The following is a 47,600-nucleotide window of genomic DNA, read 5'->3' as shown; positions in this document are numbered from 1 at the left end:
AAAACCGCCGCTCGAGTCGCTCCGCGCCACTGCATCGCCCAATGTGACGATGGCGCCCGCAAGCGGTTTTCCCGTCGCCGCGTCGAATACCCTCCCCCTGTGCGCCGAGTCATCGCCCGCCACGACCGCGAGCACGACCGTCCACAGGAGGCAAGAAACCGCTCGCAGGTTTTTCACGGTTTTCCGCCCGGGAATCTACCGTCGGGAAGCTTCCGCGTTTCCGCTTCTCGTGTCGAACCCGGCTGGACGCTTGACCATCGAGCCGCGGCGCGGCGGGCCACGGCTACATTCGCGGTCCGCATACCGGCGAACTCACTGCCGGTAGCCCCTCTCTCGATGCTCTCGCCGGCCCGCCAGGATTTCGGCGAACGCCTTTGCTCCGTGCTCCTGCTGGACGAGGTAGCGCGGCAACGCCATGACTGGATCGGACGATCTTACGTGACGGCCAGCGAGGGTAAAACCGGCGCCGTAGCCGGCCTCCACGGCTCTGGCGACCAACTCGTCATCGTAGATGCCAAAGGGCCACGCGAGCATATCGACTTTGGCGCCGAGCTTCGTCTCCAGCACCGCCTTTGACTTCCGCAACTGCATGTCGACGAACTTCCGGTACTCGGCCGAACTCAGCTTTCGTTTTTCGTCTTTGAAGTTGGGGTGCCAGTACGAATGCGATTGGACGTCGAAAAGCCCGGTGTCCTTGAGCTCCAGAAGCTGTTCCCACGTGAGCGCGTATTCCGCGTTGCTGATCGCCGACGGGTAGACGAAGAGCGTGACCGGAATTCGATACTTCCGGGCCAGAGAAGCCATGTGGCCGTAAACGGAACGATGGCCGTCATCCGCCGTGATCGCTACGGAGCGAGGGCCGACCTCCGCCATTCCGGTCAGGTGATGACGCACCAGCTCCCGAACGGTAATGACCCGATACCCGTGGTCGTGCAGATACCTCAGGTGCGACTCGAAAAGGGAAACCGTAACGGTCATGCGATCCGCCGCGACGGGTCCGAACCGATGATAGACGAGCACGGGGACCGCCGTGGAGCTGTCGGCAAGGGGCGCTGCTCGGCCCCGATGAGCGGCGCCGACCCAGACGCACGCGGCGGCAACGAGCGCGATCGCCGCGCGCCGGTCCGTCCGCCGAGCGCACCGCGTTCGTGCGGGCGCTCCTATTCCACGCAGCTCTGGGTACAGCCCTTTCTTTTGGGCCATAGGCTGCAGCTTCTTATGGAGAACTGCTTTTTCTTGGGCTTTCCGCTCGGGCTCGGGGCGCGGTCGATCAGGATCTCGGCGGGTTGATCGAACTCGGGGCACTCGACGACTTTCCTGGAACGATAGCGGCGCGCCATCGGCATGAACACATCGCGGCGTCCGAGCGCCAGGCGCGCCAGGGTCGATAGAAAGGTGTTCATTGGCTTTACCTCGACCGGCAGGGGGTCGCAAAATGCATACCTTCGGGGCGGCCGGTTTTCGCTCTGGATCGAAGGGCCTGCTTCGCAAACCTGCAATTTTTCTCGCCGCGGATTTTCACGGCAGGGAAGCGTTCAGACTTTCAAGGCCCCGCCCGGCAAGAAGAACTCGGCTAAACGGGCGTTCCCCGGCACGGCCGCGGGTGGCACGGGCTTTGCGGAAACCTATCGAAAAACATTGTTCCGGAGCTCCGCAAACGTGTAGCTTGTTTGCCGCCGGTGCGGCGGAGGGCCGCACCGGCGCCGGAGGGTCGAGATGAAGCTTACCCTGAGCGTTGTCAAGGCCGACATCGGCTCCATCGGAGGGCACATCTGCCCGTCCCAACAACTGCTCCAGGCGGTGCGCAGTCACGTCCTGGAAAAAGGCTCGAATATCCTTTTGGACAGCTACATTGGCTATACCGGCGACGACATAGCGATCGTTGCCTGTCACACGCGCGGGCCCAACGACGTCCAGGTCCACAAGCTCTGCTGGGATGCCTTTATGGCGGGAACAGAGGTGGCAAAGGGCCAGGGGCTTTACGGGGCGGGACAGGATCTCCTCCGGGACGCATTTGCCGGCAATATCCGCGGCATGGGACCCGCCGTCGCGGAAATAGAGTTCGAGGAAAGACCGAACGAGCCGTTCTTGTTCTTCGCCGCCGACAAGACGGATCCGGGGGCGTACAATTTGCCGCTCTATCTGGCTTTTGCAGATCCCATGAATACGCCGGGCCTGATTCTCTCCCCGGGCATGGCTCGAGGATTCAGGTTCGTGATCATGGACGTGAATTACACCGAAGGCGATCGCGTCATCGAGCTGAGCGCGCCCGAGGATCTCTATCGCATCGCGGCGCTCCTGCGCGACACCGAGCGGTACGTGGTCGAGTCGATCTGGTCGCGCAGCACCGGCGAGCAGGCGGCCACCGTATCGACGTCTCGACTGCACAACATCGCCGGCAAGTATACCGGCAAGGACGATCCCGTGATGCTCGTCCGGGTGCAAAAGGATTTTCCGGCAACGGGCGAGGTGGTCGCGCCCTATGCCATCGGCCCCTACGTCGCCGGAAGCATGCGCGGGTCGCACCAGATGCCCCTGATGCCGGTGCCGTTGAATTCCGGCACCAGCTATTTCGACGGCCCGCCCGTGGTGAGCTGCGCTGCGTTTTCCGTGCACCGAGGGAAATTCACGGAGCCGGTGGACGTTTTTGCGCATCCTTTCTGGGATTCCGTCCGCGACACGGTTTCCAGAAAAGCCGTCGACATGCGGCGGCAGGGGTTCTTCGGCGCCGCGATGCTTCCGATGTCGGAGCTGGAATATACCGGCATCGTGGAAACCCTCAAGGCGCTGGAACACCGCTTTACGGTGCGACCCTGAGCCGTTTGCCGGCCGCGGACCGGCCGGCGGAGGAGGGCATTCGCAACAGACGCTGGCAGCGCCTCGGCCGCCGCTTCCATCGTGGCCCCTTGACGGCGCCGAAAGCGGATTTAATTTTACGCCGCTAGGACTTTGTGAGGGAAGGAGGTTTTTTTATGCCCGTAAAAATCAGGCCCTTGCACGATCGGGTGATCGTCAAGCGAATCCAGGAAGAGGAGAAAACCCAGGGTGGGATCATCATCCCGGACACCGCCAAGGAAAAACCCCAGGAAGGGACCGTCGTCGCGGTGGGGCCGGGCAAAAGGGAAGAGGACGGGAAGATCATCCCCCTGGATGTCAAACCGGGTGACAGGATCCTGTTCGGCAAGTACGCCGGTACGGAGATCAAGCTCAACGGTGAGGAGCACTTGATCCTGAGAGAAGACGACATACTTGGCGTGGTCGAATAAGGCGGGAGGGACTATGGCTGCAAAAGACGTTCGATTCGGCGCCGAGGCACGCGCCAAGGTGCTGCGAGGGGTCAATCTGTTGGCCGATGCCGTGACCGTAACGCTGGGACCGAGAGGGCGCAATGTCTGCCTGGAGAAGTCCTGGGGGGCTCCCACGGTCACCAAGGACGGCGTGACGGTGGCGAAAGAGATCCAGCTCGAGGACAAGTTCGAGAATATGGGGGCCCAGATGGTCAAGGAGGTCGCCAGCAAGACCTCCGAAGTCGCCGGCGATGGAACCACGACCGCCACCGTTCTGGCGCGAGCGATCTTCAGCGAAGGAGTCAAGCTCGTTGCGGCCGGGCACGATCCCATGAGCATCAAACGGGGTATCGACAAGGCCGTGAACAAGATCGTGGAGGAGCTGAAGTCGCTCTCCAAGCCCACCCGGGAGCGGGAGGAGATCGCCCAGGTAGGGACGATCTCCGCCAATAACGACAAGTCGATCGGCGACATCCTGGCCGAAGCGATGGACAAGGTGGGCAAGGAAGGCGTCATCACCGTGGAGGAAGCCAAGGGGCTGGAGACCACCCTTGACCTTGTCGAGGGGATGCGCTTCGACCGGGGGTACCTCTCGCCCTACTTCATCACCGATCCGGAGCGGATGGAGTGCGTCTACGAGGATGTCTATCTGCTCATTCACGAAAAGAAGATCTCCAACATGAAGGACCTCCTGCCGATCCTGGAGGAGGTGGCCAAGACCGGCAAGCCGCTGGTCATCATCGCCGAGGACGTCGAAGGCGAAGCGCTGGCGACGCTCGTGGTCAACAAGATCCGGGGCACGCTGAAATCCGTTGCGGTCAAGGCGCCCGGGTTCGGCGACCGGCGCAAGGCGATGCTGGAGGATATCGCGATCCTCACCGACGGCAAGATGATCGCCGAAGAGCTGGGCATCAAGCTCGAGAATGTAACGCTGAAGGATCTCGGGCGCGCCAAAAAGGTGATCGTGGACAAGGACAACACCACGATCGTCGAAGGCGCCGGCAAGAAGTCGGCGATTGAAGGGCGGATCGCCCAGATCCGCGCCCAGATCGAGGAAACCACCTCCGACTACGACCGCGAAAAACTCCAGGAGAGACTGGCCAAGCTCGCCGGAGGCGTTGCGGTCATCAAGGTCGGCGCCGCCACCGAGGTCGAGATGAAGGAGAAGAAAGCCCGGGTGGAAGACGCGCTGCACGCGACCCGCGCGGCGGTCGAGGAAGGCATCGTCCCGGGCGGCGGCGTGGCGCTCATCCGCGCCTCGGCGGGACTGGCCAACCTGCGGGTTCCCGAGGACGAAAAGTTCGGCGTGCAGATCGTGCAGCGCGCGGTCGAAGAGCCGCTGCGCTGGATCGCACGCAACGCGGGCATGGACGGCTCGGTGGTCCTGGAGAAGGTGAAATCGGGCAAGGGAGCCTACGGCTTCAACGCCGTCACCGGGGAGTTCGAGGACCTGGTCAAGGCGGGCGTGGTGGATCCGACCAAGGTGGTGCGCACCGCGCTGCAGAACGCCGCTTCGGTGGCCAGTCTCTTGATCACCACGGAAGCGATGATCGCCGAGAAGCCGGAAAAAAAGGCGCCGCCCGCGCCGACGCCGCCCGGCGAGGAGTTCTGAGCTCGACCGGTCGATCCGGCGGAAGGCGTCCGCGAGCGGGCGCCTTCCGCTCTTCCGGCGGGGCTATTCCTGCGGGGCCGGGGGCTTTTCCGCGACGCGCACTTTTCCGGCCGCGATCTCGCGCAACGCCGTCACGATTTCCCGGTTGTCGGTTTCGACAAGCGGCTTTGCGCCTTTCAACAGCTGCTTGGCCCTTTTCGTGGCGACCATGACCAGCTGAAAGCGGTTGGGGATCTTCTGCAGGCAGTCCTCTACCGTGATCCGCGCCATAACTCGCTCCTTTCTCTCCGGTCACCGTGGCATATCCCTGTTGATCCATTTTTTCGCATTACGCAAGATCGGGGCCGCCACGCCCTTTCGGGCGGAATCCCACCCCTTTTACGATCAGCTCCCGCACGGTGGCGCGCACCTCGGAGCCCAAAAACTCGCGACTGAGCCATGCGTTGCTCTCGACATGATCCGTCCGAGTCGGAATGAGAAACCTGCTCTCGCCGGCCGCGAGCGCGGCAAACGGTATGATCTGGTCGGCGGCGTAACGGTCGAGGGTCGCGCCGCTCTGCAAATCTTCCAGGAGCTGGCGCGCGGCATAGCTGCCGATCGCTTCGGAGCGCCTTCCCGGTGCGCCCGCCCGGTCCGCGCCGATGAGGGCGCCTCCTGAGAGCTCGGCAACCAGCGCGAGGCCGGCCCCCGCTTGCAGCGCGCTCTCGTCGTAAACCTCCTCGATCTCGGCGTGGTAACCGGCCGCCTCGAGCACCTGCCGGGCCGCCTGAGCCATTCGGCTGCTGACAGCCTGGCTTTTCAGCCGGGAAGAAATGGCGACGCCTCCTACCCGCGCCACCGCGCCCTGGTGCTCGAGCACCAGCGGCTTTAGCGGCCCGCCGGTCGGCTCGACCATAAGATGCAGGATGCCGCCGCCGGCAGGCACGTAGCCGGGGCGCTCCATGCGCGCCGACGCCCGCACTCCCATGCGTCCGACGAGGGGGAGCAGCACGCGCTCGAAATGATAAAAGGACGGGGCGAAATCCTGAAAAAGGCCCCCGCGCAGCTCCGCCGCCGTCGGCACCGCGCGTAGCGCCAGCAGGGGCAGGACCGCGATGGCCAGCGCTACCGTCGATCCCGCCGAGCCGACGTCCCACACGTAACGCCTCTCGTCGCTCGGGTTTCCCGGCCGAAAGGTCAGCTCTTGCGCTCCGAGCGTCAGGGAGTCGCAGGTCCCGTTCACGAGCTGGCGAATCGATTCCACTACCTGGAGGTGCTGGCGGCGAAGCCCTGGCTTGGGCCGCTTCACCCGGATGTTGAAGATGCGGACCGGTGTGCCCGTGAGCGCCGAGAAGGCCACCGCCTGGCGCACGATCGTGCCGCTTCCGGAATAACACGAGCCGTCGATTTCCAGCATCTGGCGTTCGCTCGATCGTTCAAAGTTCATGGTTCAGCGTGAAAACCCGAAACAGGGAAGCGGGAACCGGAAACGATTCCTTGTGCCGGTGTCCACCGATCCCCGGGCTCCTCAGTAAACAGCCCCCTTCCGGCCTCGAGCATCGCGTTCCACCATGCGCGCCAACCTGCGGCCCGCTTCGACGTCCACGCGCGCGAGCAGAGCCGCGCCGGCGACGAACAGCGCCGCCACCGACAGGATGCCCCAACGGCTGCTGCCGGTAAGCTGGCCGATCATGCCGAAGACAGCCGGTCCGACGATCCCCGCCAGCTTTTCCCCGGTGCTGAAGAAGCCGAAGAATTCGGCGCTCTGCAGCTTCGGGACCATCGAGGCGAACAGGGAGCGGCTCAGCGCCTGGGTCCCGCCCTGCACCAGCCCCACGGCGATCGCGAGCACGTAAAAGTGAAACGCGCTCGTCATGAAAAACCCGGCCACGGTGATCAGCGTGTAGACCGCCAGGCCGGCAAAAATCGCGCGCTTCGCTCCCAGACGGAGAGCGAGCGAGCCGAACGCAAGCGTGCTGGGAAATCCGATCAGCTGCGTGAGGATCAAGGCGATCAGCATTCGATCGTGCGGCACGCCGATTTCGTCGCCGTACGCAGCCGCGAGCTTGATGATCGTGCCGATGCCGTCGTTGTATGTCCAGAACGCAACGAGGAAAAGCCCCGCCTGACGGTACCGGCGGATCTGGCGGAGCGTGCCGGCCAGCCGTTGAATACCGCCGATCATCAGCCGCGAGATGGAACGACCCTGGTCGCTTCTCGCGCTCGGCTCCGTCACGTTGCGGAACAGCGGCCAAGCGAACACGAGCCACCAGACCGCGACGCTCGCGAAACAGACGCGCAGCGCGAAATCCCGGTCGGGCATCCAGAACCAGGTCGGGCGGGCGAGCCAGAGCGCGTTGAGAGCGAGAAGCAGTCCGCCCCCGAGATACCCGAGCGCGTAGCCGCGCGCCGACACGCGGTCCGTGTCCTCCCGCCGAGCGACGTGCGGAAGCAGGGCCTCGTAAAAAATGTTTCCCGCGGCAAATCCCGTGTTGCCCAGCGCGAAGGCCAGCGAGCCGAGCAGAAAGCCGTTCGGGCCCAGAAATGCAAGGCTCGCCGTCCCCGAGACGCCGAGGAGGACGGCGGCGCCGAGAAAGCGCTTTCGCCGGTTCGCGAGATCCGCAACCGCCCCCAGGAGCGGACCGACCGCCGCGACCGCAAGCAACGAGACGGAGGTCGTGTACGCCCAGTAGGCCGTGGCGTCGGCGGGCGAGCCGCCAGCGTTGAGTACGAGCGTGCGATAGTAGACGGGGAAGACTGCCGTGAGCACGACCACCGCAAACGCCGAGTTGGCCCAGTCGTACATCGCCCACGCGCGGACGACGCGCTCGTAATCGCCCGCCGCGGACGCCGTACGGGATCCGACGTCTGCCTCGCCTGCTGTCATCGTTTCCGTGCCGGCGTCCATCAGGGCCGCGGACGCACCACGAGCACCGGTCTGGTCGAGTGGCGAACGACCCGCTCCGTCACGCTTCCCAGAAGCCACCGCCCGACCGCGGACCGACCGCGCGTCGTCATCGCCACGAGGCTGTGCGGAGTACCCTCGGCGAGGTCGATGATTTCCGCGGCCGCCCCGCGAGTGCTCTCCGCGATCACGGCGCGCGAGACGCGGGCAAGACCCTGGCGGCGGAGTCGGCGCGTTTTCTGCTCCAGGTACTCGGCGATCTCGGCCTCCGCGCGCGCTCGAATCGTCCTGCGGTCCGCGGCGGACGCGCCGAAAAATGGCAGAAGGTCGTCCACTCGTTCGAAATAGATCCCCAGCAGAACCCGCGCCAGCAGAACCTCCAAGTTCAGCCGGTCTGCGAGGCGCGCCGCCACTGGCAGCGCTTCCTCCGCGGCCGTCGAGCCGTCCAGCGGCACCACCACGGTTTCCAGGTGCGCCACCGAGCCTGTCGCCTCCCCCGCCCGAACAATCAGCAACGGCTCTCTCCCCGCGCGCAGGACTTTTTCAGCGACGCCGCCCAGGAGCCACCTGTGAGCGCCCGAGTAGCCGTGCGCCGACATCGCCACCAGCGTCCCCGCGAGCTCAGCGGAGACGTCGATAATCCTGGCCGCCGGATCGCCCCGCTCGACCCGACACTCGACGTGCGGGCAGCCGGACAGGGAGGCCGCAGTAGCCTCCAGGTACTCGTTCGAGGGCACGGTCGATGCCGCCCGGCCGGGCTGCTCGACCAGCAACAGCTCCACGCGCGCGGCGCAAACCGGGGCGAGCAGTCGGACGTACGGGAGGATCGCTTCTGCCGCTGTCGAACCATCCAACGGAACCAGGAGCCGCCTGTACACGCGAACCTCCTTTCGTAAAACCGGCCGCGCCCTCGCTCCGGCAGTATTTTACCGGGCGAGGCGCCGAAGCCCGTATCGTGCCGCGAGCGCGCGCGCGCCACGGTATTCGGCGGCCGAGATCCGCCGGTCGAGCGGAGGATATTCGCCGGCGCGGTAGCAGGGCCGATACTGATCCATGAGGTTCAGGTAGGTGTTCGGAGAGATCTCGCGGGCGATGAAACGCAAAACCTCCTCGGTCCCCGAAAGATCGTCGGGGAGGACCAGGTGGCGGACGAGGAGCCCGCGCCGCGCCAGTCCGTTTCGGTCCAGCACGAGGTCGCCGACCTGGCGATGCATCTCCTTTACTGCGGCACGGTTGACCTCGACGTAATTTCGCACCTTCGAGTACTTGCGCGCGACCGCGGAGTCGCCGTATTTCATGTCGGGCATGTAGATGTCGATCACGCCGTCGAGGAGAGCCAGCGCTTCGGCGCTGTCATAGCCTCCGGTATTGTAAACCAGCGGCAAGCGCAACCCTTCTCGGGCGGCGATCTCGATTGCGGCGAGGATCTGCGCAACGACGTGGCTCGGGCTGACGAAATTGATGTTGTGACAGCCCCGCTCCTGAAGATCGAGCATCATCGCGGCAAGCTCCCGCGGCTCCACCTCCCTTCCGGCCCCTTTCTGGCTGATTTCCCAGTTCTGGCAAAACACGCAACGGAGATTGCACCAGCTGAAGAAGATCGTCCCCGAGCCGTTCCAGCCCCTGAGCACGTCCTCCTCTCCGTGGTGTGGGCCGAAGCTGTGGACGACAGCCCGCTCGCCCGTCCGGCAGACCGCTCCCTCGATGGTGACCCGACGGTTGACGCGACAATACCGGGCGCAGAGATCGCAGCTCTCGAGATGGCGAAAGGCCAGGAGAGCGCGCTTCTCCAGCTCTCCCGAGCGGGAGAGATTCAAATAGGACGGCTCGATCTCCGTTGCGAAACCACCTGCTCCGCGCCACGGGAAAATCCGTGCGTTCTTCCCGTCCGCGGCGTGAGCTGGAGCGAATGGCGCGGACCCGAGCGCGCGTGCGAAACCCTCCGCCGGCTCTCACTCGCAGGTAGCGCCGGCGCGCCGCTCCACTGTCGCAAGGCGACTCCAAAGGCCTCTGCCGATCACACGGCTGCTAGAGCCGGCCTTTAGCCACCCCTCCGGCCCCGCCGAAGCAGAAATCCCATCGCGATGCCAGCGGCGGCTGCGATCCCCAGCGCGGTCCACGGATTCTTGCGGCAATAATCCTTCACCGAGACCACTGCTTGCTCGGCTTTGGCCTGCAAAGCTCCCTCCTTTTTTCCGAAGACGTCTTTCACTTCCAGAAGTTTCTTCCCCACGCGCTCACGCAAGCCGGCAAGCCGCTCTCCCGTCCGGCTGGAAGCGCTTTTCACCAGTTCCTCGACGTCGCCGACCAGCACCTTGATATCCGAAGCAACCTTTTCCCTTGCCGTATTCTCCATAAGACCTCCTTCTTCCGATTACTTGGTTCTCGCTGGCAAACGCATGCGGGCAAATTCGCACAAAACGTGCCACGGTGCGGCGGTCGCTTTCTCCGTGTCCCCCATTACGCACTCTCCGGCGGTTCGCGAATACGGTAAAAAATGCGGCCCTGCAGCGCAGAATTGCAAAAGCTCGGGGCGCTGCGTCCGGCACGCGGGTTGCTCGACTTCGTAAGGAGGGCTCAAAAGCGAGAGGGAGCTTGATCACCGACCCCGAAGGTGTCGAGTTTTTGCAGTGGTGCTTGCCCAGGCTCGGTCTGCGGTGGCCGGGCTTCCGCAAGGTGCGGCGCCAGATCTACAAGCGCCTCAACCGTCGTCTGGAGGAGCTCCGGCTCCCCGGGCTCGCGCCCTACCGCCGGTATCTCGAGGACCACCCCGGGGAATGGGCGCTGCTCGACGGTTTTTGCCGGATCGGCATCTCCCGCTTCTACCGCGACCGCGGCGTTTTCGAGCTTCTGGAGCGTGAAATTTTTCCGGAGCTGGGGCGCCTGGCGCTCGAACGCGGGGATGTCGCTCTGCGCTGCTGGAGCGCCGGATGTGCCGGAGGCGAGGAGCCCTACACGGTCGTGATCGTGTGGAGGCACGGCGTGGCGAGCCGCTTTCCCGCCCTCGCTCTTGATGTCGTCGCGACCGACGTCGATCCCGCGGCGATCCGTCGAGCGGAGCGCGCCTGCTACCGGCCCTCCTCCGTCCGAGAGCTGCCGGCCGATTGGCGGGCTCGGGCGTTCACCGTTGTCGGCGACGAGCTGTGCCTCAAAGACGAGTATCGCGCCGCGGTCACCTTCAGGGTCGAGGACGTCCGCGACAGCGCGCCCGGGGGGCCGTTCCACCTCATCCTTTGCCGCAATCTCGCCTTCACTTACTTCGACGAGCCACTGCAGAGAAAAATTCTCGGCCTGCTCCATGACAGGCTCGCCGCCGGAGGGGTGCTGATCATCGGCAAGCTCGAGCGCCTTCCCGAAAGGCCTCCGGGGCTGCAGCCATGGTCGCCCGGGTCGATGGGCGTGTACCGAAAGACCCCCGAAGATCGGAACGGCTGAACGAGCGCGGGCTTGGCACGCTATTGGCTTTTACGAGCGCTATCGAACTTGAACCGCCGCGAAGCGGCCTAGTCTCGGGGAGGTTTCATGCTTGTCGGCAAGCGCATGACGAAAAACCCGGTGACCGTGGCGCCGGAAGATCTCTTGGTGCAGGCACGTCTCAAAATGCAAAAAGGCGGGTTTCGCCGGCTCCCGGTCGTGGTCGGGGACCGGCTCGTCGGCATCATCACGGACCGCGATATCAGGGAGCACGTGGGTTATCTGGACCGGACACCGGTCAAGGTGGCGATGACGGAAAAGCCCATTACCGTGACGCCAGCGACCACGGTGGAGGCCGCGACTCACCGTTTGCTCAAGCGCAAGATAGGCGGCTTGCCCGTCGTCGAGAACGGCCGGCTCGTCGGAATCATCACCACCAGCGATATCCTGCAAGCTTTTCTCGAGGTGAGCGGGGCGGCCGAAGAAGGCACCGCGCGGATCGACTTCGTGATGGAGGGCGCCGAGCATGGCTTTGCGCAGGCCGTGAGGACCGTGACGGAGCTGGGCGGCGAGGTTCTCGGCATGGGAACCTTCCGGGGAAAATGGGGCGAAAGCACTGTTTGCTACCTGCGCTTGCGCACCGGCGACCCCGAGTCCATCGCCCAGGCGCTCAAGGGGAAAGGCTTCGAGGTTCTCGGCATCCAGCCGGTCGCCGAGTAAGGGACGTCGGACCTTCCCGCCGCCGGATCAAGTCTGGCCGGCCCGTTCCAGATAAGTACCGTCGGACGGGTCGACACGGATCAGATCTCCAGCCCGGATGAACGACGGCACCTGAATTGTAACACCGGTCTCCAGCGTGGCCGGTTTGTACGACGCGCTCGCCGTCGCCTTTTTGATCGCGGGCGGAGTTTCCGCGACCTTCAATTCAACGACCGCCGGAAGCTCTATGGCAACGGGCCGGTTCTCGAAGAAGCGGGCTTCCACGACCTGCCCGGGCAAGAGATAGTCGAGCATCCCGCCGACCGCTTCGGCCGTCAACGTAACCTGCTCGTAGGTTTCGGTGTCCATGAAGACGTGGAGATCGCCGTCCCGGTAGAGGTATTGCATCGCGCGTTCTTCGAGCACGGCCTGCTCGATCTCGTCCTCGGAGCGAAACTTGTGCTCGGTACCGACGCCGGTCCGGAGATTCTTGAGCTTCGCCTGAACGAAGCCCCGCTTGTTGCCCGGCGTGAGATGTTTCGCCGCGGTGACACGGTAGAGATCTCCCTCATGGACCACGATCATCCCTGCCCTCAATTGCGTCGCCTGTATCATTTCCCCTCCCGTCGGCCTTGGTCAGGCGGCTTCGACCTGCACGAAATCGAGATCGACGGGCGTCGGCCGGCCGAACACGCTGAGAGCTACCCTTACTCGGGATCGATTAGACTGAACCGCCTCCACCGTGCCGGTGAAATCACGGAACGGCCCGTCTACCACCCGCACTTTCTCCCCGATGAAGAACGCCATCTTCGGGCGCGGCGCGAGTGCCGTCGCCTCGACCCGCTCCATGACACCCCTCACATCCCGTTCGGGTACGACGACCGGACGGCCGGACTCGCCCAGGAACCCGAGGACCTTGGGGACGGAGCGCACGAGCGCTTGCGTCTCCTCGTCGAGCGTCATTTGCACGAAGAGGTAGCCGGGAAAGAGCCGTTGCTCGACCGTCCGCCTCTTCCCGCCGACGAGGTCGATTACTCTTTCGGTGGGCACGGCGATTTCGCCGAAAAGGTGTTCTTTGCCCGCCGCCTTGATCTTGCGCTCGAGCATTGCTTTTGCGCGGCGCTCGAATCCGACGAAAACCTTTACGACGTACCATTGCTTTTCCATTTGTCTTTCCAGCTCCTGTCGATATCTCCTCAAGCCCTTCCAGGCCCGCGCCCGAACGAGCCGCGATCCTCGATAAAGAGGACCCGAACGTTCCCCGAGCGGCTCGGAGAAGCAGCCCGGCACGTTTTTGCGGAAATGCCGCTACGATCAGCAGGACGGGCGCCTTGGAGAGTTATAGCAGTGGTGAAGGAATCTGCTGTAAGTATTTACAATTTAGGTGATTAACTACGTAAAATCAAGCGGCTTGCGGGGCGCTGCGAAAGCTGGCATGGCTTCTGCACCGTCCCCGGTTTTGACCGTTCCTGGATTCGGCACGCCTCGGGTTCAGGGTCCGCCCGCGCAGGAAAGGTCGGTTCCATGAAACCGCCGATCACGGTATTTTTGAGCGGTGACGTCATGACCGGACGGGGCATCGACCAGGCTCTGCCTTTTCCCGGCGATCCCCGTTTGTACGAGCCTTCCATGAAGAGCGCCGTGGGTTATGTCGAGCTCGCCGAGCGGGTCAGCGGCGGGATTCCCCGGCCCGTCCAGTTCGACTACATCTGGGGCGATGCGCTGGAGGAGCTGAGGCGCGAGCAACCGCAGGCCCGAATCATCAACCTGGAGACCGCGGTAACGCACAGCCTGACGCCGTGGGAGGACAAGGAGATCCATTACCGTATGAGCCCCGAAAATATTCCGTGCCTGACCGCCGCGGGTATCGATTGCTGCGTGCTCGCCAACAACCACACCATGGATTGGGGACCTTCGGGCCTGCTGGAAACGCTCGACACGCTGGACCGGACCGGCATCCGCCACGCCGGGGCGGGACGCAATCTACGCGAAGCGCGCGCCCCGGCGATCCTGGCGGCCGAAGCCGGGTCCCGCCTGCTGGTTTTCGCTCTCGGTTCCCTGTCGAGCGGGATTCCGTCCGAATGGTCGGCCGGCGAGGATCGCCCCGGACTGAACATCCTCGAGGAATATGCCGGGGATGCCGTGCGCAGTCTGGCACGGGAGATCGGCGGCATCAGGCGGGAAGGCGACGTGGTCGTCGTCTCGATCCACTGGGGGGCCAATTGGGGCTACGGGATTCCGCTGGCTCAGCAAAAGCTCGCGCGGCGGCTGATCGACGAAGCCGAGGTGGCCGTAATTCACGGCCATTCCTCCCACCACGTCAAGGCGATCGAGGTCTATCGCGAGCGGCTGATTCTCTACGGTTGCGGCGACCTGCTGAACGACTACGAGGGAATCCAAGGCTACGAGGCCTTCCGGGGCGATCTGGGACTGATGTATTTCGCGGATCTCGAGCCGTTCTCCGGTCGGCTCGTCGGGCTGCGCCTGGTGCCGATGCAGATGCGGCGCTTTCGCCTGACCCGCGCCTCGGCGGCCGACACCGAGTGGCTCGGGGAGATCCTCAACCGCGAAGGCAAGCGGTTTCATACGCGCGTGAGCCAAAGCGGAGCCGGCTCGCTGAGACTCCACTGGGCCTAGCACGGCGGTCTCTGCGCGGAGGTTGATCATGAAGGTAACGCTCGCCGGCGACGAGTGGTACGATCATCATCGGCGCAAGGTCGTCTGGTTTACGGCTCTGGCCGACGGCAGGCGGATCGACTGCGGTATCTCGATCGAGGCGCTCTGCGACCACTTCGGAGCCTACCAGGACGACCCCCTGCCCGCCTTCAGGGCCAACCGCGCGCGCATTGCCGAGGCGGCGGCAAGGCTGATAGAACAGGGGCGCTTCGAGCGCGACGGTGCGATTCTGATCAGGAGCGCCGATCTCTGAAGCCCTCTCTGCGGAGGCTGCACATGGCCGACGAGACACGCCGCAACGCAAAGCTCATCGTCACCAGTATGGGGCTGGCTCAGGCGCGCGAGGCGCGCCGCGCCCTCGCCCGGGCCGTGCCCGGCGCCCGCATCACGGGAACCGGGCTCAAAGGCGTCTTCTCCCTGCAGGCGGAAGGAGATCCCCTGGAAATCGCCCGGATCGTCTATCGCGAGTGCGGGGCGCAAATCGGCCATGTCACCGCCGTGCTCGCCGAGGTCGACAGCAAACTGGAGACGATCCGGCAGGCCGCGGTCGACGTCGGAGCGGCCCAGATCGGAAAGGAGGAAACCTTTTCCTTTCGCATCCACAAGCGGGGAGCCCATTATCTCGAGCAGGACACCTCCGTCCTCGAACGGGAGATCGGCGGAGCGATCTGGCAGGCGCTGAGGGCAAAACACGGGGTCGAACCCAGAGTCCGCCTCAAGGATCCCGATGTAGCGGTCGTGGCCGAAGTGCTCGGCCCGGTTACCGCGGTCGGGATATCACGCAAGGCCTGGCATGAGCAGCCTCCAGCCGGGCAGCCGGCATAAGCCGCAGCGACGGCATCAACGGACCGCTCCTGAGAGGCGCGGCTCATGCCGCGATCCGCGAGCGCCCGGGTGCTCTCCGACCGCAGTCTTGAGCCGACACTACTCTCGTGCGCCTTCCGCGTCCGCTTGCGGGTTTTCCACGAGGCGCCTGAGCTCGGCTGCGTTTCGCACCGCATAATCGCCGTGGCAGTTGTTGAACAGCACGTGCACCTGCGTGACGCGGGCCGCGATCTCCCGGATCGGCGCAACGAGCTCCCGGAGCTCGGCCACGGAGTAAAGATAATTGAAGCGCTCGGCCGCCGTGAGGCCCGCTTTCCGCCAGGTGTCGCGATTGCGCCCATGCAACCGGACAACGACGACGTCGGGGCTCCCAACCTCCCACACGGCCGGAACGCTGCTGCTGAATCCCTGAGGCTCGTCTACCACCACGTGCGCCAGGCCGTTCGCGCGCTCGAATCTGATCACCTGCTCGCGATGGCGCTCGTCGAACCACGACCTGTTTCTGAACTCCGTCGCGACTCGACAGCCCTCGAGCCGGCGTGCGCACTCGACGATGTGCTCGAGGCTCGCCGGCCGGCACGGGAACCAGGGAGGAAACTGAAAAAGCACGACTCCGAGCTTACCGGCTTTTTTCAGCGGCGCGATGCCCGCGCGGAAACGGCTCCATAGCTCGTCCAGGAGCTCCGGCGCGAGATCGCGGTAGTAGAGGTTCGCCTTTTCAGCGCCTTTCACGGCTCTTCGGACATCGGCGGGCAGACTGCTCGGCGGCGTTTGATGCTGCGTGAAAAGCCGGAATGCCTTGATGTCGAAGACGAAGCCTTCGGGCGTCCGCCGCACCCAGAGCAGCGCGTTCCGCTCGCTCGGCAATGTGTAGTAGGAGCTGTCTACCTCGACGATCGGAAACCGCTCCGCGTAATACCGCAACCGCGCTTCCGCGGTTCTCACGTCCGGCGGGTAGAAGAGGCCCGACTCGATGAGCGTTTTCTCGGTCCAGGAAGTCGTCCCGATCAGGATATGCCCCATGGCTCACCCGGGCGGCAGCCAGCGATCGAGCAGGAATATTGCGCCTCGCTTGTCCAGCGGCTCGTTGCCCGAGCCGCACTGGGGATCCTGGACGCAGGACGGGCAACCGTCCTCGCAGTCGCATTCTCGAAGCAGGTGGCGCGTCGCTTCCAGCCACTCGCGCAGCACTTCCATGGCGCGGCGGGTGAGCCCGATGCCGCCTTCGTAGCCGTCGTAGATGAAGATCGTCGGCTGCGAAAGCGGCGGGTACAGGGGATAGCTCAGACCTCCGATGTCGCCCTTGTCGCACACGGCGAAGAGCGGCAGGCACTTGATCGCGGCGTGCTCGGCCGCGTGCAGCGCGCCCGTGAGGTCGTAGCCGTTCGATTCGATCGCACGGGTCGCCGCTCCGTCGAGCGGCACCCAGAGCCCTTCGGTGTCGAAACGGCTTTCCGGCAGGCTGAGCTCATGGCGAGACAGCCGCTCGCCGTCGAACAGCCCGCGCCTGTCGTAGCCAACTACCCGATGGGTCAGGCGCAGCGACCCCCAGCGGACCGTAGCGCGTCCGAGCGGTAGTCGCCATGCCTCGGCGAGGATTTCCATCTCTTCGCGGCTGAGGGCCTGGGTGTAATACTGCACGTCCACTTCCCTGCAGATCGCCTTCCTGGCTTTAAAATCGAGCCGCATGACGCGGAAGTGCCTGCCGTGATGAAGATAGATCGCCCCCGGATGGGCCTCACGACACACGCGGGCGCCGCTCACCTCGCCGATGCGCGTGCCGTCCTCGAGCACGATGCTGAACGGCTCGCCGATCGAGCGAATGCTGACATTGCGCTGGGGACGCCGCCTTCGCGAAAACCAGATGTCGCCCCGCCTGCCGACGACGAGCTCGCCCGCGGCGGCGAGCTCGTCGATCACGGGGCGGATCGAGGGAAGATCGTAAACGGCGTCGCTCTCGCGCAGATAGACTTCCTGGGCGGCGCAGGGCAGGTGCTTTCTGAGGAGCGCTGGATTGCGGGGGTCGATCACGACCGCTTCCACGCTCTTGCCGAAGAAGGCCTCGGGATGGCGCATGAAGTACTGATCGAGCGCGTCACGCAGCGCGACCATGAAAATCACTGATTCCTCCCGGTGGCGGCCCGCGCGTCCCGCTCGCTGCCAGGTGCTGGCGATCGTTCCCGGGTAGCCGACCAGGATGCAGGCATCGAGCCCGCCGATGTCCACCCCGAGCTCGAGCGCGCTGGTCGAGATCACCCCGAGCAGGTCGCCGTCAAACAGTCGCCGCTCGATCTCGCGGCGTTCACGCGGGAGAAAGCCCGCCCGATAGGGACTGAGCCTGCCGGCGAGCGGGCCGGCGCGCTCGGCCGCCCACGCGTAGATCAATTCCGTGATCTTGCGCGCCTTGGTGAAGACGATGGTGCGGAGCCCCGCATGGAGGCAGGCGAGCAGCAGATGCGTCGCTTCCGTGTAAGGGCTGCCCGTCGGATTGATGAAGAAGAAATGCCTCCCGCCCTGGGGCGCGCCGCTTTCGCTGATCTCCCGAAAGGGAAGGCCTGTCAGGACTTCGGCGAGCGATCGCGGATTGGCGATGGTCGCCGAGCAGGCGATGAACTGCGGGTTCGCGCCGTAGAAATGGCAGATGCGACGCAGCCGCCGGAAGACGTGGGCCGCATTCGACCCGAAAACGCCCCGGTAGGCATGGATCTCGTCGATGACGACATACTTCAGATGTCGGAAGAAGTCCGCCCACTTTTCATGGAAAGCGTTGAGCGCCAGATGCAGCATATCGGGGTTGCTGCAAATCACGTTCGGCGGCCGCGCACGGATCTTGGCACGACGATGGGACGGAGTGTCGCCGTCGTAGATTTCCGCGGCACGAAGCGGCGCACGCTCCCTGCCGACCGCGGCGGGTTGCAGATCGAGCGCCGCGAGCAGCTCGTTGAGGTTCTGCAACTGGTCCTGCTCCAGGCCCTTGAGCGGAAAGAGATAGAGAGCGCGCGCCTCGCGATCGGCCAGGATCGACTCGGCCACCGGCAGGTTATAGACCAGGCTCTTGCCGCTGGCGGTCGGCGTCATCACCACCACGTTGGCGCCGCGGCGGACCGCGTCGATGGCTTCGACCTGGTGACTCCACAGGCGGGCGATGCCGGCCCTGGAAAGCACTGCGCGCAACCGCTCGTGCACCGTGAGCTCGGCGTAGCGCGGCGGCGCGGGCGGAAGGTAGCGGTACTCCGCGATCTCCGGGCCGAAACGCTTGTCGCGCCTGATGGCCCGGACAAAGTCCTCCAAGTCGGGCGCGGCCGTGGAGCCGGATGCAGCCATCACGCCACCGTGCCGGTCTTCGGCAAGGCCAACCGCGGGGCGGCCACCGTGCCTCACCGGGCGCAAAACTAGGCTTCTTCTATCCCCCAGATATCGCGGGCATATTCCCGGACGGCCCGGTCGCTCGAGAACCTGCCGATTCGCGCGACGTTCAGGATCGCCTTGCGCGTCCAGCTCGCCCGGTCGTTGTACGCTTTGCCGATCGCTTCGTGCGTTCGCAGGTAGGCGGGCAGATCCGCCAGGTGAAAATACTCGTCGTTCTCGTCCAGGAGATACCGGTAAATCCATTCGAAAAGGTGCGGTTCTTCCGGGCAGAACAAGCTGGAACGAAACGCATCGACCACGCGTTTGACCCGCGGGTCGCTCCGATAGTGATCCCACGGGCGATAGGACCTGTCCTGGAGCAATTTTCGCACCTCCTCGATCCTCAATCCGAAGATGAACATGTTCTCCGCGCCGACTTCGGCCAGGATTTCGCCGTTGGCGCCGTCCAGCGTTCCGATGGTGAGCGCTCCGTTGAGAGCGAACTTCATGTTACTGGTTCCGGACGCTTCGCTTCCCGCCGTCGAGATCTGCTCGCTGAGATCGCCGGCCGGGATGATTCGTTCCGCCAGCGAGACCCGGTAGTCCGGGATAAACGCGACCTTGATCCATTCTGCGGCGCGCGAGTCCGCGTTGATGACGCGGCCCACGTTGTGGATCAGTTTAATAATCTGTTTGGCGACCCAGTACCCGGGCGCGGCCTTTCCGGCGAAGACATACGTCCGCGGCACCGCCGGTCGGCGACCTTCGTCGATCAACGACAGGTATTCGTCGACGATGTGCATCACGTTGAGCAACTGTCGCTTGTAAGCGTGAATGCGCTTGACCTGGATATCGAAGAGGGATTCGGGGTCCGCCTTGATCCGCGAGCTTTCCTCGATGATTTTCGCCAGCTTCTCCTTGTTCGAGCGCTTGACCCTGCGAAAATCCGCCTGGAAGCCGGCGTCCGCTGCCCAGGCCTCGAGCTCCCGCAGTCGGCACGGATCCGTTATCCATCCGTCGCCGATGGCGGCACGGATGAGCCCTGCCAGTCCCGGGTTGGCCTGCAGAAGCCACCGGCGATGCGCGATCCCATTGGTCTTGTTGTTGAATCGTTCCGGCCAGAGGCGGTAAAAATCCGGCAGCAGCGACGTCGTGACCAGGCCCGTATGCATGGCCGAAACCCCGTTGACCGAATGGCTTCCGACAACCGCTAAGTGGGCCATGCGCACCTGTTTGGGCGTGGATTCTTCGATGAGCGACATCCGCCTCAGCCGCTCCGGGTCCTCCGGGCAGGCGGCCGCCACCTGTTCCAGGAAGCGGCGGTTGATCTCGTAGATGACTTGCAGATGGCGTGGGAGGACGTGCTCGAGCAGCGGGACCGGCCATTTCTCCAGGGCCTCCGGCGCGAGCGTGTGATTCGTATAGGCGAGGCTCGCCTGCGTGATCCGCCAGGCTTCCTCCCAGGGAAGATTTTTCTCGTCGACCAGCAGCCGCATCAACTCCGCGACCGCCAGGGCCGGGTGCGTGTCGTTCAGCTGAATGGCGACCTTGGCGGGGAATTCATGGAAGCTCGCGTGGCCCCGCTCGAATCTCCGGACGATGTCGCGGACGGCGCAAGCGACGAGAAAATACTCCTGGACGAGGCGCAGCTCCTGGCCCGAAACCACTGCGTCGGACGGATAGAGCACCTTGGAGATGGTTTCCGACGCGATCTTCTGCTCCACCGCCTTGAAATAGTCGCCGTCGTTGAAGATCTGCATGTCGAAATCGCGCGACGCGCGTGCCGCATAGAGCCGCAGGAAATTGACCGTTCGCCCTCCATAGCCTGCGATGAACATGTCGTAGGGCATTCCGACCAGGAGTTTCCAGTCCATCCACATGGGGTTGTACGCGCCCCGGCGATCGACGCCATGTTCGATCCGGCCGTAAACCGGCACCAGGCAGGCTTCGTCGGGGCGGGCGATCTCCCAGGGATTGCCCTGGGCGAGCCAGTTGTCCGGCTTTTCCCGCTGGTACCCGTTGTCGATCTCCTGCTGGAAAAGACCGTATTCGTAATGGATGCCGTAACCGTACCCGGGCATCCCCAGGCTGGCGAGCGATTCGAGGAAACAAGCTCCCAGCCGCCCCAGGCCTCCATTGCCCAAAGCAGGATCCGCCTCGCTTTCCTCCACCGCTTCCAGATCGGCTCCCAGATTGCTCAGGGCCTGGCGGCACACCTCGCGAATACCGAGATTGAGGAGACTGCTTTCGAGAAACCGCCCTGGCAGAAACTCGATCGAGAGATAATAGAGCCGCTTGGGATCTCTGTGGCGATACCGCTCTTCGGTTTCCAGAAAGCGGTTCACCATCCGATCCCGGACCGCCAGCGCGACGGCCGTAAAAAGGTCGCGCGGGGAAAGATCGCACCAGGCCTTTCCCAGCGAGTATCTGGCGTGACGCCAGATGGATTCCTGGAGATCGGATACCGCGTCAGCCGCCACGGCGCTCGACCCCGCGGGTTTCGCGGTCTGCCGTGGATCTTCAACGGGCGGCTTCAAGGCTTCGAAAGACGATGCGCCTGTCCGACAGTCCGGGGCCTTTCAGGCGCGAAACGCCTGGACCGCTTTCTCCCTGGTGTCGAAAATTTCGAACACCCGGTGCATGCGCACCAGCTCGAAAACCGCCCGGACTTGCTTCGACATCCGGCACAGCTTCAGGTCGCCGCCCTTGGCGTTCAACTTTCGCAGACAGGAAATGAAAGCCCCGAGTCCGGAGCTATCCGTGAACCGAAGCCGCCCCAGATCGATAACGAGCTTGGTATGGGCCTCCAGCAAGGGTGCGATCTCGCGCTTGAACTCCGCCGCATTGCCTGCGTCGAGCTCCTCGACCCGCAATTCGGCAACGGCCACGTCCCCGATTTTTTCCACGGCGATCTCCATTGTGGCGGTCTTCCTTTCCGTCATGGGGGCTGCGCCACCGGCTTTCGAGCCCATGGCAGCACAGCCCCCTACGAAGCGCGGCCTTTTGTCAGAGCTATGCAGTGCCTGCCGCGCTCGTCGCGATAGTACCTCACCTCGTCGACACTGTGGGTAATCAAGTAGATCCCGAACCCCGACTCCTGCGAGCCGTTCAGCGCCGGCGGCGAAACGGCGGAAGGATCGAACGGGTCTCCCAGATGGCGCAGCCGGACCGAGACCCGGCTCGGGAAGGCTTCCGCCTCCAGGTCGATTCGCTCGCCGGTGCGGCCATGGTAGGCGTGCTTCATGATGTTGCAGGCCGCCTCGTTGACCGCCAGCTCCAGCGCGGCGATCTCGTCCTCGCCCAGCGGCGAACCGGGACAGCCGTAGCAAAAGTCGCGCACGAATCCGCGCGCGCGCCTGAGCTCTTTGAAGTCGCTGCGGATCTCCAGCGCGGCGCGCGCCAGAGCCGTCTGCGCTTCCTCTATCCTGATCGCCACGCAGGTCAGGTCATCGGCCGGCTGGCCCGGCTGGGAAAAAGCACTGGTCGCCCTGCGGATCGTTTCGAGCAAGGCCTCGGGTTCGAGCCCGCCATGCATCGTAACGCATTGGAGGAGGCGGTCAATGCCGAACAGCTCGCCCGCCAGGTTGCGGGTTTCGGTCACCCCGTCCGAATAGAAAAGCAACAGGTCTCCGGTTTCGAACGGAACGCCGATCTGGTCGTAGGTTTCTCCTTCCCGAATTCCGAGAGGCAGGTTGTTGCCGTGCACGGTCTCGCAGATTCCCGTAGCGGCGTGCCAATGAATCAACCCGGTGTGTCCGCAGTCGACGAGGTCCAGGCGGCGCTTGTTCAGATCCAATCGCGCGTAGCAGAGCGTCACGAAGTTCTCGAGCTCGATCAGGTGGCGGACCAACTCTGCATGGGCCACGGTTACGATCTCTTTCGGCTCCGGAAGCCCGCCGTTCCTGGAGAGAGCCGTCAGGTGGGCGAGGGCCTTGATGAAATGACTCTTGGTTGCGGCGCTCAGCAGCGCGGCCGGAATCCCCTTGCCCATGACGTCCCCGACGACCACGTCGAGGCGGTCATCCGGGTGTCTGATGAAAAGGTAGAAATCCCCGTCGATCCGCTGGGACGGAATCGTCACGGCGGCCATTCGCAGCCCGGGCACGTCGGCCGGCGGTTGATCGAGCAGCAACATCTGCTGGATCCTGTGACCGATCTCGATCTCCCGCTCCCGGGCGGCCTTGAGCTCGGCCGCGGCCGCCTGCTCGCGCAGCAGCGTGCGGATCGCTTCCTCCGCCTGTTTGAGCTCGGTGATGTCCTGCACCGTGCCGATGCCTTCCACGGGGTTGCCGGACTCGTCGAATTCGACCTTCGCCCTTTCCCGGACCCATTTCAATTGGCCGTTGCAGAGAATGCGGTGCTCGATGTCGTACGCCGCACCGCGCATGGCCGCCGTCCATGCCCTGTCGACGGATTCTCGGTCTTCGGGATGAACCATCCGGAGAAAATCTTCATAGGCAAGAGGGGTCCCCGGGGGTATGCCGAAAATGCGAAAAACTTCATCGGACCACGTCAGCCGGTTGCGGGTGATGTCCAGATGCCAGCTTCCGATGTGCGCCACTTCTTGCGCCCGGTTCAGGTTGGCCTCGCTCGCGCGCAGGGCTTCCTCGGCCTGCCGGTGTTCGATCGTCGCGCCGAGGACGTGGGCGACCGACCGCAGGAAGTTGATTTCATCGTTCGTGAATTTGCGCCGTTGCTTCGTATGGGCGGCGAGAACGCCGTAGGGGCCTTCCCTTGTGGAGATGACAACGCTCATGCCGCTGACCACCCCGTGGTCGTGAAACAGTTGCGCTCCATGCACAGGCCCTGCCGCGCGCAAATCCTCGATAATGACCGGTTCGTCGGAAAGCAGCGCAAGGCCGGCCTGTGAGCCGGCGCCCGAGGGTACCGTGGCGCGCCCGACCAGACCCTCTTTCCAGCCCACGCCCCATCGCAGGATCAAGCCTTCGCCGTCCGGGAGCAGCTCCAGCACCCCGCAGTACTCGACGTCCAGGGCGCGGGCGACGGCGGCGACCGCTTCATCCCACACGTTGCCATCGAGAAGGGCGCGCTGTCCGAGCTCCGCCACGGCGGCTTGCAGGCGCGCCAGCCGCCTCGTTTCGGCCTCCCGCCGTTTTTCGGCGACCGAAAGATGTCCGACCGTCGATGCTGTGATGATGAAGGCTGCGAGCGCGATCCAGTTGTGAGGGTCCGCGATCGTGAAGCTGTAGATGCCATAGGTGGCCGGCAACAGGAAATAGTTATAGGAAAACACCCCGAGCACGGCGGCCAGCACGCCCGGCCCTCGACCCCACAGGGTCGCCATGAAAAGCACGACCAGCACCAATGTCAGGGCCACGGTCGCGTCGTGGATTCTTCCGCGAAGCGGCGCATAGACGGCGGTGACCGCCCCAATGGCGAGGACCGCACAGAGGTAGCCCGTGACCCTGTCCTGGATCAGCCGCCGAACCGTCACCGGTGGATGCTCTCGTGTTTTTCCTTTTCGGCGAGGGCGCGCAGGCGCTCCCACAGCTTGCGCTCTTCCGCGCCGAGCCGCTCGGGCACGCGGACCTCGACGCGGACGAAGAGATCCCCCCGCCTCTTGCCGCCGAACTCGGGAAGCCCCTTTCCCCTGAGCCTGAGCACGCTGTTCGGCTGCGTGCCCGGAGGAATGGTCACTTTCAACCTGCCGTCGAGACTCGGCACCTCGACGGTGGTTCCCAGCACCGCGTCGGGGATCGAGATCTCCTTCCGGTGCCAAAGATTGATCCCCTCGCGCTCGAACCGCGTGTCGGGCGCGGTTTGAACGATGACGAACAGGTCGCCAGGCTCGCCGCGCGGGTCCCGGCTTGGAAACCCATGGCCCGGGATGCGCAGCGCCATTCCCTCCTCCACTCCCGCGGGAATGTTGACCGTAAGCGTCTCTTCGCGTTCGACCTGCCTCCGCCCGTCACATTCCGGACAGCGCTGATCGATCACCTCTCCCCGCCCGCCGCAGCCGGGACAGGTGGTGATCTGCTGGATGGTGACGCCCGCGTCCCTGCGGGAAGCGACCTGGCGGCCGCTGCCGCCGCAAGTCGCGCAGCGCCTGGGCTGCGTGCCGGGCCTGGCGCCCGAACCCCGGCACGTCGGGCAGGTCTGCGGCCGGCGGATGCGGACCCGTTCGCGCCCGCCGGACGCGATGCGTTCGAGCGGCACCTCGATGGTGATCTCGATGTTCTCGCCCCGCGCCGGACCCGGCCGCCGCGGGCGGAAAAAGCGCCCGAACAGTCCTTCCCCGCCGAACCCGAAATCGAATCCCAGACCGCCGAAGAGATCCTCCAGGTCGATCCCGCCGAAGAGATCCTCGGGCGTGAAGCCGGCGACGCCCGCAAAGCCGGCGGCGTCGTATTCGCGGCGCTTCTTCGGATCGTTGAGCACCGCGTACGCCTCGGCGATCTCCTTGAAACGCTCCTCCGCGTCGGGCTCTTTGCAACGGTCCGGGTGATAGCGCAGCGCAAGCCGCCGGAAGGCGTCCTTGATCGTCGCCTGGTCGGCGTCTCGGGGAACCCCGAGCACCTCGTAGTAATCCCGCTTGGCCGGAATGGCAGCTCACCCGCTCTTTGCGGCGCCCTGGCGTTCAACTCTCCTTGTACTCGGCGTCGACGACACGCCCGCGGGGCCCGGAGCCGCTGGGCCGTGCCTCGCCGGTCGCCGGCCCCGACTCCGCCCTGGCCTCGCGCGCCGATACTCCCGCGTAGAGCGCGGCTCCCGCCTCCTGCAGGAGCCGCTTGAGCGCCTCGGACCTCTCCGTCGCGAGCGTTGCGTCGCGCCGCGCCAGGGCCTCGCGGAGATCGCGCAGCGCCGCCTCGATCTTGCTCTTTTGCTCCGCGCCGAGCTTGTCCCCGAAATCGGCGAGCAGTTTTTCGCCCTGATACGCGATGGCGTCGGCGGCGTTGAGCTTTTCCGCCTCCTCGCGCCGCTTGCGGTCCGCTTCGGCGTAGCGTTCGGCTTCTTCGATCATCCGCCGCTTCTCCGCTTCCGAGAGGCGCGTCGACCCGGTGATGCGGATCGATTGCGACGCTCCCGTCGCCATGTCCTTGGCGGAGACGTTGAGGATCCCGCTCGCGTCGATGTCGAAGGTGACCTCGATCTTGGGCACGCCCCGCGGCGCCGGCGGCAGGCCCGTCAGCGTGAACTCGCCGAGGCTCGTATTGTCCGCGGCCATCGGTCGCTCGCCCTGAAAAACGTGGATCGTCACCGCTGTCTGCATGTCCGCCGCCGTCGTGAAGATCTCGGAGCGCTTCACCGGAATCGGCGTGTTGCGCGGGATCAACGGCGTGGCCACGCCGCCCAGGGTTTCCACGCCGAGCGTGAGCGGCGTGACGTCCACCAGCAGAATCTCTCCAACCTCTCCCGCGAGCACGCCCGCCTGGATGGCGGCGCCCCACGCCACGCATTCCATGGGATCGATCCCGACCTCTCCTTTTCTGCCGAAGATCTCCTCGAAGTAGGCGCGGACGCACGGCATCCGGGTCGGGCCGCCGACGAAGACCAGCCGGTCGATGTCCTTCGGCTGAATTCCGGCGTCGCGCAACGCCTGCTCGACCGGCCCCCGACAGCGCTCGATCACGGGCCGCACCAGCCGCTCCAACTCGGCCCGGGTAAGCTCCATGTCGAGGTGGCGGGCTTCGCCGTGAACGGCGGCGATGAACGGAAGGCTCACGCGCGTGGTGGTGCTGGTGGACAGCTCGATCTTCGCGATCTCCGCCGCCTCGAGGAGCCGCGCGGCCGCCTTCCGGTCCTGCCGGAGGTCGATGCCGGTCTCGGTCTGGAAGCGCTCCGCCAGCGCTTCGAAGATGCGCTGGTTCATGTCGGTGCCGCCGAGCTGCGTGTCTCCGCTCGTCGCCTTGACCTCGAAGACGCCCTTGCCGAACTCCATGATCGTGACGTCGAGCGTCCCGCCGCCGAAGTCGATCACCGCGATGCGCAGCTCCTGCCCGGCGCGATCGAGACCGTACGCCAGCGCCGCCGCCGTCGGCTCGTTCACCAGCCGGACCACTTCCAGCCCTGCGATGCCGCACGCATCCTTGGTCGCGCTGCGCTGGTTGTCGTCGAAGTAGGCCGGGACCGTCACGACGGCCTTGGTCACGGGCTCGCCGAGAAAGGCCTCGGCGTCGCGTTTGATCTTCTGGAGCAAAAAAGCGGAGAGTTGCTCCGGCGAGAATTCGCGGTCGCGCAACCGGATTTTCTCCCGCCGCCCCATCTTGCGCTTGAAGGCGGTCGCGGTTCCTTCCGGATTGGCCGCCGCCTGCCGCCGAGCGGGCTCGCCGACGAGCAACTGCCCGTCAGCCGTGACCGCAACGTAGCTCGGGAACGCCTTGCCTCCCAGGCTCACGCCTTCCGCGCTTGGAATGATGACCGGGCGGCCGCCGCGGAGCACGGCGGCCGCCGAGTTCGAGGTACCAAGGTCGATTCCGATGATCGGCATTTTTTCACCTCTCGGTTCGAGATAAGAATCGCCGCCCCTCCCCGACACTTCCCGGCGGTAAAGGTCGCAATAGCCGTACCAGCGAAACCGCCGGGACTCGCTCGGGTTTTCGGTTGAAGCACCCGTCCGCGGTGGCAGAGTTGAAAAAATCGCGTTGGATCGTTGCAGAAACGCGAACAGAGACCTACCGGGGGTCCATGCCTGCGAACCCGCTCCCGCCGAACCCCCGAGCAAATTCCCGGAAATTTCCCGAAAAAACGCCTTGCTTCGTGCTGACGGGTCCTTTTCATTGACGAACGCTTGCAGGATCCATGCCTCGGTCGAAGATCCCGGTTTGTGGCATACACTTTGCCACCTGTCGCAATGGACGCTTTGCGAGGTGTTACATGGAGAAAGAGCTGGCGGCCGAATTTGCAGAACTGTTGCGAGCGCAGCGTGACAAGTACCTGTACGAGCACAGAAAGGCCGAGGAGGATCTCGAGTCGATCGCGGCGGAGCGCGAAAGCGAGCCGGAAGAGCACGCCCAGGAGGAGCAGGCGGCCCGCGCCCTCAAGGGATTGGACGATCGGACGCTGCGAGCGGTCGAAGAAATCGATGCGGCCCTCGAGCGCATTTTGAAGGGACGCTACGGCGTGTGCGAGGCGTGCGGCAAGGACATTTCGCTGGCGCGCTTGCGCGCGCTGCCCGAGACGCGTTACTGCAAAGATTGCGCAGTCCGGTACGAACAGCCGCTGCCGGCGCCGGCCGAGGAGCCGGAAGCTCCCGCGCCGCTGCCGGTGCCTCCCGATCTGACTCTGCTCGACGACGCCGAGCTCGAAGAGGCCATTCGCGAGCACCTGAAAGAAGACGGGCGCGTCGACACGCAGGAGCTCAGGATCGTCTGCCGGAAAGGCACGGTCCACCTCTCCGGCGCCCTTCCGAGCGAGCCCGAGCGACTCATCCTGCTCCAGATCATTACCGACGTCCTGGGCATCAAGGAGGTGGTCGATCGCATCCAGGTGGAGCCGCTGCTCTGGGAAAGAGAGGACCGTTCCAGAGAGAAGCCTCCCGAAGAGATTCCGCCGTGGGAGGAGCCGCCGGGCACAGAGGACATCATCGAGAGCAGCGAGGAAGGTAAGGAGTTCGTTCCGCCGGCCGAGCCCCCGCCCGAGGAAGAATAGCAGCGGAGAAGCGTTCGGGGCCGGCAGGCCGGAGAAGACCGCCGAGCGGGATCGACCGGCGCGGAGAGGGGAAGTGAGAGGACGCAACCGTTCGGCGCGCGGCATCCGCGTGCGGGAGATGCGCGTGGACGACATTCCGGCGGTTTATCGCCTGGGCCGCCGGCTGTTCAAGAACAACGACGCATCGACGTTCTATCGCACGTGGGACGCCTACGAGGTCACCAATAATTTCAACCAGGATCCGCATCTTTCCCTCGTTGCGGAAGCCCGGCGCGGCAGCCTTGTCGGTTTCGCTCTGGGAACGACCTACGGAGACGAATCGGGCGGCTGGAAATACGGTTACGTTCTATGGATAGGCGTTCGCCCGAGCCGCCAGAACACGGGCGTCGGCGCTCTGCTCTACCAGGAGATGGAGCGGCGGATGCACCGCGACGGCGTCCGGATGGTGTTCGTGGACGTTGCCCGGTCGAACACCGCCGCGATCAGGTTCTTCAAGCGCGTGGGCTTCGGCAAGCCCGAGACAGAGCTCTGGATGAGCAAGCTGCTCCAGCGGAGCCGCAAGAACAAGAACGCCGAGAGGCCTGCGGCGTCGTCGCGCTCCCGCCGCGCCGCCTCGCGGCCGGCGAGCCGCTGAACCCTTCAGCCCGCCGCCGAAGGATTCGATTCCGCCTCGCGGAGAATGGCGATCACCTCTTCGTCCGAAACCTGATCGAAGTCAGCGAAAAACTGACCGACGGCGTAGAAATCGGCCGGGATCTTCAGGCACACCACGGCATCCGCCTCGCGCGCGATGGCGCGCGCCGCGTGCGCCGAAGCCACGGCCGCCGCACAAACCAGTTTTTTCGGATTTCGCGCCCGCACCGTGCGCAGCGCCGCTATCATGGTCGAGCCCGTGGCGATCCCGTCGTCCACGACGATGACCGTCCGGCCTTGCGGATCGATCGGCGGCCGCGAGGGCGTATACTGCGCCCGCCTTTGCCGCAGCGTTTCGAGCTGGCGCCGCTTCTCTTCCTCGACGATGCCGGCATCGACCTCAAGCGCGTATTCCGACAGGAAGGCCTGGCCGTTCTCGTCGATCGCCCCGATCGCAAGCTCGGGCTGATCCGGATGCCTGAGCTTGCGGACCAGCACGACGTCCAGCTCTCCCCCCAGCTCGTTGGCGATGATCCTGGCCATGGGGACCGCGCCTCGCGGGACCGCCAGCACCAGCGGATGCGTTCCGCGGCAGGAAGCTTCCAATCGTCGCGCCAGGAGGCGCGCTGCATGCTCGCGATTCCTGAAGCGCACGAGCCTTGCCTCCCGACCCGAGCGCCGGCTCAACCCCTGCCCGGCGGGGAATTCGCTTCGCTCCGGCGTTCATCGATGGCGCGCGCGAGCCGGCGAACCCCTTCCGAGACGTCGACCGGGTAACCCCCGGCCGGGCGGACGGATTTCAAAGAGTCCGGAAGGCGCTCGAGCTCCCGCAGCGCGTGCTGCCGAACCTCCCGGAGCGAAAGCGGCGGCGACAGGCGGCGGCCCCCCTTCATCACCGGCTGGATCATTCGCTCGCCACCGAGCGGTTCTTCCTCCAATCCCAGCATATCCCCCGCCATGCCGCCGCGATCGTCGTAGCGGCGGAACACCTGCTTTCGGCCGGGCCAAAGCGCTTTGCCCTCTGAACGTTTGCGCCTGCCCTTGCCGGCGTACTCCACCAGCTTGTACGCGCAATCGAGGTAAGGCGCATCCGCCGAGGTGTCCATGTGCGTGCCAATGCCGAAGCCGTCGATCGGGGCGTTCTTTTCCAGCAGCTGCTCGACCACGTATTCGTCGATGCTCCCGCTGGCGAAGATCGTCACATGGCGGAGCCCGCCGCCATCGAGGATTTGCCGCACCTTGAAGGCATGCTGGGCAAGGTCTCCGCTGTCCAGCCGGACGCCTTTGATGCGGATCCCCTCGCTTTCGAGCCGCGGCGCGAGCCGGACGACCTTCTCCGCCGCGGCCTCGGTATCGTAAGTGTCGATCAAGAGGATGACGTTTTGCGGCAGCGACCGGGCAAAATGCTCGAAGGCGTCGACCTCGTCGTCGTGCGCCTGGACAAAGGAGTGGGCCATCGTTCCGAAGACCGGAATGTCGAAGAGGGCTCCCGCGAGCACCGTCGCGGTGCCCGCAAAGCCCGCAAGGTAGCTCGCCCGCGCGGCGAGCAGTCCGGCTTCGGCGCCGTGCGCGCGCCGCATTCCGAAGTCCACCAGGAGCTTGTTGGGCGCCGCCAGTACGGCGCGCGCAGCCTTGGAAGCGATCAGCGTCTGGAAATGGAGCAGATTGATCAAGCGGCTTTCAACGAGCTGCGCCTGCGGCAGCGGTGCGGTGATTCGCAGGATGGGTTCGTCGGCGAAGAAGATCGTTCCTTCCGGCATCGCGTGCACGTCGCCCGTAAACCGCAGCCGTTCCAGATAGCTCACGAAAGCGGGGCGGAACGCGCCATGGCGCGAAATCCACTCCAGCTCCTCGGGGGTGAACCGAAACTGCTCCAGAAACGCAAGCGCCTGCTCGAGACCGGCGGCCATGAGAAAATTGCGCTGCGGAGGCAGCTTGCGGACGAAGAACTCGAAGACCGCAGTCTCCTCCATTCCCCGGTCGAAGTAAGCCTGGAGCATCGTGAGCTGGTAGAGGTCGGTGAGCAGCGCGCTCGATCTCAGCGAATCGTACATGATTTCACCGCGGGGCATTTTAGTCCAACCCTCCGGCCGTTGTAAACGCATGCGCCGTGCCAGATCGGCGGGCGGAACGTGACGTTTTCGAAGCCCTGGATTTCTCTGATTTGGGAAAGCTCGTACCGCCGCGTGCGCAGCTTTGCAAATCGATCGTCCGCGCCTCGCTCGCCGCTTTCCCCGAAAAGAAACGGCGGGAGCCTTTGCCGAATTAACCTAGGTTTTTCGACCTTCATCCCCTGCCCCTGCGCTCTGGCGACGGACCGGCGGCGAGTGCGGCTGGTCCGATATTTGTAATCCCGTCGTTATGGGAGATCCGGGATCGAGGCGAATCCCATCAGATCCGCGATGCGAAGACCGATCGAGAACGAGAACCATTTCGGGGAGGGCGCCCTCGGAATCGGCGCTCCGGAATTCGAGGAAGAGGACCGCGAGGCCGAGCTCGAGGTTCCCCCGCTCGAGGAAGCGGAAGAAGTCGAGATCAGCGAGGAAAGCGTCGCCGGGCCCGCCGACCCGATGATCGCGTATCTGCGCGAGATCGGATCGGTCTCCTTGCTCGGGCGGGAGCGCGAGGTCGAGCTGGCGATGAAGATCGAGGCGGGGCAACTGGAGATCCTGCAGGCGCTCCTGTCGATTCCCGCAGTGGTGAACCGGCTGATCGAGCTGCTCGATGCCGTCGCCTCGGGTACGCTCGACCGGAGCGAGTTGTTCGAAAAGGCCGAAAGCGCCCACGAGCAGGAAAAACGGCAACCCGGGACGGTCCCTCCGCCCGTCTCGTTGGCCGCTCTGCGGCGCTCGGCCCGGAGCCTGGCCCGGCTGCTGCGGGAGGTGCACCGTTCCCGGCTGCTGCAGCGGCGGCGCCGCCTGCTGGAAGAACGAAAGGCGTCGCGGATCCGGGAGCTGGCCCAGGCGCTCCACACCCTTGGCGTTTCGCAGCCCCGGGTCACGGAGTGGATGAAACAGGCGGAGGAGTACGCCCGGCGGCTCGACGCCCTGGAGCAACGGGCCGCAACCGAAACCGGCGCCCGCCGCCGCGCCACGCTCGCCGAGCTCAGAGCGCTCGAGCGCTCCATCGGGCTTCGCGCCGACGAGCTGCGACGGCTGACCGCCGCCGCCCGCCGCGCCGCCGAGGAAGTACGGGGGGCGAAGAACGAGTTCATCCAAGCCAATCTCCGCCTGGTGGTGAGCATCGCGAAACACTACGTCAACCGGGGCCTCAGCTTCATGGATCTCGTTCAGGAAGGGAACCTCGGGCTGATCCGCGCCGTCGAGAAATTCGACTACCGGATGGGTTTTCGCTTTTCGACCTATGCCACATGGTGGATCCGGCAGAGCATCACCCGCGGCATCATCGATACCGGGCGCACCATCCGCCTTCCGGTTCACCGCGTGGAGACGAGGAACAAGATCCTGCAGATCGCAAAGAGCCTGCAGGCCCGCTCGGGACGCGAGCCCGCTCCGGAGGAGCTTGCCGCCGCGGTCGGCATGCCCGTGGCCGAACTCCTCGACGTTCTCCAGTCGCCGCTGGAGCCGGTTTCGCTCCAGACGCCGATCGCCGAGGGGGAGGATCTCCTCCAGGATCTCGTGGAGAACCGCCTCGCGCCGCGTCCCGAGGAGGCCGCAGCCGACGAAATCCTGCGCGCCAAGATCCGAAAGGCTCTCGCGGTGCTTACGCCGCGGCAGGAAAAGGTGCTGCGGATGCGCTTCGGTCTGGACGAGGCGCGGGACTACACGCTCGAGGAACTCGGGGAAATCTTCGCGGTAACCCGGGAGCGGATTCGCCAGATCGAGCAACGATCGCTCCAGATCCTGCGCCACCCGACGGCGAGAAAGCCGCCGACCGCATCCCCGGCGTCGGACGTCGCGTGATCAGGCTTCGATGCCCAGCTTCTCGATCTTGCGGTAGAGCGTCGAGAGGCTCAGGCCGAGAAGCTCGGCGGCGCGGATCTTGTCGCCGCCCACCTTCCCGAGCGTGCGCTCGATGAAGGCCTTCTCGTAGAGCTCGACCGCCCGCGTTAGGTTTTCCTCCCCGGTAAATCCGTCTTCCACCGAGTGCTGGCCGGGAAGATTGGCGGGCGTAATCCATTCGCCGTCGCCGAGGATCATCGCGCGCTCGAGCACGTTGTCCAGCTCGCGGATGTTCCCTTTCCACGGCAGCGACATCAGGATTCTCATCGTCGCGCTGTCGACGCCCTTGTAATTGGTCTTCATCTCTAGATTGTGGCGGTGGATGAGATGCTCGACCAGCCCCGGGAGATCCTCGAGGCGCTTGCGCAGGGGCGGAATGTTGATCTCGAAGACGTTCAGGCGGTAGTAGAGATCGTCGCGAAAACGGCCGGCTTCGACCTCGGCCTTGAGGTCCTTGTTCGTCGCCGCGATGATCCTTACGTTGACCTTGACGGGCGTGGTCGACCCGATCGGCATCACGGTCTTTTCCTCGAGAACCCGCAGCAGTTTGGGCTGCAGGCTCAAAGGCATATCGCCGATCTCGTCGAGAAAGATCGTTCCTCCGCGTGCCCGTTGGAAGAGGCCTTCCTGGGAGCTGACCGCTCCGGTGAACGCTCCTTTCATGTAACCGAAGAGCTGGCTCTCGAGCAGGGTTTCGGGGATCGCGCTGCAATTGACCGGAAGGAAGACGTTTTCCCTGGCAAGGCTGTTGGCGTGGATCGTCCGCGCCACCACTTCCTTTCCGACCCCGCTTTCCCCCGTGATCAGGACCGTCGTCGGGGTCGGCGCGACCTTTTTCACCATCGCCATGATGTCCTGCATAGCCTGACTTCGCCCGAAAGGACGGTCGGGACTGAAGTGCCTGCCGATCTCGCGGCGGAGAAGCTGGTTCTCCCATGCGAGCTTGCGATGGCTCATGAGGTGCTGAACCTTGCGCAGCACGTCCTCGAAGATCAGGGGCTTCAACAGGTAATCCTGCGCGCCCAGGCGGATCGCCTCGACCGCGGTCTCCACGGAAGCGTGCCCGGTCATCAGGATCACCAGGGTTTGCGGCGAAACGTCCCGCAGATGCCGCAGGACCGCGATGCCGTCGCGCCCGGGCATCACGAGATCCGTCAAGACCAGATCCAGATCGAGCTGATCGATCAGGGAGACCGCGGCGTTGCCGTCCGCGGCTTCGTGAACCTCGTAGCCGGCTCCTCTGAGAAGCTCCGCCAGGCTTTCCCGGGCGGAATCCTGATCTTCGACCACGAGAATGTTTTCAGTCAAAGCGAGCTTATCCTTTTCGCAGAAATGAGAAAAAAGATCGCCGTCTTCCGAAATTTACAAAAAACAGGACTGCTATTTTCCGTGTAAAATTCAATACCTCCAACCCAAACTACATAAAGTTAGCAAATAAGACGCCAAAGTTCGTTGGATTCCAGGTCCGGACCCTGGCAGGGAAGCTCGATACTAAAGGTGGTCCCGGTCCCGGGAAAGCTTCGGTAAGTAATTACGCCGCCATGAGCCACGACGATCTGCCGCACGATCCACAGCCCAAGGCCGGTGCCATCCTTTTTTGTCGTGGTGAACGGCTGAAAAGGGTCGATTCCGGGCGGAATACCGGTACCCGAGTCCGTAACCTCCAGGAGCACGGAATCATTCCCTGCGGTGGCCGTCAGAGTAATCTTCCCGCCTTGCGGCATCGCTTCGGCCGCGTTCTTCAGGAGATTGATGAGCATCTGCTTCACCTTGTCACGGTCGAGCACCACCACGGGCAACGGCTCCGGCACTGCAACCTCGAGCTGGACCCCCATGGCGGAGAAATAGGGCTCCTGAAGCTCCACGACCGGCTGGATCACGCCGGTTTCGATGTCCGTCGGTCGGAAGCTGTACTTTTCTTTCCGCGAGATGGTGCGGAAGCGGTCGGCGAGCCGGACAAGGCGCGAGATCTCGTCCTTGAGCCGGCTCACGGTCCTCCACAACGGTGCCTCCGTTTCGGGCAAGCGATCGCGGAGCTGCCGTTCGAGCAGCTGAACCGTAAGCGACATCCCGTTCACCGGGTTGCCAAGCTCGTGGCCGATCGTCGCCGCGGTCGTCCCGATCGCTGCCAGTCGCTCGCTTTCCACGAGCCGACTTTGCAGCCGCACCTTGTCGGAGATGTCCCGGATGAAGGCCGCGTAGTGGACGTCGTCCTCGAGCGCGATTTCCGTTACGGAGAGCTCGATCGGGAAAAGCTCTCCGTTTTTCCTCCTGGCGGTGACCGTCCTTATCCGGCCGATCGCCCGGGCCTCGCCGGTCCGTTCGTAACGGGCGATGTAGGCGTCGTGCTCCGAAGCGTAGGGTTCGGCCATGAGCTGGTTGACCTTTCGCCCGACGATCTCCTCGGCGGTATATCCGAAGATACGCTCGGCCGCACGGTTGAACAGCACGACACGGCCTTGCCGGTCGATGGAGACGACAGCGTCCTGAGTGGTCGCGATCAGGCTCCGCAGCCACGACTCGCTGCGGCGTAACGCTTCCTCTGCCCTGCGGTGCTCGGTGAGATCTCGAATGACCTTCGCGTAACCGTTCAGGCGGCCGCCCTGATCGCGCAGGGCGGTGGTGATCACATGCGCCCAATATCTCGACCCATCCTTGCGCACGCGCCAGCCCTCGGTCTCCAGACGTCCTTCGGCCGCGACGATTTTCAGCTCTTCGTCCGGCTTGCCGGCGTCGCGATCTTCCGGCGGGAAAAAGAGCGAATAATGCTTGCCCGTGATTTCCGCCGCCGTGTAGCCTTGCACCCGCTCCGCTCCCGGGTTCCACGTGACCACGTGCCCGGCCGGATCGAGCATGAAGATCGCGTAATCGGAGCACGCCTCGACCAGGAGGCGAAAGCGCTGCTCGCTCTGCCGGAGCGCCTCCTCCGCTTCCTTCCGGCGTGCAAGCTCCCCCTCGAGCCGCTCGACCGCCTGGCGCAGCTGCGCCAGCTCGGCGAGTGAGACTGGGTCTTCTTTGTCTTTTTCGGCCAAGTTCTCCCCGCCTGAACCCCCTCCGGAAACGCCCTTTCCCAGATTTGCGAATCGACCGGAAGTTTTTATTACAGCGGCCCGAGGTTGTCAACGCAAGCTCCGGCGTTTCATAGGATCCTGCCGGTCCGGGCTGGCACACCCTTTGCGCACCTTCATATTGAGCAAGCTCGTGGAGGCGAACCATGGCCGAGGAAACCGAGCTCTTCATCCTCGTAGTCTTTATTTTCCTGACGCTGGCCCTGGAGATTTTGATTTCCCTCACCGACCGGCGCCGGCGAGGGCCTTGACCGGAACTGCCGGCGAGGGGTCAGTCGGTCTCGCTCCGGGATGCGGTGAACTCCCGGCAGGACTCGTAGTCCGGCAGAGGGCAAAAGCGTCGCAGGATCTCGTCCCGGCAGCTGTAACGATAAGGAAACGGGTGGTGATAGGCGGAGCGGACCACACGCTCGAGCTCGTCGCGTGGAAGCGCGATGCGGTTCTTCTCGTTCCATTCGAAAAGCTTCTCGAGCGTCTCGTCCGCGCTCAATCCCAGGAGGCGCAGCTCGGAGGCCAGGCGGATCGCGCAGTTGTTCCGGAAGCCCGGCTCGATGTGGCTTTCCCAGATCCGCTCCACCGCGGCGCAGCGAAACCGGACCTCTCTCGAATCGGTTTGCCGCCGAAAACGATAGGAAAACGGCCTGCGCTTGAGACGGGCCACCTGCTGGCGCACGCGCCGAAAGAGTCGCGACGCTTCCTCGTTCTCGCCGACGTGGACGCGCGAGATCAGGCCGGTCTCGTCCGTGCAGGCGAGCGGGCGCGTTCCGCGGGCAAGCTCCCGAACAGCGGCGGCATCGAGGCGCTCGATCTCCTCGGGGAACAGAAGGACCTTGTTGAGCCCGGAGCGCTCGTGGATCGTGTTGGGAAGGCGCAGCAGGCGCACGCGGTCCTTGATGGCGAAATCGACGGTATCCCGCAGCCGCTCCGGGAGCTGGTAGGACAGGTGACGGCGGACGGCGTCGAAGACCGCCGGGAGGGTCTTCGAGGGCGCGACCCTGCCGAAGATGCGCGTATCGAGCATGAGGTGAAACCCCTTCGAGCCGCTGAAATAGATCTGCAGCGCTTCGGGGGCGATTTTCCACCCGTTACGGAGAAAGGCCGCGAGCAGGCGCGCCGCTTCCAGGGCGGGCTGGGTCTCGGGGTGGTCGAGGTCGATCGGGAAGAACGGCGCCCAGACTTTTCCGCCGTATCCGGAGATGGTCGGCGAGCCCGCTTCCGCCTGGGCGCTCATGTACGCGAGGACCTCGTCGGAGAAGAAAAAATAGGTGGCATAGCAGCCGTAGCGATCGAAGGCCTGGACCAGGGCCGGAACCTCGTCGATCGAAACGATGTGGTTGCGAAAGCCTTTTTGAAAGTGGGCGGCGAAATCGACCCATCGGAATTTTCGCATATTTGGTAAATCCGGTTCTATTATAGCCCATTCAACAGGCGGCTCCGAATCGGTTCCACACGGCGACACGCCCGGCAGGAGATCGCCGAAACGCGGATTTGCAAAGGCGGCAAAATTCCCGGAAGCGATTTTTACTCATGGAAAACATTCGGGAGAATTCTCCCCGCGATAAGCGATTCGCCCGTGGCATGCCTCCTGCATTGGGTTTTCTGCGCCCGAGCGGAGCCTGGATGGAAAATCGCATCGTAAAATCGATCAGGGCGGCCCTGGAGAAGAACACGAAGGTCAATCTCCACCGTTTCCCGATCCACGTCGCGATGCAAAACGGCGACGTGATCCTGGAGGGCGATGTGGAGGATATCGCGGCGAAGAAAACCGCGCTGCGCCTGGCCGCCGAACGGCGTGGCGTGCGCGGGATCGTCGACCGGCTGAGAGTGGTTCCCGCCCAAAAGATGGGCGACGAGGAGATCCGGGACCGCGTCTGCAAGGCATTGCTCGGGGAACCGGCTTTCGAGCACTGCGTCATCCGGGGTCGCGACGGGGAGGTCGTGGAGACGGTGCGCGAGGCGGCGACGGACGGCGCCGGCTCCATTGTCGTCGCCGTCAGCGACGGCGTGGTCACCCTCAACGGGACCGTGCCGAGCCTGAGCCACAAACGGCTCGCCGGCGTGCTCGCCTGGTGGGTGCCGGGCTGCCGGGACGTGATCAACGGCCTGGAAGAGGTGCCGCCGGAGCAGGACAGTGACGATGAGCTGGCGGACGCGGTCCGGCTGGTTCTCGAAAAGGATCCTTTCGTCGACGCCGACCGGATCGCGGTCCGTTGCCGGGCAGGAACCGTCACGCTCACGGGAACGGTTCCGACCGAAGCGACAAGAAAGATGGCCGAGATGGACGCGTGGTACGTTCTCGGAGTCGAACGGGTGGACAACCGGCTGCGCGTGGAGGAGTAAGAGGAAATGCCGACTTACGAATTCCGCTGCGAAAAATGCCGCAACCGCTTTGCGATCACTTGCTCGATTGCGGAATATGAACGGCGGGCCGAAAAGAAGATCAGGTGCCCGAAATGCGCGAGCACGAGAGTGCTCCGCGAGATCACCGCATTCGAGGTCAAGACGTCGAAAAAAAGCTGAGTCGCCGGCGCCGCAACCGGCGGCCGTACGGAGGATTCTCATGCTGGTCCGCCAGAGAATGACGCCGGAACCCGTGGTCATCAGCGCCGACGCACCGTTGAGCGAAGCGCGGCAAAAGATGCAAGCGGGCGGCTTTCGCCGGCTGCCGGTCTTGAGCGACGGAAAGCTCGTCGGCATCGTCACCGATAGCGATCTCCGCGCCCACGGCGACGCGCCCGAAGGCGCGAAGGTCGGCAGCGTCATGCGCGCTCCGGTGCTCACGATCCGCTCTTCGGCCACGGTGGAAGAGGCCGCCCAGCTGTTGATCCGCCACAAGATCGGGGGGCTTCCCGTCGTCGACGACGGGAAGGTGGTCGGGATCCTGACGGCAGTCGACATTCTCAAGGCGTTCGTCGACGTGATGGGGGCTTCGCAGCCCGCGAGCGCGCGCATCGATTTCGTCCTCGAGGGCGAGGAGCACGGTCTGACCGAGGCCTCCAGGATCGTGTCGGGGGAAGGCGGAGAGATTCTCGGCGTGGGGACGTACCGGGAAAAGCTCGGGGAAAATCCGGTTTGCTATCTCCGCGTGGTCGGCGGCGACCCGGAGAAAATCGCGCAGGCGCTGCGCGCCGGAGGCTTCGACGTGCTCGGCGTCCACGCGCTCGCGGATTGATGCCGGGTCCGCAGGAAGGGAGCCATGTCGCTGCGAGATTTCTGCCGGAAACCGGTCCTCAAGATATCCCCCGAGAGCACGGTCCTCGAGGCCTGCGCGATCCTGAAGCGCGCCAACGTGGGCTGCCTCATCGTGGAGCGCGACGGCAAGCTGCACGGGATCCTGACCGACAGGGACATCGCGCTCAAGGTCGCCGGTGAGCGCCGCGACCCCGCCGCCACGACCGTGGCCGAGGTCATGACCCCCGACCCGGTGAGGATCTCGGTCGAAAGGGATCCGCGCCACCTGACGACGCTGATGCGCGCCTATCACGTGCGCCGCATCCCCATCGTCGACGGCTTCGACACGATCCTCGGCATCGCGACGCTCGACGACGTGCTCGGGATTCTGGGCGGCGAGCTGTCGGAGATCGGAGAGGCCGTTTCCGGAGAGCTTCCGGGCGGCGGAGAATGAGTCAGGAGGCGGGCCGAATGGCGGCGATCACGGAAGAAGATTCCCGTTCCGTCCACAGAATCTCGTTCATCCCCGCGAACGGCGTCGAGCTCGAATGCGAGATCGCGATTCCGCCGCGGGCCGCCGGGATCGTGGCGTTTGCGCACGGCAGCGGCAGCAGCCGGCACAGCCCCAGAAACAAGTTCGTCGCCGAGCGTCTGCGCGCGGAGGGTCTCGGGACCTTGCTGATGGATCTGCTCACGAGAGAGGAAGACCGCAGCTACGAAACCCGCTTCGACATCGAGCTGTTGACCTGGCGCCTGGAGCGGGCCACGCAGTGGCTGATGGACGAGCCCGAAACCAAGGCGCTGGATATCGGCTATTTCGGCGCCAGCACGGGAGCTGCGGCCGCGCTGAACGCCGCGGCGACTTTCGGCGCGGCGATCGGCGCCGTGGTCTCGCGCGGGGGCCGGCCCGATCTGGTGATGCCGGCGCTCAAGCGGGTGCAAGCGCCCACCCTGCTGATCGTCGGCGCGCTCGACGAGGTCGTTCTGGAGCTCAATCGCAGGGCCTACGCCGAGCTTGCGGGCGAGAAGCGGCTGGCGGTCGTCCCGGGCGCGACCCACCTGTTCGAGGAGCCGGGCGCGCTCCAGGAAGTGGCCCGGCTGGCGGCGAATTGGTTCAAGCGCTATCTCGGCGTCAAGCGGCAGGCCTGAGACCCTTGCGCCGCTCAAGCCGGCCAGAGCGCCTGAGGATCGCTGCGCATCAACATTTCCCGGATCTCCTGCCGGTGTTTCTCGTCGTCCTTCCGGATTCGATCGAGAAGCCCACCGATTTCGGGCAGCTCCGGCTCCAGGGTCCGGATCTCGTCCTGAAGCCGCGCGCCGCAGCGTCCTTCCTCTTCGAGGTCCAACAGCAGGTATTGCCAGCTGTTCCGCCCGCTCACCGGCGGCGGCTTGAACGGCGGGGGCTCACCGCCCAAGAGCCTGATCCGCGCCGCGATCCACTCGGCGTGTTTCGTTTCCTCGGCAGCTATGTCGAGCAGCTTCTGGCGAAATTGCGGGTACTGCATCCTTGCGGCATGCTCGCGGAGGCGCTCGGCGTGGCGAAGCTCCTCGAGGTAACGCTGTTTGAGAAGCTCGCGCGCCCTCCGGTATCTGCCGGTTGACAGGCTGAGAAACCGGCGCCACCATTGTTTCCAGTCGCCGCCCATCGAACGCCTCCGGACCGGTTTTTCTCGATCGAGGCAACGCAAAGCCCGAGCCATCCTCCGGGGTTGAAAAACCGGCGGCGCCAAGCCGGCAATGACTCCACCCGGCCCATACTCCTTCCCGCGGGCGCCAATTTCGCCGCCGCCTGTTCTCAACAACGAAAAAGGCCTCCATCGAAAACCCGATCCCGCCGTGCTCCAGGCACGAAAAATGCGTGTTGCGAACCAGGAGCGCCCATGAAAGAAGACCGCCTCGCGTTCTCGGAGGCCGCCCTCGAAGTCCTGCGCCAGCGCTATCTTCGCCGGGACGAGACGGGCCAGGTGATCGAATCGCCGGAAGCGATGATGGAGCGAGTGGCCCGTGCCATCGCCGCCCCCGCCGGACTCTTCGGCGAGGATGAGCGGTACTGGGAGGAACGGTTCTTCGGGCGCATGCGCCGGCTGGAGTTTTTACCCAACTCGCCCACCCTGATGAACGCCGGCCTGGCCGACGGACAGCTCGCGGCCTGCTTCGTCCTTCCGATCGAGGACAACCTCGAATCGATCTTCACGACCCTCGGCCGCATGGCGCGCATCCACCAATCCGGCGGCGGCACCGGTTTTTCCTTCAGCTCCCTGCGCCCGCGGCGCGACCGTGTTCGCTCGACCGGAGGCATAACCTCGGGTCCCCTCTCCTTCATGGACATATTCGACCTCACCACGGCGGTGATCCGCGAAGGGGGAAGGCGGCGCGGAGCCAACATGGCGGTGCTCCGCATCGATCATCCGGACATCGAGGAGTTCGTCGAAGCGAAACTAAAGCCGGGGAGGCTGGAGAACTTCAATCTCTCGGTGGGCGTGACCGATGCCTTTTTCGAAGCGCTCGAGCGCCGCGAGCCGTTCGCGCTGCGCAACCCCAGAACCGGGCGTGAGGTCTCCGCCGTCCGGCCGGAAGCGCTTCTGGAAAAGATCTGCGCGGCGGCATGGGCCACGGGAGACCCGGGGCTGCTGTTCCTGGACGAGATCAATGCTCACAACCCGACGCCCGCGCTGGGACGGATCGAAAGCACGAATCCGTGCGGCGAGCAGCCGCTCCTTCCCTACGAGTCCTGCACGCTCGGATCGCTTAACCTGCCGGCGTTCCTGGCGGGCGGCGAGATCGACTGGTCGGCCTTGCGCGAGGCCGTCCACGACGGGGTGGTGTTCCTCGACAACGTGATCGAGGCGAACAGCTACCCGTTTCCGGAAATCGAAGCCGCCACCCGCCGCACGCGCAAGATCGGGCTCGGGGTCATGGGCCTCGCCAACCTGTTTGCGCGCCTCGGGATCGCTTACGACTCCGGCGAAGCCGAGCTGCTGGCGGAAAAGATCGCGGAGTTTCTTACGGCGGAGGCACGCCGTTGCTCGGCCGCTCTCGGCGAGCGGCGCGGCTCGTTTCCGGCGTTTTCGCAAAGCGTCTGGCCCGCCCGGGGGTTCACGGCGCTTCGCAACGCCACGGTCACCTGCGTTGCGCCCACCGGCACCATCAGCTTGATCGCCGGAACTTCCGCGGCCATCGAGCCGTTTTTCGCCCTGGCCTTTTCGCGCCGCATTCTCGGGACGCAGTTCGCCGCGGAGATCAATCCGCTGCTGCGCGAGGAGCTGGAACGGCTGGGCCCCGACGGCGAGCGAGCCCTCGAAGAGGTTCGCGAGCGGGGTTCGATCCGTGACCTGGAATACCTTCCGGCCGAGCTGCGGCGACGCTTTCCCATCGCCCTGGAGATCGCGCCCCGGTGGCACCTCCAGATGCAGGCGGCTTTCCAGAAACACGTTGACGCCGCCGTCTCGAAGACGGTCAATCTCCCGCGCGACGCGCCTCCCGCGGCGGTCCGGGAAGTCTTCCTTCTCGCGCGCCAGCTCCGGTTGAAAGGGGTCACGATCTACCGCTACGGCTCCCGACCGGGTCAGGCCCTTTCCCTGGTCCAGGAAGGGGTGCGGCACGATTGCCGGGAGTGCGCCGAGTAGCGGGGACCGTTTGCTCAACGGCGTGAAATCGGCGATATTTCGATCGAAAAGCCCGGCGACGAAAGCCGGCCTCCGGGGAGGAGCAGCGGGCGAGCGCGGCGGTAGCGGCTGACTGGCATGAAGGACGGGGAATTCTTCAATCTTTACAATCACGGCTTTGTCCGGGCGGCGGTCGGAGTTCCCGAGCTTCGGGTGGCGGACCCGGCCTACAACGGCTCCCGGACGATCGAGTTGATGCACGCGGCCGAACACCGCCGGGCGGTTCTGGCGCTCTTCCCGGAGCTGGGACTGTCCGCCTACTCGTGCGAGGACCTCTTTCACCAACGGGCTCTGCTCGACGGTTCGCTCGCGGCGCTGGGCGACGTCCTCAAGGCCTCGGAAGGCCTCGAGCTGATCGCGGTGGTGGGGCTGCCGCTCCAGGTCGACCATTTGCTGTTCAACTGCGCTGTCGTCCTGCGCCGCGGGAAGATCCTGGGAGTCGTCCCCAAAACCTTCCTGCCGAACTACCGCGAGTTCTACGAGTACCGGCAGTTCGCCCCCGCGGCCGCGGCCCGGAGCACCTCGATCGACCTTCTCGGCCAGCGGGAGATTCCCTTCGGGGAGCACCTGCTCTTTCAATGCGAGCAGGAAAGGCGGTTTACCTTCTTCGTGGAGATCTGCGAGGATCTCTGGGTACCGCTGCCGCCTTCGTGCTGGGCCGCGCTCGCCGGCGCCACCGTGATCCTCAACCTCTCGGCATCCAACATCACGCTCGGCAAGGACGAATACCGCCACAGCCTGGTGGCGAACCAGTCGGCGCGCTGCCTCGCGGCCTACCTCTACACCGCGGCCGGGACCGGCGAGTCGACCACCGACCTGGCATGGGACGGCCACGCGATCGTTTACGAGAACGGCGCCCTGCTCGCCGAATCGGAGCGCTTCCACTACGACTCCCAGCTGGTCGTCGCGGAGCTGGACCTCGAGCGCCTCTCGCAGGAGCGCATGCGCCAGAACAGCTTCGGCCAGAGCATGCAGCGCCATCGCGAGGAGCTCAGGCGCTTCCGCAAGGTGGGCTTCGATCTCAATTTGCCTCGCACCGAGCGCCTGCTCTGCGAGCGCCGGATCGGCCGCTTCCCGTACGTGCCCTCGGAGCGGGCGCTGCGGGACCGCCGCTGCTACGAAGCCTACAACATCCAGGTCCAGGGGCTGGTGAAGCGGCTGCGGAGCTCGGGCATTTCCAAGGTGGTGATCGGCGTCTCGGGCGGACTCGACTCGACCCACGCGCTCATCGTGGCGGCGCGGGCGTTCGACGTCCTGAGCCTGCCGCGCTCGAACATCCTCGGTTATGCGATGCCGGGCTTTGCCACGAGCCGCCGGACCCTGGCCAACGCCAAGGCGCTGATGGAGGCGGTCGGCTGCACGGCGAGCGAGCTCGACATCCGGCCGAGCTGCGAGCAGATGCTGCGCGATATCGGTCATCCTTACGCCCGCGGCGAGCCGGTCTACGACATCACCTTCGAGAACGTGCAGGCGGGCGAGCGGACCAGCCATCTCTTCCGCCTCGCCAACCTGCACCACGGGCTGGTGCTGGGAACCAGCGATCTCAGCGAGCTCGCCCTCGGCTGGTGCACGTACGGCGTCGGCGATCACATGTCGCACTACAGCGTCAACGCGAGCGTCCCGAAAACGCTGATTCAGTTCCTCATCCGCTGGGTCGCCGACACCGATCTGCTGGGAAAGGAAACCAGTATCATCCTGCGCTCGATCCTCGACACCGAGTTCAGCCCGGAGCTGGTGCCGGGAGATCCCGACGGCGAGCAACCGAGCCAGAGAACCGAGGAGATCGTGGGCCCTTACGAGCTTCAGGACTTCACGCTCTACTACACGACCCGTTTCGGTTACCTGCCCACGAAGATCGCTTTTCTCTCCTATTGCGCCTGGAGAGACCGGACGCTCGGAGCGTGGCCCGATATTCCGGAGGAGAAACGCCGCCAGTACGGCATCGCCGAGATCAAGCGGTGGCTTTCCGTGTTCGCCTGGCGTTTCTTCCAGGTGAGCCAGTTCAAGAGGAGCTGCATTCCCAACGCCCCCAAGGTCGGCTCCGGCGGCTCGCTGTCGCCGCGCGGCGACTACCGCGCGCCCAGCGACAGCGAAGCGACGGTGTGGCTGGAGGAAATCAAGCGGATACCCGAGACCGAAGCCTGACCCCCGCGGGCGGGCCCGGCCCTATACCCCCGTCGTCTCCTCGGTCGCCGACGACCGCCTCTTCTTGGCGTCGCCGTACAGTTCGTCGATCAGCTCTTTGTACCGTTCCATGATGACCTGGCGGCGCAGCTTCATCGTCGCCGTCAGCTCGCCCTCGTCGACGCTCAGCTCGCGGCCGAGGACCCACACCTGCCGAACCGCCTCGAACGGCGCAAGCTCCCTGTTCTTCTCCCGGACGATCTCCTTGACGCGCGCCTGCACCCACGGATGCGACGCAACCTCGCCCCCCAGATCGACGCCCTGCTCCGCCGCCAGCTCGCGCGCCCGCTCGGAGTTCACGGTCACCAGGGCCATCAGCGGCCGCTGTCCGCCGCCGACCACCATCGCCTGGCTGATCATGGGATCGGTCCTGAGAAGGTTCTCGATTTTCTGCGGCGCCACCTTCTTTCCCGCCGACGTCACGATCAGATCTTTCTTCCGATCGGTGATCCTGAGGAAGCCCTCCTCGTCCACGGAGCCGACATCGCCGGTGTGAAACCATCCCTCGCGGTCGACCGCCTCCTCGGTCGCGATGAAATCGCGGTAGTAGGCCTTGAAGATGTTGGGGCCGCGCAGCAGGATCTCGCCGTCTTCCGCGATGCGACACTCGATCCCCGGCAACGGAAGCCCCACGGTTCCGATCCGGCAGCGATTCGGTCGGTTGACGTGCGTCACCGTCGATGTTTCCGTGAGCCCGTAACCCTCGAGCAGCACCAGGCCGATCGCATGGAAAAACTCGGCGATCTCCGCAGGGAGAGGGGCTCCGCCCGAGATCGCGACCCTCAACCGCCCCCCGAACGCGGCATGGATTTCGGAGAACGCGAGCCGCCTCGTAAGAGCCATCGCCGCCTCCAGGACGAGGCCGGGCTCGGCGCCCGCGCGCTTGCGCCGGCTCCACTCCCGGCCTATGGCCAGGGCGCGGTCGAAGAGAAACCGCCGCGCCCAGCCGGAGCGCTCCACCCGGGAACGGATCCGGTGGTAGGCGATCTCGTAGATCCTCGGGACGGAAAAAAACACCGTCGGCCGGACCGACCGCAGGTCCCGGCTCACGGTCTCGATCGACCGGGCGTAGGCTACCGTCCATCCCTTGGCCACGGCCATGAAATGCTCCAGGCGGCCGAAGGAGTGCGCTGACGGCAGAAAGTGCAGGGTCACGTCCTCGTCGGTCGACGGCAGCACCTGATCGACCGCGTCGATGACGAAGAGGTAGTGGCCGTGAGTGGTGAGCACTCCCTTGGGATCTCCCGTGGTTCCCGACGTGTAAATGATCGTGAGATCGTCGCTCGGCCCCAGGACCTCGACGAGCCGGTCGAACGTCTCCGGATGCTCGCGCTCGCAGGCCCGGCCGCGGGAAGACAGCTCTGCGAGGGTCATCGTCCCTTCGCCCGCTCCGCCCTCCTCGCCGCCGCTCAACACGATCCGGCGGATTCGTCCGAGCGAGCCGGGAAAAGGGTCCAGGCGCCGCAACGCCTCGCGCGACTCGACGAAGAGAACGGAAGGCTCGCAGTGGCTGAGGATGTGCAGGACCTGGGCCCGGGGACTCGTGGAGTAGACTGGAACCGTCAGCGCGCCGACGCAGATGTTGGCCCAGTCGACGAGATTCCATTCCGGCCGGTTGTTCGAAAAGATCGCCACGCGCGCCCCGCGCTCGACCCCCAGAGAATGGAGCCCGAGGGCGATCTCCCGAACGCGCTGGATGGCCTCCTCCCAGGAAAGCGACCGCCACTCGCCCCCCTCGGCGAAGCGATAGAGTGTCTTTCGGCCGTAGCGGCGGGCCTGCCGGCAAAACATGGCGGCTAGGCTCGGGTCCTTCACGCCAGACTCCCCGGTCATCGGTTCGCGAAGCGGGCTAGAGCGGGTCGCCCCCGGTCATGGTGACGAGCACCCCCTCGATGCCGGGATCTTCCTCGTCGAGCAGGCCGACCTCCACCGCCACCTGACAGATGCCGAGCCCGTCGATCCAGCTGATCGCGAGCAGATCGCCCGTAAGGTCATAGAACTCGATGTAGTCGACTTTGATGGAGCTGCGCGCATCATCATACAATATCAGGATTCCGACGTCTCCCTCCTCGTCCGCAACGATCAGCCAGTCGACGCGCAACAAACGCTCTTTGTCGGGCGTGGAATCCGGCAGGAGAATGGGCTCGCGGCGGAGGTTTTTCCCGGCCTTGAGGGGTTCGGCTGCCGCCTGGCCGCAGAGAACGAGAACGGCCAGGATCGCGGCGATTACGGCCGCTGTTTTTTTCATCGGCCCTCCGCCCATGGAGAAGGCAAACGACGTGCCGGCCCGAGGAGCCAAACGCTTTCTTTCCGCTCTCCTGTTGCCCGCCGGATTATCAGGGATGAAAAGCCCGGGGAGCTTTCGGTGGCAAGGCTGCAAAGGACCCGATGGTCCATGCCTGAACTGCTCACGGCTTTCCGGAAGGCACGGTCCTTGCGTAGCGTCGCCCACGGTCTCACCAGTCCGATCCGTGCGATGTTTGCCGTGAATCACCAAGAAGGCAATTGCGCACTGAGAAGTTCGTTGATAGATCGGAGGTGGGCCGAGACCTGGAGAGCGCGG

The 47,600-nt window shown here is 64.9% G+C and carries 43 protein-coding genes; 18 read left to right on the top strand and 25 right to left on the bottom strand.

The features are described from left to right. Positions 1 to 312: 312 nt before the first annotated feature. Complete coding sequence (locus VNN77_13885) at positions 313 to 978, bottom strand: polysaccharide deacetylase family protein (GenBank protein HXG52482.1); 666 nt, start codon at positions 976 to 978, stop codon at positions 313 to 315. A 182-nt stretch (positions 979 to 1,160) separates the two neighbouring features. Continuing rightward, positions 1,161 to 1,403: a hypothetical protein gene (locus VNN77_13880; GenBank protein ID HXG52481.1), complete on the bottom strand. Its 243-nt coding sequence runs from the start codon at positions 1,401 to 1,403 to the stop codon at positions 1,161 to 1,163. Between the two features lie 313 nt (positions 1,404 to 1,716). On the opposite strand from VNN77_13880, the gene fbp reads away from it, so the two are divergent. From fbp to groL, 3 genes are all read left to right on the top strand, one after another. Then, a complete protein-coding gene (gene fbp, locus VNN77_13875) occupies positions 1,717 to 2,817 on the top strand; it encodes a fructose-1,6-bisphosphate aldolase/phosphatase (GenBank protein ID HXG52480.1) in 1,101 nt (366 codons plus the stop codon). A 155-nt stretch (positions 2,818 to 2,972) separates the two neighbouring features. Then, a complete protein-coding gene (gene groES, locus VNN77_13870; protein ID HXG52479.1) occupies positions 2,973 to 3,266 on the top strand; it encodes a co-chaperone GroES in 294 nt (97 codons plus the stop codon). A 13-nt stretch (positions 3,267 to 3,279) separates the two neighbouring features. Next, positions 3,280 to 4,899 carry a chaperonin GroEL gene (groL, locus tag VNN77_13865; GenBank protein HXG52478.1) on the top strand — a complete coding sequence of 540 codons (1,620 nt, stop codon included), beginning with the start codon at positions 3,280 to 3,282 and terminating at the stop codon, positions 4,897 to 4,899. Positions 4,900 to 4,962: 63 nt separating this feature from the next. On the opposite strand, the gene rpoZ is transcribed toward groL, so the two are convergent. From rpoZ to VNN77_13835, 6 genes are all read right to left on the bottom strand, one after another. Continuing rightward, positions 4,963 to 5,169, bottom strand: a complete 207-nt coding sequence (gene rpoZ, locus VNN77_13860; protein HXG52477.1) for a DNA-directed RNA polymerase subunit omega — start codon at positions 5,167 to 5,169, stop codon at positions 4,963 to 4,965. A 58-nt stretch (positions 5,170 to 5,227) separates the two neighbouring features. Continuing rightward, positions 5,228 to 6,325 carry an RNA 3'-terminal phosphate cyclase gene (rtcA, locus tag VNN77_13855; GenBank protein ID HXG52476.1) on the bottom strand — a complete coding sequence of 366 codons (1,098 nt, stop codon included), beginning with the start codon at positions 6,323 to 6,325 and terminating at the stop codon, positions 5,228 to 5,230. Between the two features lie 81 nt (positions 6,326 to 6,406). Further along, a complete protein-coding gene (locus VNN77_13850) occupies positions 6,407 to 7,765 on the bottom strand; it encodes an MFS transporter (protein HXG52475.1) in 1,359 nt (452 codons plus the stop codon). A 20-nt stretch (positions 7,766 to 7,785) separates the two neighbouring features. Further along, a complete protein-coding gene (locus VNN77_13845; protein HXG52474.1) occupies positions 7,786 to 8,661 on the bottom strand; it encodes a universal stress protein in 876 nt (291 codons plus the stop codon). A gap of 48 nt (positions 8,662 to 8,709) precedes the next feature. Then, positions 8,710 to 9,600, bottom strand: coding sequence for a radical SAM protein (locus VNN77_13840; protein ID HXG52473.1), 891 nt, complete (start codon positions 9,598 to 9,600; stop codon positions 8,710 to 8,712). 224 nt (positions 9,601 to 9,824) lie between these two features. Next, positions 9,825 to 10,139: a DUF883 family protein gene (locus tag VNN77_13835; protein HXG52472.1), complete on the bottom strand. Its 315-nt coding sequence runs from the start codon at positions 10,137 to 10,139 to the stop codon at positions 9,825 to 9,827. Between the two features lie 239 nt (positions 10,140 to 10,378). Here VNN77_13835 and VNN77_13830 point away from each other — a divergent pair, with 239 nt between their 5' ends. Further along, positions 10,379 to 11,218: a protein-glutamate O-methyltransferase CheR gene (locus tag VNN77_13830; protein HXG52471.1), complete on the top strand. Its 840-nt coding sequence runs from the start codon at positions 10,379 to 10,381 to the stop codon at positions 11,216 to 11,218. An 87-nt stretch (positions 11,219 to 11,305) separates the two neighbouring features. Next, entirely contained in the window at positions 11,306 to 11,917 is a 612-nt protein-coding gene (locus tag VNN77_13825; protein ID HXG52470.1) for a CBS domain-containing protein, read from the top strand. A gap of 27 nt (positions 11,918 to 11,944) precedes the next feature. Here VNN77_13825 and efp read toward each other — a convergent pair whose 3' ends face one another. After that, positions 11,945 to 12,511 (bottom strand): elongation factor P, encoded by a 567-nt coding sequence (gene efp / locus VNN77_13820; protein ID HXG52469.1) that lies wholly within the window; start codon positions 12,509 to 12,511, stop codon positions 11,945 to 11,947. A 21-nt stretch (positions 12,512 to 12,532) separates the two neighbouring features. Further along, positions 12,533 to 13,063: a transcription termination/antitermination protein NusG gene (nusG, locus tag VNN77_13815; protein HXG52468.1), complete on the bottom strand. Its 531-nt coding sequence runs from the start codon at positions 13,061 to 13,063 to the stop codon at positions 12,533 to 12,535. A 357-nt stretch (positions 13,064 to 13,420) separates the two neighbouring features. Here nusG and VNN77_13810 point away from each other — a divergent pair, with 357 nt between their 5' ends. Genes VNN77_13810 through VNN77_13800 form a run of 3 tightly spaced genes read left to right on the top strand, consistent with a single transcriptional unit; the run spans position 13,421 to position 15,397 of the window. Continuing rightward, the gene (locus VNN77_13810) at positions 13,421 to 14,533 is read left to right on the top strand and encodes a CapA family protein (GenBank protein HXG52467.1); all 1,113 of its coding nucleotides are present in this window, start codon (positions 13,421 to 13,423) and stop codon (positions 14,531 to 14,533) included. A 28-nt stretch (positions 14,534 to 14,561) separates the two neighbouring features. Continuing rightward, entirely contained in the window at positions 14,562 to 14,825 is a 264-nt protein-coding gene (locus tag VNN77_13805; protein ID HXG52466.1) for a DUF1488 family protein, read from the top strand. 23 nt (positions 14,826 to 14,848) lie between these two features. Continuing rightward, positions 14,849 to 15,397, top strand: coding sequence for a THUMP domain-containing protein (locus VNN77_13800; protein HXG52465.1), 549 nt, complete (start codon positions 14,849 to 14,851; stop codon positions 15,395 to 15,397). 99 nt (positions 15,398 to 15,496) lie between these two features. Here the strand turns inward: VNN77_13800 and VNN77_13795 are convergent, their stop codons facing one another. The 7 genes from VNN77_13795 to dnaK form a co-directional block, all read right to left on the bottom strand. Next, a complete protein-coding gene (locus VNN77_13795; protein HXG52464.1) occupies positions 15,497 to 16,420 on the bottom strand; it encodes a DUF72 domain-containing protein in 924 nt (307 codons plus the stop codon). 3 nt (positions 16,421 to 16,423) lie between these two features. Then, positions 16,424 to 18,721, bottom strand: coding sequence for a DEAD/DEAH box helicase (locus VNN77_13790; GenBank protein ID HXG52463.1), 2,298 nt, complete (start codon positions 18,719 to 18,721; stop codon positions 16,424 to 16,426). A gap of 68 nt (positions 18,722 to 18,789) precedes the next feature. Beyond that, the gene (locus VNN77_13785) at positions 18,790 to 21,225 is read right to left on the bottom strand and encodes a glycogen/starch/alpha-glucan phosphorylase (GenBank protein HXG52462.1); all 2,436 of its coding nucleotides are present in this window, start codon (positions 21,223 to 21,225) and stop codon (positions 18,790 to 18,792) included. 99 nt (positions 21,226 to 21,324) lie between these two features. Continuing rightward, positions 21,325 to 21,687, bottom strand: coding sequence for an STAS domain-containing protein (locus VNN77_13780; GenBank protein HXG52461.1), 363 nt, complete (start codon positions 21,685 to 21,687; stop codon positions 21,325 to 21,327). Between the two features lie 44 nt (positions 21,688 to 21,731). Further along, positions 21,732 to 24,200: a SpoIIE family protein phosphatase gene (locus VNN77_13775; protein HXG52460.1), complete on the bottom strand. Its 2,469-nt coding sequence runs from the start codon at positions 24,198 to 24,200 to the stop codon at positions 21,732 to 21,734. Further along, a complete protein-coding gene (locus tag VNN77_13770) occupies positions 24,197 to 25,282 on the bottom strand; it encodes a DnaJ C-terminal domain-containing protein (protein ID HXG52459.1) in 1,086 nt (361 codons plus the stop codon). Before VNN77_13770 ends, VNN77_13775 begins: the two co-directional genes overlap by 4 nt. A 61-nt stretch (positions 25,283 to 25,343) precedes the next feature. Then, complete coding sequence (dnaK, locus tag VNN77_13765) at positions 25,344 to 27,194, bottom strand: molecular chaperone DnaK (GenBank protein ID HXG52458.1); 1,851 nt, start codon at positions 27,192 to 27,194, stop codon at positions 25,344 to 25,346. A gap of 386 nt (positions 27,195 to 27,580) precedes the next feature. Here dnaK and VNN77_13760 point away from each other — a divergent pair, with 386 nt between their 5' ends. Further along, the gene (locus tag VNN77_13760) at positions 27,581 to 28,354 is read left to right on the top strand and encodes a TraR/DksA C4-type zinc finger protein (protein ID HXG52457.1); all 774 of its coding nucleotides are present in this window, start codon (positions 27,581 to 27,583) and stop codon (positions 28,352 to 28,354) included. A gap of 73 nt (positions 28,355 to 28,427) precedes the next feature. Then, positions 28,428 to 28,988: a GNAT family N-acetyltransferase gene (locus VNN77_13755; GenBank protein HXG52456.1), complete on the top strand. Its 561-nt coding sequence runs from the start codon at positions 28,428 to 28,430 to the stop codon at positions 28,986 to 28,988. A gap of 5 nt (positions 28,989 to 28,993) precedes the next feature. Here the strand turns inward: VNN77_13755 and VNN77_13750 are convergent, their stop codons facing one another. Next, positions 28,994 to 29,641 carry a phosphoribosyltransferase family protein gene (locus VNN77_13750; GenBank protein HXG52455.1) on the bottom strand — a complete coding sequence of 216 codons (648 nt, stop codon included), beginning with the start codon at positions 29,639 to 29,641 and terminating at the stop codon, positions 28,994 to 28,996. 29 nt (positions 29,642 to 29,670) lie between these two features. Beyond that, on the bottom strand, positions 29,671 to 31,059 hold the full coding sequence (locus VNN77_13745; protein HXG52454.1) for a nicotinate phosphoribosyltransferase: 1,389 nt from the start codon (positions 31,057 to 31,059) through the stop codon (positions 29,671 to 29,673). Positions 31,060 to 31,389: 330 nt separating this feature from the next. On the opposite strand from VNN77_13745, the gene VNN77_13740 reads away from it, so the two are divergent. Continuing rightward, the gene (locus tag VNN77_13740) at positions 31,390 to 32,910 is read left to right on the top strand and encodes a sigma-70 family RNA polymerase sigma factor (protein ID HXG52453.1); all 1,521 of its coding nucleotides are present in this window, start codon (positions 31,390 to 31,392) and stop codon (positions 32,908 to 32,910) included. On the opposite strand, the gene VNN77_13735 is transcribed toward VNN77_13740, so the two are convergent. From VNN77_13735 to VNN77_13725, 3 genes are all read right to left on the bottom strand, one after another. Continuing rightward, positions 32,911 to 34,257, bottom strand: a complete 1,347-nt coding sequence (locus tag VNN77_13735; protein HXG52452.1) for a sigma-54 dependent transcriptional regulator — start codon at positions 34,255 to 34,257, stop codon at positions 32,911 to 32,913. Positions 34,258 to 34,376: 119 nt separating this feature from the next. Beyond that, positions 34,377 to 35,981: a PAS domain S-box protein gene (locus VNN77_13730; GenBank protein HXG52451.1), complete on the bottom strand. Its 1,605-nt coding sequence runs from the start codon at positions 35,979 to 35,981 to the stop codon at positions 34,377 to 34,379. Between the two features lie 307 nt (positions 35,982 to 36,288). After that, a complete protein-coding gene (locus tag VNN77_13725; GenBank protein ID HXG52450.1) occupies positions 36,289 to 37,407 on the bottom strand; it encodes a primase C-terminal domain-containing protein in 1,119 nt (372 codons plus the stop codon). Positions 37,408 to 37,637: 230 nt separating this feature from the next. On the opposite strand from VNN77_13725, the gene VNN77_13720 reads away from it, so the two are divergent. Genes VNN77_13720 through VNN77_13700 form a run of 5 tightly spaced genes read left to right on the top strand, consistent with a single transcriptional unit; the run spans position 37,638 to position 40,337 of the window. After that, entirely contained in the window at positions 37,638 to 38,357 is a 720-nt protein-coding gene (locus VNN77_13720) for a BON domain-containing protein (GenBank protein HXG52449.1), read from the top strand. Between the two features lie 6 nt (positions 38,358 to 38,363). Next, positions 38,364 to 38,537, top strand: coding sequence for an FmdB family zinc ribbon protein (locus tag VNN77_13715; protein HXG52448.1), 174 nt, complete (start codon positions 38,364 to 38,366; stop codon positions 38,535 to 38,537). A gap of 40 nt (positions 38,538 to 38,577) precedes the next feature. Then, the gene (locus VNN77_13710) at positions 38,578 to 39,189 is read left to right on the top strand and encodes a CBS and ACT domain-containing protein (protein HXG52447.1); all 612 of its coding nucleotides are present in this window, start codon (positions 38,578 to 38,580) and stop codon (positions 39,187 to 39,189) included. 24 nt (positions 39,190 to 39,213) lie between these two features. After that, entirely contained in the window at positions 39,214 to 39,642 is a 429-nt protein-coding gene (locus VNN77_13705) for a CBS domain-containing protein (GenBank protein HXG52446.1), read from the top strand. A 17-nt stretch (positions 39,643 to 39,659) separates the two neighbouring features. Then, positions 39,660 to 40,337, top strand: coding sequence for a dienelactone hydrolase family protein (locus tag VNN77_13700; protein HXG52445.1), 678 nt, complete (start codon positions 39,660 to 39,662; stop codon positions 40,335 to 40,337). Positions 40,338 to 40,351: 14 nt separating this feature from the next. Here the strand turns inward: VNN77_13700 and VNN77_13695 are convergent, their stop codons facing one another. Continuing rightward, the gene (locus tag VNN77_13695) at positions 40,352 to 40,834 is read right to left on the bottom strand and encodes a ferritin-like domain-containing protein (protein HXG52444.1); all 483 of its coding nucleotides are present in this window, start codon (positions 40,832 to 40,834) and stop codon (positions 40,352 to 40,354) included. Between the two features lie 234 nt (positions 40,835 to 41,068). Between VNN77_13695 and VNN77_13690 the strand changes: the two genes are divergently transcribed. Both VNN77_13690 and VNN77_13685 read left to right on the top strand, forming a co-directional pair. Next, on the top strand, positions 41,069 to 42,814 hold the full coding sequence (locus VNN77_13690) for an adenosylcobalamin-dependent ribonucleoside-diphosphate reductase (protein HXG52443.1): 1,746 nt from the start codon (positions 41,069 to 41,071) through the stop codon (positions 42,812 to 42,814). Positions 42,815 to 42,931: 117 nt separating this feature from the next. Then, positions 42,932 to 44,998: an NAD(+) synthase gene (locus VNN77_13685; protein ID HXG52442.1), complete on the top strand. Its 2,067-nt coding sequence runs from the start codon at positions 42,932 to 42,934 to the stop codon at positions 44,996 to 44,998. Between the two features lie 21 nt (positions 44,999 to 45,019). Here VNN77_13685 and VNN77_13680 read toward each other — a convergent pair whose 3' ends face one another. Together VNN77_13680 and VNN77_13675 are read right to left on the bottom strand one after the other, a co-directional pair. Beyond that, positions 45,020 to 46,852, bottom strand: coding sequence for a long-chain fatty acid--CoA ligase (locus VNN77_13680; protein HXG52441.1), 1,833 nt, complete (start codon positions 46,850 to 46,852; stop codon positions 45,020 to 45,022). Positions 46,853 to 46,886: 34 nt separating this feature from the next. Beyond that, entirely contained in the window at positions 46,887 to 47,285 is a 399-nt protein-coding gene (locus VNN77_13675) for a hypothetical protein (protein HXG52440.1), read from the bottom strand. Positions 47,286 to 47,600: the final 315 nt, after the last annotated feature.

Source organism: Candidatus Zixiibacteriota bacterium, from assembly GCA_035574315.1.
Taxonomy (GTDB): Bacteria; Desulfobacterota; Binatia; order UBA9968; family UBA9968; genus DATLYW01.
Note: the sequence above shows the minus strand (reverse complement) of the source record. Positions and strands in the feature narration are given on the sequence as shown.

Bases quoted from the DNA above. Each gene is read 5' to 3' on its own strand.
- rtcA (HXG52476.1), bottom strand. From the start codon at position 6,325: ATGAACTTTGAACGATCGAGCGAACGCCAGATGCTGGAAATCGACGGC.
- VNN77_13880 (HXG52481.1), bottom strand. From the start codon at position 1,403: ATGAACACCTTTCTATCGACCCTGGCGCGCCTGGCGCTCGGACGCCGC.
- VNN77_13705 (HXG52446.1), top strand. From the start codon at position 39,214: ATGTCGCTGCGAGATTTCTGCCGGAAACCGGTCCTCAAGATATCCCCC.
- VNN77_13885 (HXG52482.1), bottom strand. From the start codon at position 978: ATGACCGTTACGGTTTCCCTTTTCGAGTCGCACCTGAGGTATCTGCAC.
- VNN77_13725 (HXG52450.1), bottom strand. From the start codon at position 37,407: ATGCGAAAATTCCGATGGGTCGATTTCGCCGCCCACTTTCAAAAAGGC.
- VNN77_13690 (HXG52443.1), top strand. From the start codon at position 41,069: ATGAAAGAAGACCGCCTCGCGTTCTCGGAGGCCGCCCTCGAAGTCCTG.
- VNN77_13835 (HXG52472.1), bottom strand. From the start codon at position 10,139: ATGGAGAATACGGCAAGGGAAAAGGTTGCTTCGGATATCAAGGTGCTG.
- VNN77_13780 (HXG52461.1), bottom strand. From the start codon at position 21,687: ATGACGGAAAGGAAGACCGCCACAATGGAGATCGCCGTGGAAAAAATC.
- VNN77_13685 (HXG52442.1), top strand. From the start codon at position 42,932: ATGAAGGACGGGGAATTCTTCAATCTTTACAATCACGGCTTTGTCCGG.
- VNN77_13675 (HXG52440.1), bottom strand. From the start codon at position 47,285: ATGAAAAAAACAGCGGCCGTAATCGCCGCGATCCTGGCCGTTCTCGTT.
- rpoZ (HXG52477.1), bottom strand. From the start codon at position 5,169: ATGGCGCGGATCACGGTAGAGGACTGCCTGCAGAAGATCCCCAACCGC.
- VNN77_13760 (HXG52457.1), top strand. From the start codon at position 27,581: ATGGAGAAAGAGCTGGCGGCCGAATTTGCAGAACTGTTGCGAGCGCAG.
- VNN77_13800 (HXG52465.1), top strand. From the start codon at position 14,849: ATGGCCGACGAGACACGCCGCAACGCAAAGCTCATCGTCACCAGTATG.
- VNN77_13695 (HXG52444.1), bottom strand. From the start codon at position 40,834: ATGGGCGGCGACTGGAAACAATGGTGGCGCCGGTTTCTCAGCCTGTCA.
- VNN77_13700 (HXG52445.1), top strand. From the start codon at position 39,660: ATGGCGGCGATCACGGAAGAAGATTCCCGTTCCGTCCACAGAATCTCG.
- efp (HXG52469.1), bottom strand. From the start codon at position 12,511: ATGATACAGGCGACGCAATTGAGGGCAGGGATGATCGTGGTCCATGAG.
- VNN77_13745 (HXG52454.1), bottom strand. From the start codon at position 31,059: ATGCCCCGCGGTGAAATCATGTACGATTCGCTGAGATCGAGCGCGCTG.
- VNN77_13805 (HXG52466.1), top strand. From the start codon at position 14,562: ATGAAGGTAACGCTCGCCGGCGACGAGTGGTACGATCATCATCGGCGC.
- dnaK (HXG52458.1), bottom strand. From the start codon at position 27,194: ATGCCGATCATCGGAATCGACCTTGGTACCTCGAACTCGGCGGCCGCC.
- VNN77_13795 (HXG52464.1), bottom strand. From the start codon at position 16,420: ATGGGGCATATCCTGATCGGGACGACTTCCTGGACCGAGAAAACGCTC.
- VNN77_13850 (HXG52475.1), bottom strand. From the start codon at position 7,765: ATGACAGCAGGCGAGGCAGACGTCGGATCCCGTACGGCGTCCGCGGCG.
- nusG (HXG52468.1), bottom strand. From the start codon at position 13,063: ATGGAAAAGCAATGGTACGTCGTAAAGGTTTTCGTCGGATTCGAGCGC.
- VNN77_13720 (HXG52449.1), top strand. From the start codon at position 37,638: ATGGAAAATCGCATCGTAAAATCGATCAGGGCGGCCCTGGAGAAGAAC.
- fbp (HXG52480.1), top strand. From the start codon at position 1,717: ATGAAGCTTACCCTGAGCGTTGTCAAGGCCGACATCGGCTCCATCGGA.
- VNN77_13740 (HXG52453.1), top strand. From the start codon at position 31,390: ATGCGAAGACCGATCGAGAACGAGAACCATTTCGGGGAGGGCGCCCTC.
- VNN77_13710 (HXG52447.1), top strand. From the start codon at position 38,578: ATGCTGGTCCGCCAGAGAATGACGCCGGAACCCGTGGTCATCAGCGCC.
- VNN77_13825 (HXG52470.1), top strand. From the start codon at position 11,306: ATGCTTGTCGGCAAGCGCATGACGAAAAACCCGGTGACCGTGGCGCCG.
- groL (HXG52478.1), top strand. From the start codon at position 3,280: ATGGCTGCAAAAGACGTTCGATTCGGCGCCGAGGCACGCGCCAAGGTG.
- VNN77_13810 (HXG52467.1), top strand. From the start codon at position 13,421: ATGAAACCGCCGATCACGGTATTTTTGAGCGGTGACGTCATGACCGGA.
- VNN77_13715 (HXG52448.1), top strand. From the start codon at position 38,364: ATGCCGACTTACGAATTCCGCTGCGAAAAATGCCGCAACCGCTTTGCG.
- VNN77_13790 (HXG52463.1), bottom strand. From the start codon at position 18,721: ATGGCTGCATCCGGCTCCACGGCCGCGCCCGACTTGGAGGACTTTGTC.
- groES (HXG52479.1), top strand. From the start codon at position 2,973: ATGCCCGTAAAAATCAGGCCCTTGCACGATCGGGTGATCGTCAAGCGA.